The organism is Aromatoleum toluolicum (assembly GCF_012911005.2).
Taxonomy (GTDB): Bacteria; Pseudomonadota; Gammaproteobacteria; order Burkholderiales; family Rhodocyclaceae; genus Aromatoleum; species Aromatoleum toluolicum.
The window spans coordinates 1-55,858 of record NZ_WTVS01000021.1; the positions used below are offsets into that span (position 1 = coordinate 1).

General features: G+C 65.9%; 58 protein-coding genes, 4 tRNA genes and 1 pseudogene (1 of these 63 cut by a window edge). 17 read left to right on the top strand and 46 right to left on the bottom strand.

What is annotated here, in order from left to right:
• The first annotated feature begins 124 nt into the window (after positions 1–124).
• Positions 125–598, top strand: coding sequence for a YbhB/YbcL family Raf kinase inhibitor-like protein (locus tag GPA27_RS11370; RefSeq protein ID WP_169140525.1), 474 nt, complete (start codon positions 125–127; stop codon positions 596–598).
• A gap of 26 nt (positions 599–624) precedes the next feature.
• Here GPA27_RS11370 and GPA27_RS11375 read toward each other — a convergent pair whose 3' ends face one another.
• Entirely contained in the window at positions 625–1,365 is a 741-nt protein-coding gene (locus tag GPA27_RS11375; RefSeq protein ID WP_169140527.1) for an S-methyl-5'-thioinosine phosphorylase, read from the bottom strand.
• A gap of 201 nt (positions 1,366–1,566) precedes the next feature.
• On the opposite strand from GPA27_RS11375, the gene typA reads away from it, so the two are divergent.
• The gene (typA, locus tag GPA27_RS11380; protein ID WP_169140529.1) at positions 1,567–3,384 is read left to right on the top strand and encodes a translational GTPase TypA; all 1,818 of its coding nucleotides are present in this window, start codon (positions 1,567–1,569) and stop codon (positions 3,382–3,384) included.
• Positions 3,385–3,495: 111 nt separating this feature from the next.
• Here the strand turns inward: typA and galU are convergent, their stop codons facing one another.
• From galU to smc, 4 genes are all read right to left on the bottom strand, one after another.
• Entirely contained in the window at positions 3,496–4,368 is an 873-nt protein-coding gene (gene galU, locus GPA27_RS11385; protein ID WP_169140530.1) for a UTP--glucose-1-phosphate uridylyltransferase GalU, read from the bottom strand.
• Positions 4,369–4,429: 61 nt separating this feature from the next.
• Positions 4,430–6,463 (bottom strand): NAD-dependent DNA ligase LigA, encoded by a 2,034-nt coding sequence (gene ligA / locus GPA27_RS11390; protein ID WP_169140531.1) that lies wholly within the window; start codon positions 6,461–6,463, stop codon positions 4,430–4,432.
• Positions 6,463–7,569, bottom strand: coding sequence for a cell division protein ZipA (locus GPA27_RS11395; RefSeq protein ID WP_169140532.1), 1,107 nt, complete (start codon positions 7,567–7,569; stop codon positions 6,463–6,465). Before GPA27_RS11395 ends, ligA begins: the two co-directional genes overlap by 1 nt.
• Before the next feature lie 113 nt (positions 7,570–7,682).
• The gene (gene smc / locus GPA27_RS11400) at positions 7,683–11,210 is read right to left on the bottom strand and encodes a chromosome segregation protein SMC (protein WP_505606749.1); all 3,528 of its coding nucleotides are present in this window, start codon (positions 11,208–11,210) and stop codon (positions 7,683–7,685) included.
• A gap of 142 nt (positions 11,211–11,352) precedes the next feature.
• Here smc and dapC point away from each other — a divergent pair, with 142 nt between their 5' ends.
• The 6 genes from dapC (at position 11,353) to GPA27_RS11430 (ending at position 17,335) form a co-directional block, all read left to right on the top strand.
• Positions 11,353–12,546 (top strand): succinyldiaminopimelate transaminase, encoded by a 1,194-nt coding sequence (gene dapC, locus GPA27_RS11405; RefSeq protein ID WP_169140534.1) that lies wholly within the window; start codon positions 11,353–11,355, stop codon positions 12,544–12,546.
• 20 nt (positions 12,547–12,566) lie between these two features.
• Entirely contained in the window at positions 12,567–13,388 is an 822-nt protein-coding gene (dapD, locus tag GPA27_RS11410) for a 2,3,4,5-tetrahydropyridine-2,6-dicarboxylate N-succinyltransferase (protein ID WP_050416401.1), read from the top strand.
• 76 nt (positions 13,389–13,464) lie between these two features.
• A complete protein-coding gene (locus GPA27_RS11415) occupies positions 13,465–14,652 on the top strand; it encodes a PilT/PilU family type 4a pilus ATPase (RefSeq protein WP_169140535.1) in 1,188 nt (395 codons plus the stop codon).
• 55 nt (positions 14,653–14,707) lie between these two features.
• Positions 14,708–15,853: a succinyl-diaminopimelate desuccinylase gene (gene dapE / locus GPA27_RS11420; protein ID WP_169140536.1), complete on the top strand. Its 1,146-nt coding sequence runs from the start codon at positions 14,708–14,710 to the stop codon at positions 15,851–15,853.
• Between the two features lie 12 nt (positions 15,854–15,865).
• Complete coding sequence (gene prmB, locus GPA27_RS11425; protein WP_169140540.1) at positions 15,866–16,831, top strand: 50S ribosomal protein L3 N(5)-glutamine methyltransferase; 966 nt, start codon at positions 15,866–15,868, stop codon at positions 16,829–16,831.
• Positions 16,832–16,882: 51 nt separating this feature from the next.
• Positions 16,883–17,335 carry a response regulator gene (locus GPA27_RS11430; RefSeq protein WP_169140542.1) on the top strand — a complete coding sequence of 151 codons (453 nt, stop codon included), beginning with the start codon at positions 16,883–16,885 and terminating at the stop codon, positions 17,333–17,335.
• A gap of 38 nt (positions 17,336–17,373) precedes the next feature.
• Here GPA27_RS11430 and iscX read toward each other — a convergent pair whose 3' ends face one another.
• The 11 genes and pseudogenes from iscX to GPA27_RS11485 form a co-directional block, all read right to left on the bottom strand.
• Positions 17,374–17,568, bottom strand: coding sequence for a Fe-S cluster assembly protein IscX (gene iscX / locus GPA27_RS11435; RefSeq protein WP_169140544.1), 195 nt, complete (start codon positions 17,566–17,568; stop codon positions 17,374–17,376).
• Positions 17,568–17,909, bottom strand: coding sequence for an ISC system 2Fe-2S type ferredoxin (fdx, locus tag GPA27_RS11440; RefSeq protein WP_169140546.1), 342 nt, complete (start codon positions 17,907–17,909; stop codon positions 17,568–17,570). The genes iscX and fdx overlap by 1 nt, the downstream gene beginning before the upstream one ends.
• Entirely contained in the window at positions 17,906–19,774 is a 1,869-nt protein-coding gene (hscA, locus tag GPA27_RS11445) for a Fe-S protein assembly chaperone HscA (protein WP_169140547.1), read from the bottom strand. The genes fdx and hscA overlap by 4 nt, the downstream gene beginning before the upstream one ends.
• Positions 19,774–20,307, bottom strand: a complete 534-nt coding sequence (gene hscB, locus GPA27_RS11450) for a Fe-S protein assembly co-chaperone HscB (protein WP_169140548.1) — start codon at positions 20,305–20,307, stop codon at positions 19,774–19,776. The genes hscA and hscB overlap by 1 nt, the downstream gene beginning before the upstream one ends.
• Positions 20,308–20,326: 19 nt before the next feature.
• Positions 20,327–20,650, bottom strand: a complete 324-nt coding sequence (iscA, locus tag GPA27_RS11455; protein ID WP_121429382.1) for an iron-sulfur cluster assembly protein IscA — start codon at positions 20,648–20,650, stop codon at positions 20,327–20,329.
• 17 nt (positions 20,651–20,667) lie between these two features.
• Complete coding sequence (iscU, locus tag GPA27_RS11460) at positions 20,668–21,051, bottom strand: Fe-S cluster assembly scaffold IscU (protein ID WP_018992301.1); 384 nt, start codon at positions 21,049–21,051, stop codon at positions 20,668–20,670.
• A gap of 24 nt (positions 21,052–21,075) precedes the next feature.
• A complete protein-coding gene (locus GPA27_RS11465) occupies positions 21,076–22,287 on the bottom strand; it encodes an IscS subfamily cysteine desulfurase (RefSeq protein WP_169140549.1) in 1,212 nt (403 codons plus the stop codon).
• Between the two features lie 17 nt (positions 22,288–22,304).
• On the bottom strand, positions 22,305–23,456 hold the full coding sequence (locus tag GPA27_RS11470) for a cysteine desulfurase family protein (RefSeq protein ID WP_169140650.1): 1,152 nt from the start codon (positions 23,454–23,456) through the stop codon (positions 22,305–22,307).
• A 15-nt stretch (positions 23,457–23,471) separates the two neighbouring features.
• A complete protein-coding gene (gene iscR / locus GPA27_RS11475; RefSeq protein WP_169140550.1) occupies positions 23,472–23,954 on the bottom strand; it encodes a Fe-S cluster assembly transcriptional regulator IscR in 483 nt (160 codons plus the stop codon).
• A 104-nt stretch (positions 23,955–24,058) separates the two neighbouring features.
• Positions 24,059–24,829, bottom strand: a pseudogene (gene cysE / locus GPA27_RS11480) (serine O-acetyltransferase); the annotation flags it as partial.
• Between the two features lie 39 nt (positions 24,830–24,868).
• Complete coding sequence (locus GPA27_RS11485) at positions 24,869–25,597, bottom strand: RNA methyltransferase (RefSeq protein WP_169140552.1); 729 nt, start codon at positions 25,595–25,597, stop codon at positions 24,869–24,871.
• A gap of 78 nt (positions 25,598–25,675) precedes the next feature.
• On the opposite strand from GPA27_RS11485, the gene GPA27_RS11490 reads away from it, so the two are divergent.
• The 6 genes from GPA27_RS11490 (at position 25,676) to GPA27_RS11515 (ending at position 30,284) form a co-directional block, all read left to right on the top strand.
• Entirely contained in the window at positions 25,676–26,482 is an 807-nt protein-coding gene (locus tag GPA27_RS11490) for an inositol monophosphatase family protein (protein WP_169140553.1), read from the top strand.
• Positions 26,483–26,745: 263 nt separating this feature from the next.
• Positions 26,746–28,647, top strand: a complete 1,902-nt coding sequence (locus GPA27_RS11495; RefSeq protein ID WP_169140554.1) for a DEAD/DEAH box helicase — start codon at positions 26,746–26,748, stop codon at positions 28,645–28,647.
• Between the two features lie 60 nt (positions 28,648–28,707).
• Positions 28,708–28,783, top strand: a tRNA-Gly gene (locus GPA27_RS11500).
• Positions 28,784–28,849: 66 nt separating this feature from the next.
• Positions 28,850–28,923: transfer RNA gene (locus GPA27_RS11505), tRNA-Cys, on the top strand.
• A gap of 9 nt (positions 28,924–28,932) precedes the next feature.
• Positions 28,933–29,008, top strand: a tRNA-Gly gene (locus GPA27_RS11510).
• A 61-nt stretch (positions 29,009–29,069) separates the two neighbouring features.
• Positions 29,070–30,284, top strand: a complete 1,215-nt coding sequence (locus tag GPA27_RS11515; RefSeq protein ID WP_169140555.1) for an alkaline phosphatase family protein — start codon at positions 29,070–29,072, stop codon at positions 30,282–30,284.
• Between the two features lie 27 nt (positions 30,285–30,311).
• Here the strand turns inward: GPA27_RS11515 and GPA27_RS11520 are convergent, their stop codons facing one another.
• The 19 genes from GPA27_RS11520 to rpoE all read right to left on the bottom strand — a co-directional run bounded on the left by GPA27_RS11520 (position 30,312) and on the right by rpoE (position 45,308).
• Entirely contained in the window at positions 30,312–30,773 is a 462-nt protein-coding gene (locus tag GPA27_RS11520) for a DUF1178 family protein (protein WP_169140557.1), read from the bottom strand.
• Between the two features lie 41 nt (positions 30,774–30,814).
• Positions 30,815–30,899 (bottom strand) — tRNA-Leu (locus tag GPA27_RS11525).
• A 46-nt stretch (positions 30,900–30,945) separates the two neighbouring features.
• Entirely contained in the window at positions 30,946–31,536 is a 591-nt protein-coding gene (pgsA, locus tag GPA27_RS11530) for a CDP-diacylglycerol--glycerol-3-phosphate 3-phosphatidyltransferase (protein ID WP_169140558.1), read from the bottom strand.
• Positions 31,537–31,569: 33 nt separating this feature from the next.
• The gene (gene uvrC, locus GPA27_RS11535) at positions 31,570–33,381 is read right to left on the bottom strand and encodes an excinuclease ABC subunit UvrC (protein ID WP_169140559.1); all 1,812 of its coding nucleotides are present in this window, start codon (positions 33,379–33,381) and stop codon (positions 31,570–31,572) included.
• Positions 33,382–33,410: 29 nt separating this feature from the next.
• Complete coding sequence (gene nagZ, locus GPA27_RS11540) at positions 33,411–34,478, bottom strand: beta-N-acetylhexosaminidase (RefSeq protein ID WP_169140560.1); 1,068 nt, start codon at positions 34,476–34,478, stop codon at positions 33,411–33,413.
• Positions 34,475–34,855, bottom strand: coding sequence for a holo-ACP synthase (acpS, locus tag GPA27_RS11545; RefSeq protein ID WP_169140561.1), 381 nt, complete (start codon positions 34,853–34,855; stop codon positions 34,475–34,477). The genes nagZ and acpS overlap by 4 nt, the downstream gene beginning before the upstream one ends.
• 10 nt (positions 34,856–34,865) lie before the next feature.
• On the bottom strand, positions 34,866–35,621 hold the full coding sequence (locus tag GPA27_RS11550) for a pyridoxine 5'-phosphate synthase (RefSeq protein ID WP_169140562.1): 756 nt from the start codon (positions 35,619–35,621) through the stop codon (positions 34,866–34,868).
• The gene (recO, locus tag GPA27_RS11555; protein ID WP_256222904.1) at positions 35,618–36,340 is read right to left on the bottom strand and encodes a DNA repair protein RecO; all 723 of its coding nucleotides are present in this window, start codon (positions 36,338–36,340) and stop codon (positions 35,618–35,620) included. Before recO ends, GPA27_RS11550 begins: the two co-directional genes overlap by 4 nt.
• Before the next feature lie 21 nt (positions 36,341–36,361).
• Positions 36,362–37,288: a GTPase Era gene (era, locus tag GPA27_RS11560; RefSeq protein ID WP_169140563.1), complete on the bottom strand. Its 927-nt coding sequence runs from the start codon at positions 37,286–37,288 to the stop codon at positions 36,362–36,364.
• Complete coding sequence (rnc, locus tag GPA27_RS11565; RefSeq protein ID WP_169140564.1) at positions 37,285–37,962, bottom strand: ribonuclease III; 678 nt, start codon at positions 37,960–37,962, stop codon at positions 37,285–37,287. Before rnc ends, era begins: the two co-directional genes overlap by 4 nt.
• Entirely contained in the window at positions 37,962–38,327 is a 366-nt protein-coding gene (locus GPA27_RS11570) for a DUF4845 domain-containing protein (RefSeq protein WP_169140565.1), read from the bottom strand. Before GPA27_RS11570 ends, rnc begins: the two co-directional genes overlap by 1 nt.
• Positions 38,328–38,339: 12 nt before the next feature.
• Complete coding sequence (gene lepB, locus GPA27_RS11575) at positions 38,340–39,128, bottom strand: signal peptidase I (RefSeq protein WP_169140567.1); 789 nt, start codon at positions 39,126–39,128, stop codon at positions 38,340–38,342.
• Positions 39,129–39,180: 52 nt separating this feature from the next.
• On the bottom strand, positions 39,181–40,977 hold the full coding sequence (gene lepA, locus GPA27_RS11580; RefSeq protein ID WP_169140569.1) for a translation elongation factor 4: 1,797 nt from the start codon (positions 40,975–40,977) through the stop codon (positions 39,181–39,183).
• Between the two features lie 54 nt (positions 40,978–41,031).
• On the bottom strand, positions 41,032–41,292 hold the full coding sequence (locus GPA27_RS11585; RefSeq protein WP_169140571.1) for a glutaredoxin family protein: 261 nt from the start codon (positions 41,290–41,292) through the stop codon (positions 41,032–41,034).
• A gap of 2 nt (positions 41,293–41,294) precedes the next feature.
• The gene (locus GPA27_RS11590; protein ID WP_246261044.1) at positions 41,295–42,719 is read right to left on the bottom strand and encodes a Do family serine endopeptidase; all 1,425 of its coding nucleotides are present in this window, start codon (positions 42,717–42,719) and stop codon (positions 41,295–41,297) included.
• A complete protein-coding gene (locus GPA27_RS11595; RefSeq protein ID WP_169140575.1) occupies positions 42,716–43,186 on the bottom strand; it encodes a SoxR reducing system RseC family protein in 471 nt (156 codons plus the stop codon). Before GPA27_RS11595 ends, GPA27_RS11590 begins: the two co-directional genes overlap by 4 nt.
• Positions 43,183–44,148: a MucB/RseB C-terminal domain-containing protein gene (locus tag GPA27_RS11600; protein ID WP_169140577.1), complete on the bottom strand. Its 966-nt coding sequence runs from the start codon at positions 44,146–44,148 to the stop codon at positions 43,183–43,185. Before GPA27_RS11600 ends, GPA27_RS11595 begins: the two co-directional genes overlap by 4 nt.
• The gene (locus tag GPA27_RS11605; RefSeq protein WP_169140578.1) at positions 44,145–44,699 is read right to left on the bottom strand and encodes a sigma-E factor negative regulatory protein; all 555 of its coding nucleotides are present in this window, start codon (positions 44,697–44,699) and stop codon (positions 44,145–44,147) included. Before GPA27_RS11605 ends, GPA27_RS11600 begins: the two co-directional genes overlap by 4 nt.
• 9 nt (positions 44,700–44,708) lie before the next feature.
• The gene (rpoE, locus tag GPA27_RS11610) at positions 44,709–45,308 is read right to left on the bottom strand and encodes an RNA polymerase sigma factor RpoE (protein WP_050416433.1); all 600 of its coding nucleotides are present in this window, start codon (positions 45,306–45,308) and stop codon (positions 44,709–44,711) included.
• 223 nt (positions 45,309–45,531) lie between these two features.
• On the opposite strand from rpoE, the gene nadB reads away from it, so the two are divergent.
• Positions 45,532–47,115: an L-aspartate oxidase gene (gene nadB / locus GPA27_RS11615; RefSeq protein ID WP_169140580.1), complete on the top strand. Its 1,584-nt coding sequence runs from the start codon at positions 45,532–45,534 to the stop codon at positions 47,113–47,115.
• 42 nt (positions 47,116–47,157) lie between these two features.
• Here nadB and GPA27_RS11620 read toward each other — a convergent pair whose 3' ends face one another.
• The 9 genes from GPA27_RS11620 to GPA27_RS11660 all read right to left on the bottom strand — a co-directional run bounded on the left by GPA27_RS11620 (position 47,158) and on the right by GPA27_RS11660 (position 53,727).
• A complete protein-coding gene (locus GPA27_RS11620; RefSeq protein ID WP_169140582.1) occupies positions 47,158–47,643 on the bottom strand; it encodes a protein YgfX in 486 nt (161 codons plus the stop codon).
• A gap of 19 nt (positions 47,644–47,662) precedes the next feature.
• Positions 47,663–48,901: a beta-ketoacyl-ACP synthase II gene (gene fabF, locus GPA27_RS11625; RefSeq protein ID WP_169140584.1), complete on the bottom strand. Its 1,239-nt coding sequence runs from the start codon at positions 48,899–48,901 to the stop codon at positions 47,663–47,665.
• A gap of 21 nt (positions 48,902–48,922) precedes the next feature.
• On the bottom strand, positions 48,923–49,162 hold the full coding sequence (gene acpP / locus GPA27_RS11630) for an acyl carrier protein (protein WP_004255952.1): 240 nt from the start codon (positions 49,160–49,162) through the stop codon (positions 48,923–48,925).
• Between the two features lie 93 nt (positions 49,163–49,255).
• Positions 49,256–50,005, bottom strand: coding sequence for a 3-oxoacyl-ACP reductase FabG (gene fabG, locus GPA27_RS11635; RefSeq protein WP_169140586.1), 750 nt, complete (start codon positions 50,003–50,005; stop codon positions 49,256–49,258).
• 4 nt (positions 50,006–50,009) lie between these two features.
• Positions 50,010–50,939 carry an ACP S-malonyltransferase gene (gene fabD, locus GPA27_RS11640; protein WP_169140588.1) on the bottom strand — a complete coding sequence of 310 codons (930 nt, stop codon included), beginning with the start codon at positions 50,937–50,939 and terminating at the stop codon, positions 50,010–50,012.
• A 15-nt stretch (positions 50,940–50,954) separates the two neighbouring features.
• Complete coding sequence (locus GPA27_RS11645; RefSeq protein ID WP_169140590.1) at positions 50,955–51,920, bottom strand: beta-ketoacyl-ACP synthase III; 966 nt, start codon at positions 51,918–51,920, stop codon at positions 50,955–50,957.
• Positions 51,917–52,930: a phosphate acyltransferase PlsX gene (gene plsX / locus GPA27_RS11650; protein WP_169140592.1), complete on the bottom strand. Its 1,014-nt coding sequence runs from the start codon at positions 52,928–52,930 to the stop codon at positions 51,917–51,919. Before plsX ends, GPA27_RS11645 begins: the two co-directional genes overlap by 4 nt.
• A gap of 86 nt (positions 52,931–53,016) precedes the next feature.
• A complete protein-coding gene (gene rpmF, locus GPA27_RS11655) occupies positions 53,017–53,196 on the bottom strand; it encodes a 50S ribosomal protein L32 (RefSeq protein WP_018992335.1) in 180 nt (59 codons plus the stop codon).
• A gap of 27 nt (positions 53,197–53,223) precedes the next feature.
• On the bottom strand, positions 53,224–53,727 hold the full coding sequence (locus GPA27_RS11660; RefSeq protein WP_169140594.1) for a YceD family protein: 504 nt from the start codon (positions 53,725–53,727) through the stop codon (positions 53,224–53,226).
• 134 nt (positions 53,728–53,861) lie between these two features.
• Between GPA27_RS11660 and GPA27_RS11665 the strand changes: the two genes are divergently transcribed.
• Both GPA27_RS11665 and GPA27_RS11670 read left to right on the top strand, forming a co-directional pair.
• On the top strand, positions 53,862–54,437 hold the full coding sequence (locus tag GPA27_RS11665; RefSeq protein WP_169140596.1) for a Maf family protein: 576 nt from the start codon (positions 53,862–53,864) through the stop codon (positions 54,435–54,437).
• On the top strand, positions 54,434–55,153 hold the full coding sequence (locus tag GPA27_RS11670) for an SAM-dependent methyltransferase (RefSeq protein WP_169140598.1): 720 nt from the start codon (positions 54,434–54,436) through the stop codon (positions 55,151–55,153). Before GPA27_RS11665 ends, GPA27_RS11670 begins: the two co-directional genes overlap by 4 nt.
• A gap of 10 nt (positions 55,154–55,163) precedes the next feature.
• Here the strand turns inward: GPA27_RS11670 and GPA27_RS11675 are convergent, their stop codons facing one another.
• Both GPA27_RS11675 and GPA27_RS11680 read right to left on the bottom strand, forming a co-directional pair.
• Complete coding sequence (locus tag GPA27_RS11675) at positions 55,164–55,820, bottom strand: HAD-IA family hydrolase (protein WP_169140600.1); 657 nt, start codon at positions 55,818–55,820, stop codon at positions 55,164–55,166.
• Positions 55,813–55,858, bottom strand: the final stretch of a protein-coding gene (locus GPA27_RS11680; protein ID WP_169140654.1) for an RluA family pseudouridine synthase. Its footprint extends 914 nt past the window's final position; the window shows 46 of its 960 coding nt (coding positions 915–960); the start codon falls outside the window, past its right edge — the gene reads right to left on this strand; the stop codon is at positions 55,813–55,815. Before GPA27_RS11680 ends, GPA27_RS11675 begins: the two co-directional genes overlap by 8 nt.

A 55,858-nucleotide genomic window follows, 5' to 3' on the forward strand; every position in this document is an offset into this window, starting at 1 on the left:
CGCCCAGCCCCCCCCGGTCACCGTTTCCGCTGCGCTGCGCGAGCTCGCCGAAACCGTCGACCGGCGCCTGGAATCCGCCTCGCCCGCAGCGCGCTGAAATCCGCACCCGCCAGGAGAACCCGCCATGAGCCTGACACTGACATCGAGCGTCTTCGAACATGGGAACACGATGCCGGCCGCGTACACCTGCGACGGCCGCAACATATCGCCCCCGATCGCCTGGAGCGGCGTCCCGCCGGGCACGCGGAGCCTCGTGCTGATCGTCGACGATCCCGACGCCCCCGATCCCGCCGCGCCCAAAATGACCTGGGTGCACTGGGTGCTGTACAACATCCCCACGACTGCAGACGGCCTGCCCGAAGCGGTCGCCGCGACGGCCCTGCCGCCCGGCACGCTCGAGGGCCTCAACGACTGGAAGCGCACCGGCTACGGCGGCCCCTGCCCGCCCATCGGCCGCCACCGCTACTTCCACAAACTCTACGCGCTGGATACCGTCCTACCCGACCTCGCGCACCCGACGAAAGCGCGCCTGGAAACCGAACTGCGCGGCCACGTCCTCGCGCAGGCCGAACTCATCGGCACCTTCGAGCGTCACTAGGTCACGGGCGGGCCGCCCCCTGACGTTCAGGAAGTGCGACAGACCTCCTCGAGGACGCGGCGCACCCGCATCATCGCTTCCTGCAGCACCACCTCGATGCTGCTGAACTGGATCCCGGTCTCGCTCGCACCGCGACCGGCTGCGAAGTTCGCGACCACGTTGATCGCCGCGTAAGGCAGGTTCAGCTCGCGCGCCAGCGCCGCCTCGGGCATGCCCGTCATGCCGACCAGATCGGCACCGTCGCGCTCCAGGCGATTGATCTCGGCCGCCGTCTCGAGACGCGGCCCCTGCGTCGCGGCATACACGCCGCCGTCGTACATCGCTTCGCCCACCGCAGCCGCCGCCGCGAGGATGCGCTGACGCAGCGGCTCGTCGTAGGGGTGGGTGAAATCGATGTGATGCACCGCCGAATCGCCGCCCTCGAAAAAGGTGCTCTTGCGGCCCCACGTGTAGTCGATGATCTGGTTCGGCACCACCATCGCGCCCGGCCCGAACTCCGGGGGGATGCCGCCCACCGACGCGACCGACACGATCGCCGACACCTTCGCATGCTTCAGCGCCCAAATGTTGGCCCGGTAGTTCACCTGATGCGGCGGAATCGTGTGGCCGTAGCCGTGGCGCGCCAGGAACACTACCGGCTTCTCCGCCAGCTTGCCGAAGGTGAGCGCGCCCGACGGTTCGCCGTAGGGGGTGCGCGCAACCTCGCGCCGGGTGATTTCGAGCGTCGAAAGCTGGGTGAGTCCGGTCCCGCCGATGATCGCGAGCATGAAGCCTGTCTCCTTGAAAAACGGCGCCGATTCTAGCACGCAGCCGCAGCGCTCCCTCGACGGCATGGCGACGATCGCCCGCCCGCTACGCCCACGACATTTGCCCCGCCGGCACCGCGGCCTCCAATCGCTCGACGATCCATGCTGCGACGCCACACCGCGTGCTAAAATTAAAAACTTTTCAAAGACTTCCGGTCCCACATGTCCCGCGCCATCCGCAACATCGCCATCATCGCCCACGTCGACCACGGTAAGACCACCCTCGTCGACCAGCTCCTGCGCCAATCCGGCACCTTCCGCGAGAACCAGCAGGTTGCCGAACGGGTGATGGACTCCAACGACCTGGAGAAGGAGCGCGGGATCACGATTCTCGCCAAGAACTGCGCAGTCCAGTACGGCGACACCCACATCAACATCATCGACACCCCGGGACACGCCGACTTCGGTGGCGAAGTCGAGCGCGTGCTGTCGATGGTCGACGGCGTGCTGCTGCTGGTCGACGCGGTCGAAGGCCCGATGCCGCAGACCCGCTTCGTCACCCGCAAGGCGCTCGCGCTGGGCCTCAAGCCCATCGTCGTGATCAACAAGATCGACCGCCCGGGCAGCCGTCCGGACTGGGTCATCAACCACACCTTCGACCTCTTCGACAAGCTCGGCGCGACCGAAGAGCAGCTCGATTTCCCGGTCGTCTACGCCTCCGCGCTGAACGGCTACGCGATGCTCGACCCCGCCACGCCGGGCACCGACATGAAGCCGCTGTACGAGGCGATCCTCGAACACGTGCCGCAACCGGAAGTGGATTCGAACGGGCCGCTGCAGCTGCAGATCTGCTCGCTCGACTACTCCACCTACATCGGCCAGCTCGGCATCGGCCGCATCAAGCGCGGCAGCATCCGGCCGAACCAGGAAGTCGTCGTCATGTATGGCGACGAAAACCGAGGCAAGGCCAAGATCGGCCAGATCCTCACCTTCAAGGGACTGGAGCGCAGCGCGGCCGAATCCGCCGAGGCGGGCGACATCGTCCTCGTGTCCGGCATCGACCAGGTCAACATCGGCGTCACGATCTGCGACCCGGACAACCTCGAAGGCCTCAAGCCCATCGCGGTCGATGAGCCGACCCTGACGATGAACTTCCAGGTGAACTCCTCGCCCCTCGCCGGCCGCGAAGGCAAGTTCGTCACCAGCCGCCAGATCCGCGAGCGCCTGGAGAAGGAGCTGCTCAAGAACGTCGCTCTGCGCGTCGAATACACCAACGACTCCGACGTGTTCCTCGTCTCCGGCCGCGGCGAACTGCACCTCACCATCCTGCTCGAGAACATGCGCCGCGAAGGCTTCGAACTCGCCGTCGGCCGTCCGCGCGTCGTGTTCCGCGAGATCGACGGCGTGAAGTGCGAGCCGTACGAAATGCTCACCGTCGACGTCGAGGAAGAGCACCAGGGCGGCGTGATGGAAGAACTCGGCCGCCGCCGCGGCGAACTGCAGGACATGCAGTCCGACGGCAAGGGCCGCACCCGCCTCGAATACCGCATCCCGGCGCGCGGCCTGATCGGTTTCCAGGGCGAATTCCTGACGCTCACGCGCGGCACCGGCCTCGCCAGCCACGTGTTCGACGATTACGGCCCGATGGCCGGCGCGATGGGCGAACGCCGCAACGGCGTGCTGATCTCGCAGGACGACGGCCAGGCCGTCGCCTACGCGCTGTGGAAGCTGCAGGATCGCGGCCGCATGTTCGTCACGCACAACGACCCGGTGTACGAAGGCATGATCATCGGCATCCACTCGCGCGACAACGACCTGGTCGTGAACCCGATCAAGGGCAAGCAGCTCACCAACGTGCGCGCCTCGGGTACCGACGAAGCCGTGCGCCTGATCCCCGCGATCCAGCTGACGCTGGAATCCGCGATCGAGTTCATCGCCGACGACGAACTGGTCGAGATCACGCCGAAGTCGATCCGCCTGCGCAAGCGCTACCTCACCGAAAACGAGCGCAAGCGCGCAGCGAAGGCCGAATCGATGTAATTCCTGCCCCCGGCGGGTGCCGGGGTCGACGAAAAAAAGGCGCTGCCACGGCAGCGCCTTTTTTGTATCAGGGGACCGGAAAGTCCCGCCCCCTCGCTCCGTCTGCGGCGTTTACTTGCGCCCGGCCAGATAGGCCGCGAAATCCGCGCCGATCTCCGGATGGCGCAGGCCCAGTTCGACGGTCGCCTTCAGGTAGCCCAGCTTCGAGCCGCAATCGTAGCGCACGCCCTGGAACTGGTAGGACAGCACTGCCTCTTCCTTCAGCAGCGACGCGATCGCGTCGGTGAGCTGCAGCTCGCCACCTGCGCCCGGCTTGATCGAGCGCAGGTGATCGAAGATGTGCGGCGTCAGGATGTAACGGCCGACCACCGCCTGGGTCGTCGGCGCGTCCTCGGGCTTCGGCTTCTCGACGATGCCGGTCACGCGCTGCACGTTGCCCTGCTGGCTGTCCGTGCTGACGATGCCGTACTGTCGGGTATCCTCGCGCGGCACGTTCATCGTGCCCAGCACCGAGCAGCGGTGGTAGTTATACACGCCCACCATCTGCTGCATGATCGACTCGGCGCCGTGGTTGTCCAGCAGGTCGTCCGCAAGGATCACCGCAAACGCTTCGTCGCCCACCACCGGCGCCGCACACAGCACCGCATGGCCGAGGCCGAGCGCCTCGGACTGGCGGATATACACGCAGTTAACGCCCTTCGGCACCGTCTTCTTGACGATCTCCAGCAGCTCCTTCTTGCCGCGCGCCTCGAGCTCGGTTTCCAGCTCGTAGGCCTTGTCGAAATGGTCCTCGATCGAGCGCTTGGTGCGCCCGGTGATGAAGATCATGTCGGTGATGCCCGCGGCGACCGCCTCCTCGACCGCGTACTGGATCAGCGGCTTGTCGACGATCGGCAGCATTTCCTTCGGGCTGGCCTTGGTGGCCGGCAGGAAGCGCGTGCCCATGCCGGCTACCGGAAATACCGCCTTGGTGACCTTTTTCATTGGATGACTCTCCCTTGTTTCATCTCTTGCTTCAGCCCGGCGTCTGGTCCGTGCCATATCCTCAACCTTGTTCGAGCAGGCGTCGCAGTCCGTCCTCGTCGAGGACCACCACACCCAGTTCTTCCGCCTTCGCGAGCTTGGAACCGGCCTCCGCTCCCGCGACCACGTAATCCGTCTTCTTCGACACCGAGCCGCTGACCTTGCCGCCGTGCGCCTCGATCAGGGCCTTCGCCTCGTCGCGGCTCATGGTCGGCAGCGTGCCGGTCAGCACGAAGACCTTGCCGCTTGCGCTGCCCGCGACCGGCGCCGCGGGCTCGCCCTCTTCCCACGTCACTCCTGCCGCACGCAACTGCTCGATCACCTCGCGGTTGTGCGCCTCGGCAAAGAAGCCGGCAATGCTCTGCGCGACCACCGGCCCGACATCGCGCACTTCGACCAGGCGCTCGGCCGTCGCATCCATCAACGCATCCAGCGAGCCGAAGTGCCGCGCCAGATCCTTGGCCGTTGCCTCGCCGACATTGCGGATGCCGAGCGCGAAGATGAAGCGCGCCAGCGTCGTGTGCCGACTCTTCTCGATCGCCGCGAGCAGGTTGGCCGCCGACTTCTCGGCCATGCGCGGCAGGTTCGCCAGCGCCAGCACGCCCAGCTTGTACAGGTCCGCCGGGGTCTTCACGATTCCGGCCTCGACGAGCTGGTCGACCAGCTTGTCGCCCAGCCCCTCGATGTCCATCGCGCGCCGCCCGGCGAAATGCAGCAGGGCCTGCTTGCGCTGCGCGGGACAGAACAGGCCCCCCGTGCAGCGTGCCACCACCTCGTCCTCGGCCTTCTCGACGTGCGACGCGCACACCGGGCAGCGCGTCGGCATCACGAAAGTCCGCTCGTTGCCCGTGCGCCGCTCGACGACCGGCCCCACGACCTCCGGTATAACGTCGCCGGCCCGCCGCACGATGACCTGATCGCCGATCAGCACGCCCTTGCGCAGGATTTCCTCTTCGTTGTGCAGGGTCGCGTTGGTCACCGTGACCCCGCCGACGAACACCGGCTTCAGCCGCGCGACGGGGGTCAACGCGCCGGTGCGGCCGACCTGCACCTCGATGCCGAGGAGCTCGGTGATCTCCTCCTGCGCCGGATACTTGTGCGCGACCGCCCAGCGCGGCTCGCGCGTGACGAAGCCGAGCTCGCGCTGCAGATCGAAGCGGTTGACCTTGTATACGACCCCATCGATGTCGTACGGCAGGCTGTCGCGCAGCGCCGCGATGCGGTCGTGGAATTCGCACAGGCCATCGACACCGGCCGCGACGACGCGGTGCTCGCATACCGGCAGGCCGAGCGCCGCGAAGGCGTCGAGCAGTTCCGCCTGCGTCGCCGGCAGCGTCCAGCCGGCCGTCTCCCCGAGCCCGTAGGCATAGAAGGACAGCGGGCGCTTCGCCGCGATGCGCGGATCGAGCTGGCGCACCGCGCCCGCCGCGGTATTGCGCGGATTGATGAACAGCTTGTCGCCGGCCTGCTCCTGCCGCGTGTTCAGACGCTGGAAATCGTCGCGGCGCATGTAGATCTCGCCGCGCACTTCCAGCAGCGCCGGCGGGCTGCCCACCAGGCGCAGCGGAATCTGGCGGATCGTGCGCACGTTGTGCGTCACGTCCTCGCCGGTCTCGCCGTCGCCGCGCGTCGCCGCGCGCACCAGCACGCCGTGCTCGTAGCGCAGGCTGATCGCCAGCCCGTCGAACTTCAGCTCGCCGAGGTACTCGACCGGACCGTCCGCAGGCGCGAGCCCCAGCGCGTTGCGCACGCGCGTGTCGAAGGCGACGACGCCGCCGTTCGTGGTGTCGGTCTCAGTGCGGATCGACAGCATCGGCACCGCGTGCTGCACCGGCGCGAGTTCGGGCATCGGCGCCCCGCCGACCCGCTGCGTCGGCGAATCGGGCGTTGCCAGCTCCGGGAACTCCCGCTCCAGCGCCTCCAGCTCGCGGAACAGGCGGTCGTATTCGGCGTCCGGAATCGTCGGTGCGTCGAGGACGTAATACGCGTGATTGTGCGCTTCGAGTTCGCGCCGCAGCTGCGCGGCGCGCTCGAATGCCTGGGCCGAAGCGATCATCAGGCCGAGAACAGGCGCTGCGCCAGGGGGCCGCCGGCCGGCAGGTCGCCGCTGGCCATCTGCGCCTGGAACTGCTGGATCTGGCTGCGGATCAGCGCGGCCGCCTCGGCGCCGAAGGGCGCGCGATTGTCGTCGACCACCGTGCCCTGCAGCGCGTCAGCCATCTGCATGGCCTGGCGCATCATGCGCTCGAAGGCGAACACGCCGTTCGGCACGCGCGGCACGTCGATCACCAGCGTCAGGCCGCTGGTCGTCAGGTCGCGCATCTCCTCGGCGGCGAACAGCGCCGGCTCCATGTTGCTCAGCATGTAGAGGGTATTGCCCTCCTCGTCGCGCGCATGGAAGGAGCCGTCCGGGCCCAGCGTCATGCCGTGCGACTCGGCCAGCGCGCGGATCTTGGTGCCGAGGAAGGGCTGGCCGTTGCTGACGACGTTGATGCCGATCTGCACATCCACGTTCGCGCAGAACTTGTCCAGCTCGGCGGCATTGCGCAGCGATTCGCCGCGCGCCGGCAGGTCCGCCGGCACCGCGAGGAACTGGTCCGCGACGCGCTGCATGCCGCCCGAGAAATGCAGGAAATCGTTCTCGCTGATCGGGCCGCTACGGTCCACCGTCTGCATCGCCGCGCAGAACCAGTGGAAGGCGCCCGCGCTGTGCGCGTCGAGCGGACGCCACAGGTTTGCGCCATCATCGAAGGCGAACCAGCGCACCGGCTTGGAAATCCCCGCCAGCTGCTCCCTCTGCGCAGCCCACAGGCGCGGCGCCTCCAGCGGCTCGATCGCCTCGATGCGGATCACGCAGTCGACGCGCTGATCGACGGCATCCGGCACCCCCGGCGTCACCTTGCGCACGCCGGAGTCATGCACCGCCGCGGGCGCACGCCGGCTATCGCCTTCGGCCTCGCCCATCGAGGGTTCCAGGCGCTCGCCGGGAACCTCGTCCGCGACCCCGTCCCCCGGTTCCAGCAGCACGTCGCGATGATCCGACCTGAAGGCCTGCTCGGCCGCGCGGCGGTGCTTGCGTTCCTGCCACTTGTTGTAGGCGACGATTCCGACGACCGAAGCCACCCCCAGCGCCGCCAACCCGATCTGCAATTCGTTATCCATCTTCCTTCCCGTTGTCGGCCCTACCGCGTCGCGCAGCGGGCCTCGCGATTCTCTGTGCCCTGCAATCCACCTTGCCGCCGCGCCCCCGTTCCGGGGCGCGGCGGCGCTCATGTTCAGGCCGCTGCCGGCTCCGCCAGGCGCAACGCCTCTTCCATATCCACTTCCACCACGCGCGAGACGCCCTGTTCCTGCATCGTCACCCCCACCAGCTGCTGCGCGATCTCCATCGTGATCTTGCTGTGGCTGATGAAGACGAACTGCGTCTGCGATGACATGCGCTTCACCATCTGGCAATAACGCTCGGTATTCGTATCGTCCAGCGGCGCGTCCACCTCGTCAAGCATGCAGAACGGCGCAGGATTCAGCTGGAACATCGAGAACACCAGCGCGATCGCCGTCAGCGCCTTCTCGCCGCCCGACAGCAGGTGGATCGAGGTGTTCTTCTTCCCGGGCGGCTGGGCGACGATCTGGATCCCCGCATCGAGGATCTCGTCGCCGGTGAGCACCAGCCGCGCCTGCCCGCCGCCGAAGAGCTGCGGGAACAGCGTGCCGAAATGCTGCGTCACGGTATTGTAGGTGTCCTGCAGCTGCTCACGCGTCTCGCGGTCGATGCGCCGGATGGCATCCTCCAGCGTCCCGATCGCCTGCATCAGGTCGTCGAACTGCGCGTCGAGATAGCCCTTGCGCTCCTGCGCGCTGCGCAATTCGTCCAGCGCCGCCAGGTTGACCTGGCCCAGTTCCGCGATTTCGCGCGCCAGCCGTCCGACTTCGCGCACCAGCGACCCTTCGCGCAGGTCGGGCACGAGCAGGGGTTGCAGCGCCGCCTCGTCGGCCTGCGCCTCGACCAGCCGCTCATCGAACTGCGCCGCCGCGAGCTCCGCCGCCTGAACGGCGAGCCGCAACTCGGCAACCCGTCCGCGTGCGGGCGCCGCCTCCTGCTCGCTGCGCAGACGCAGCTCCTCGGTCTGCCTGAGCCGCATCGCCGCCGTTTCCAGCGCGTCGCGCCGCGCCGCCAGCGCCGCCTCGCGGCTCGCGCGCAGCTCCAGCGCCTCCTGCAGCGCCTCGCGGCTGCGGCCGCTGTCGGTCGCTTCGAGCTCGTCCCGGCGCGCCTCGACCTCCGTAGCGATCCGTCCGAGCTGCTCGCCAGCCAGTTGCAGGTTGCGCGCGATGTCTTCGAGCTTGCCCGCGCACTCGCGCTCCGAAAAGCGCGCCTCCTGCAGTTCCCGCGCCAGCGCCTGCTCGAGCGAGCGCGTCTCGCGCAGCACGTTGTCGCGCTCCGCCAGCACCTCCTGCGCGCCGTCGAGGCGCTCGCGCTGCAGCTCGGCCAACTCCGCCGCGCGCGCCTGCTCCATCTCCGCGCGGGAGAGGTGTTCGCGTTCGGTGGACTCGAGATGGACGATGTCCTCGAGGTCGCGCGCGAGCTGCGCCCGTCGCTCCTCGGCGCGCTGCCGCGCCTGCGTGAGCTTCAGGAGCTCGACCTGCTCGGCATGCACCTGCTGTTGCGCCGCCTGCAGCTCGCGCCGCAGCACGTTGCCGCGTTCCTGCAGCTCGGCCGCCACGCCTTCTGCCGCAATCACCGCGTCGTGGGCAATGTGGGCCTCCATTTCGAGCCCGCGCTGCTGTTCCGCCAGGCCGTCGATCTCGCGCTGGCGCTCCATGACGCCGTGCGTGCGGCTGTCAGGCGCGTAATGCACCAGGGCGTGCCGTGTGAGGATCTGCCCGCGCGGTCCGACGAGGCATTGGTGCGCAGCGAGTTCCCCACGCCGCTCGACCCACGGCTCCAGGCCAGCGGTGGCCAGGCAGCCACGCAGCCAGTCGGCGACGACCGGCCGGAGCCCGTCGTCCACGAACGAGATCTTGTCCATCAGCGCGAACGTACCGGGCAACGGCGCAAGCTCGGCGGCCGCCTCCGCGCCGTCGCCGAACGCGAGCGCGAAGGATCCCGGCGGCGCGTCGTCGAACAGCGCACGCGCTGCTTCGCTCACGTCGCCGGTCAGTGCCGCCAGCCGTTCGCGCAGCACGGCCTCGACCGCCATTTCCCAACCCGGCTCGACTCGCAGGTCGCGCCACAGTGGCGGCAACTCCGCCAGCTTGTGACGCTTCAACCAGTCACCCAGCTGTCCCTGCGACTGCACCTTGGCCTGCAGCTGCACGAGCGCATCGCGCCGCGCCCGCAGTTCGGTGAGGCGCCGCTGCACCTGTCGTTCGTGCTCGAGTGCGGCCTTCAGCGCGGCCTGCGCCTCGGGCAGGCGCATCTGGACGGCAGCGAGTTCTTCGTGATGCCCCTCCTGCGTCTCGCGCAGGCCCTCGAGGCGCGCCTCCTGCCGGGCGACGACGGCCTCGTCCGGCCCTTCGATGCCGCCCGACTCACCCGTCAGGCGCCCGCGGCGCTGGTTCAGCGCATCGATTGCGCGCACGGCGCTCGCGCGATTGGCCTCCTCGACGCGCAGCTGCTGCTCGGTCTGCGCGAGTTCACGCCGCGCCGCGGCAACCGTGGTATCGGCCGCCTGCCGGGCGGCCTCCGCCTCGGGCAGGCGCTCGGCAATTTCCGCGTGGCGCGCCTCGGCCTGCTCGGCGCGCATCGCCGCGTTGTCGAGCAGGCCGCCCCAGCGCTCGCGCTCCGCCGCCAGCGCCGTCTGGCGCTCCTGCCAGTGCGCCTCGTCGGTCGCGAGCTGTGCGAGCCGCGCCTCCAGCCGTTTGCGCGCGTCGTCGAGATGACGCAGTTCGGCCTCCAGTCGCGTCACCTCCGCCGACACGGCGAAGAGGTCCGACTGCGCGGCATGCGTGGCCTCGGACGCGTCGAAGTGCCCCGCGCGCGCTTCCTCGACGGCGTTCTCGAGCTCCTGCAGGCGCGCGCTGTCGGCCTCCATCTTCGACGACAGATGATTGAGTTCGCCCTCGACCCGCGCCTGCTCGGCCCGCGCCTCGTTGCGCTTGAGCAGCCACAGCAGCTGCTGGCGCTGCGTGTGGGCTGCGTTCAGGTCGCGGTAGCGCGCGGCGACCTCCGCCTGCACTTCCAGGTGGCCGATGCGCTCGCCCAGCTCCATGCGGATGTCGTCGAGGCGGGCGAGGTTGTCGCGCGCGTCGGACAGCCGGCCTTCGGTCTCGCGCCGGCGTTCGCGATACTTCGTGACGCCCGCGGCCTCCTCGAGGAAGCCGCGCACCTCCTCGGGGCGCGCCTCGATGATGCGCGAGATCATGCCCTGCTCGATGATCGCGTAGGCGCGCGGACCGAGGCCGGTGCCGAGGAAGAGGTCGATGACGTCCTTGCGCCGGACCTGGACGTTGTTGAGGAAGTAGGTCGACTCGCCGCTGCGGTCGAGCACGCGCTTGACCGAGATTTCCGCATAGCGCGACCACTGCCCCGCGGCACGGCCCTCGGCGTTGTCGAACACCAGCTCGACGCTCGCGCGCGACACCGGCTTCCTCGTCGTCGAGCCGTTGAAGATCACGTCCTGCATCGACTCGCCGCGCAACGCGCTCGCGCGCGTCTCGCCCAGCACCCAGCGCACGGCATCGATGATGTTCGACTTGCCGCAGCCGTTCGGCCCCACCACACCGACGAGATTGCCGGGGGTGAGGACGGTGGTCGGATCGACGAAGGTCTTGAAACCGGCGAGTTTGAGCTTGGAGAGACGCACTTCGGGACGGAGCCGGGTCGAATCGGAACTGGAGTTGGCCGGCCGGGGCCGGCGAAAGCGCGTCATGATAACATCGCGCGCTCAATGCCCTTGCCTTCAGCCTCTGGCGCATGCCCATCGATACAAGCCGAAACAGTCCGCCGTGAATCCGAACCTCGACCGCCTCCAGCCCTATCCTTTCGAAAAACTGCGCGCGCTGCTCGACGGCGTCGTCCCCCCGGCCGACCAGAAACTGATCCGCCTGTCGATCGGCGAACCGCAGCACCCCACTCCGCCCTTCATCATGCAGGCCCTCACCGACAACCTGCAGGGGCTCGCGAACTACCCCGCGACGATCGGCGGCGACCCGCTGCGCGTGGCGATCGCCGGCTGGCTCGAACGCCGCTTCGGCCTGCCCAAGGTCGATCCGGCGACCCAGGTGCTGCCGGTCAACGGCTCGCGCGAGGCGCTGTTCGCCTTCGCCCAAGCAGTGATCGACGGCAGCCGCCCCGGCGCCAAGGTCCTGAGCCCGAATCCGTTCTACCAGATCTACGAAGGCGCAGCCCTGCTCGCGGGTGCCGAACCGGTGTTCCTCAACAACCTGCCGGAAAACGGATTCGGCTCGGATTTCGACAGCATTCCCGACGCGGTGTGGCGCGACATCCAGCTTGTGTTCGTGTGCTCGCCGGGCAATCCGACCGGCCGCATGCTGTCGCAGGCGGAATGGGCGCGCCTGTTCGAGCTGTCGGACCGCTATGGCTTCGTGATCGCCGCCGACGAGTGCTACTCGGAGATCTACTTTGACGACGACGCGCCCCCGGTCGGCGCGATGCAGGCCGCCCACGCCCTCGGGCGCAGCGACTTCCGCAATCTCGTGATGTTCTCCAGCCTGTCCAAGCGCTCGAACGTGCCGGGCATGCGCTCGGGCTTCGTCGCGGGCGACGCGAAGGTCCTGCAGGGCTTCCTGCGCTACCGCACCTACCATGGCTGCGCGATGAGCCTGCCGATCCAGGCAGCGTCGGTCGCCGCGTGGAACGACGAGGCCCACGTCGTCGAGAACCGCCGCATGTACCGCGAGAAGTTCGACCGCGCGATGCCGATCATCGCGAAGCACCTGAAAGTGCAGCGCCCCGACGCCGGTTTCTACCTGTGGGCGCAGACCCCCATCGCCGACACCGAGTTCGCCCGCCGCCTGCAGGCTGCATATAATGTGACGGTTCTGCCGGGCAGCTTCCTCGCCCGGGAATCGAACGGCGTCAATCCGGGCGCCGGGTTCGTGCGAATCGCACTCGTAGCCGAAACGGCAGAATGCGTCGAGGCCGCCGAGCGCATCGCCGCCTTCTGCCAAACTCTTTGAAATACAAACGGAAATCCCCCATGCAAGACCTGCAAAAAATCATCGACGAAGCCTTTGAGAACCGCGCCAGCCTGTCGCCCTCTTCGGCCCCCGTAATCGTGCGCGACGCGGTTGCCACCGTCATCGACGGGCTGGACAGCGGCAAGCTGCGTGTCGCCGAGAAGATCGACGGCACCTGGACCGTCAACCAGTGGATCAAGAAGGCCGTGCTGATCTCCTTCCGCCTGCGCGACAACGAGGTCCAGTCGGCCGGTGCGCTGAATTTCTTCGACAAGGTGCCGACCAAGTTCGGCGACTACACCCCCGAGCAGTTCCGCGAGGGCGGCTTCCGCGTCGTACCTCCCGCCGTCGCACGCAAGGGCAGCTTTATCGGCAAGAACGTCGTGCTGATGCCGTCCTACGTGAACATCGGCGCCTACGTCGATGAAGGCTCGATGGTGGACACCTGGGCCACCGTCGGCTCCTGCGCCCAGATCGGCAAGAACGTGCACCTGTCGGGCGGCGTCGGCATCGGCGGCGTGCTCGAGCCCGTGCAGGCCGGCCCCGTCATCATCGAGGACAACGTCTTCGTCGGTGCGCGTTCGGAAGTGGTCGAAGGCGTGATCATCGAGGAGAACGCCGTGCTGTCGATGGGGGTGTACATCGGCCAGAGCACCAAGATCTATGACCGCGAGACCGGTGAAGTCTTCTATGGCCGCGTGCCGTCGGGCGCCGTCGTCGTGCCCGGCAGCCTGCCCTCGGCCGACGGCAAGTACAGCCTGTACTGCGCCGTGATCGTCAAGCGCGTCGACGCGCAGACCCGCGCCAAGACCGCCATCAACGAACTGCTGCGCGGCGCCTGATCGCCCTTTCCGGGGCGGCCGCGCACGGCCGCCCCGACACCGAAGTCCGCCCAATAACGCTCAGGAGAATCTCCGGATGATTTTCGACAAGCTGTTCCAACTGATGGCGGAAAAGCTCGCTTCGGACATTTTCATCTCGGCCGGCGCCCCGATCCACATCAAGATCCAGGGCATCACCATGCCGATCAACCAGCAGGTCATGGATCCCGCCATGATCAAGCGGATGATCTACGAGATGATGAGCCCCGAGCAGATCGAGACCTTCGAGCGCGAGAAGGAGCTCAACCTGTCCTTCGGCCGGCGCGACTTCGGCAATTTCCGCGTCAACGTATTCTGGCAGCGCCACAGCATCGGCATCGTGGTGCGCTACATCCAGGGCGAGATCCCCTCGCTCGAATCCCTGGGCCTGCCGCCCGTGCTGTCCGAGGTCGTCACCGAGAAGCGCGGCCTGATCCTCGTCGTCGGCGCGACCGGCTCGGGCAAATCGACGACGCTCGCGTCGATGATCGACCACCGCAACCGCAACCGCTCCGGTCACATCCTCACGGTCGAGGATCCGATCGAGTACCTGTTCAAGCACCGCAAGTCGGTGGTCAACCAGCGCGAGGTCGGCATCGACACCCTGAGCTGGCACGATGCGCTGCGCAACGCGATGCGCCAGGCGCCGGACTGCATCCTGATCGGCGAAATCCGCGACCGCGAGACGATGCAGGCAGCCCTGTCCTACTCGCAGACCGGCCACCTGTGCCTCGCGACGCTGCATGCGAACAACGCCTACCACGCGCTGAACCGCATCGTTAACTTCTTTCCGCTGGAAAACCGTTCCCTGCTGTACCTCGACCTTGCGGTCGCGCTCAAGTGCATCATCTCCCAGCGCCTCGTGCGCAAACCCGACGGCATGCGCATCCCGGCGGTCGAGGTCCTCATGAATACGCGTCACGTTTCCGAACTGGTGGAGCGCGGCGAACTGAACGAGGTCAAGGAAGCGATGCAGCAGAGCCTCGCGCCCGGGTCGCAGACCTTCGAGCAGGACCTGCACCGGCTCTACCGCGACGGCATCATCAGCTTCGAGGAGGCGCTCGCCAACGCCGACTCGCCGACCAACCTCGCGTGGCTGATCAACAACGCCCAGATCAACGCCGCGCCCAGCTCAGAAGATAACGACGCCCCGCCTTCGGTCGACTTCGAACCCCAGAACAAGAATGCCGACGGAACGTCGTTCAGCGAATTCGCGCTGCACCTCGACGACGGTCCGGCGCACTGAATTCGCCACGCATCCCCAACCCACACCCCGGGGCGGCATCCGCCGCCCGATGGCAATGACTGACTCCTCCCCGAACGCAACGTTCGCGCTCGCCTGCGAACTCATCTCCCGTCCGTCGGTAACGCCCGAAGACAGCGGCTGCCTGGACCTCATCGCCGCGCGCCTCGCCCCGCTCGGCTTCCGTTTCGAGCGCATCGACACCGGCGGCGTGTGCAACCTGTGGGCGCGCCGCGGCGACACCAGCCCCGTGCTGTGCCTCGCCGGCCACACCGACGTCGTCCCGACCGGCCCGCTCGAATCCTGGACCTCGCATCCCTTCGAGCCGACCGTGCGCGACGGTCACCTGTACGGCCGCGGCGCTGCCGACATGAAGACCTCGCTGGCGGCCTTCGTCACCGCGATCGAACGTTTTGTCGCCGCCCACCCGGACCACCAGGGCTCGATCGCGCTGCTGCTGACCTCGGATGAGGAAGGCGTCGCGAGCCACGGCACCGTCAAGGTCGTCGAGGCACTGGCGGGGCGCGGCGAAACCCTCGACTACTGCATCGTCGGCGAGCCGACGTCCGTGAAGACCCTCGGCGACATGATCAAGAACGGCCGGCGCGGCTCGCTCTCCGGCACGCTGCGCGTCAAGGGCGTGCAGGGGCACGTCGCCTACCCGCAACTCGCGCGCAACCCGATCCACGAGTTCGCACCGGCGCTCGCCGAGCTCGCTGCGACGCTCTGGGACGAGGGCAACGAATTCTTCCCGCCGACGACCTGGCAGGTCTCCAACATCCACGCGGGCACGGGCGCCAACAACGTGATTCCGGGCGCGTGCGAAGTGCTGTTCAACTTCCGCTTCGCGTCGGTCAGCACCGCCGAGGAGCTCAAGCAGCGCACCCATGCCGTGCTCGACCGCCACGGGCTCGACTACACGCTGGACTGGCACCTCTCCGGCAAACCCTTCCTGACCAGCAGCGGCAAGCTCGTCGAGGCGATCGGCGGCGCGATCCGCGAGACGGTGGGCGTCGAGACCGAGCTGTCGACCAGCGGCGGCACGTCGGACGGGCGCTTCATCGCCGACATCTGCAAGGAGGTCGTCGAGTTCGGACCCGTCAACGCCACCATCCACAAGCTCGACGAACGCGTCGCCATCGACGCGATCGAACCGCTGTCCCTGATCTACGAACGTACCCTGCGCGCCCTCCTCGCGCGCTGACGAGACCCGAGCATGACCGACCACTGCGAACACTGCCAACCGGCCGATAGCGACGAAGTGCACACGCACGAGCACGAGAGCGGCCCGCTCGCCGAACTCGTCACCCTGCGCGACTGGCTGCGCTACGCCGTCACCCGCTTCAACCGCGCCGGCCTGTTCTTCGGCCACGGCTGCGCCGACGCCTATGACGAGGCTGTGTGGCTGCTGCTGCACACCCTGTCGCTGCCGCTCGAGCGCCTGGACCCCTTCCTCGACGCCTGCATCACCGCCGACGAACGCGAAGCCCTGTTCGCCGTCATCGAGCGCCGCGCCGAGGAGCGCGTCCCGGCGGCCTACATCACCGGCGAGGCGTGGCTGGGCGATTTCCGTTTCCATGTCGACGAACGCGTGATCGTGCCGCGCTCGTTCTTCGCCGAGATGCTGGAAAACGGCTTCGCGCCCTGGGTGGAGGATGCCGAACAGGTCGCCAGCGCGCTCGACCTGTGCACGGGGTCGGGCTGCCTGGCGATCCTGATGGCGCACGCCTTCCCGAATGCCCGCGTGGTCGGTGCCGACCTGTCCGACGATGCGCTCGAGGTGGCGCACCTCAACGTCGCAGAATACGGCCTCGAGGAGCAGGTCGAACTCGTGAAGAGCGACGTGTTCGACGGACTCGCGGGACGCCGTTTCGATCTCATCATCAGCAATCCGCCCTACGTCACCGCCGATTCGATGGAGACGCTGCCGGCCGAATACCTCCACGAGCCGCGCATGGCGCTGGCGGCAGGCGAGGACGGCCTCGACGTGGTGCGCCGCATCCTCGCCGAAAGCCGCGCACACCTCAATCCCGGTGGCGTACTCGCGGTCGAAGTGGGGCATAATCGTCATATCGTGGAAGCGGCCTTCCCCGACCTGCCCTTCGTGTGGCTGTCATCGAGCGGGGGCGACGACATGGTCTTCCTGCTGCGTGCGGAGGAACTGCCCGAATCCCGGGCATGACGCCGCGGGCGCCCCGCCGCCACGACTCGTCCGGAATACGGAGGTGGTGGCATGGCTGGCGGCAGTTACGTCCTGCTGGTTGAAGGCGACCCGGACCACGAGGCCCGGGCCATTGCTTCACTGCGCGCGAACGGTTTCGGCAACCGCTTCGTCGTCGCGCGCGACGGCATCGAGGCCCTCGCCTGCCTGTCCCCCGAAAACGATCACCCGACGCCGAAGCCGGCGAGACCGCCGGCAGTTGTCGTGCTCGATCCCGACCTGCCCCGGATCGACGGCCTCGAGGTGCTGCGCCGCATCCGGGCCGAACTCAGGACTTCGCTGATGCCGGTTGTGATGTTCGCCAGGTCCGGCACATCGGAGGATATCCGCGAAGCCTACCGCCTCGGCGCGAACAGCTACGTCAGGAAACCACTCGACGCGCAGGAGTTCGAGCGCGCGACCGCGCTGATCGCCCGCTACTGGCTCGGCCTGAACGAATCGCCGGACGACACGATCCGCTACTGAGGCTCCCGCGCGGACCGGCGATTCCCCTCTCGTCGCGGTCAGGCCACGTCGTCGATCCAGGCCTGCTGGATGGCCTCCAGCACGCGTTCGCCACAGTGCTGGGGATCGTCGTCGAACTCGGGAAGGGCCATCACCCAGTTCATCAGATCGACGAAATTGACGCGCGTCGGATCCGTCTCGGGAAACTTGTCCGCGAGCTGGATGGCGATCTCCTGTACCTCGGTCCACTTCATCAGTGCTTGCCCTCCCGGGCCATGTTGATGGTGTAGCGGGGGATCTCGACGACCAGCGGCGTTTCCGTGACCACCGCCTGGCAGGAAAGACGGGACTGCGGCTCCAGGCCCCACGCCTTATCGAGGAGGTCCTCCTCCTCTTCCTCGGCGTCGTCGAGCGAGTCGAAACCCTCGCGCACGATCACGTGACAGGTCGTGCAGGCACAGGACTGTTCGCACGCATGCTCGATCTCGATACCGTTGCGCAGCAGCGCGTCGCAAATCGATGTGCCCGGCTCCGCCTCGATCACCGTCCCGTCCGGACAGAGTTCCACGTGCGGCAATACGATGATCTGCGTCATACCTGAATCTCATCCACCTTGTGACCCGCCAGCGCCGAACGGATGCTCTTGTCCATGCGCCGGGCGGCAAATTCGTTGGTCGCCCGGGACAGGGCTTCCGTGCTGCGCTTGATCGCACGCGGGTCGTGACCCGCGGCGGCTTCCCGGGTTTCGGCGATGGCCGCGTCGATCGCCGCACGCTCGTCCGCACTCAGCAGATCGCTGTCCTGCTCCAGCGCGACGAGGGTCGCCTCGATCACGCGATCGGCCTCGACCTTCTGCTCGCGCAGCGCGCGCGCGTCGATGTCCTCCGACGCACGCTCGACGCCGTCGCGCAGCATGCCGGCGATCTCGTCATCGGTCAGGCCGTAGGACGGCTTCACCAGCACGCTGGCTTCAACGCCCGACGACATCTCGCGCGCCGACACCGACAGCAGGCCGTCCGCGTCGACCTGGAAGGTCACGCGGATGCGCGCCGCACCGGCCGCCATTGGCGGGATGCCGCGCAGCTCGAAGCGCGCCAGCGAACGACAGTCGGCGACGAGCTCGCGCTCACCCTGCACGACGTGGAAGGCCATGGCGGTCTGGCCGTCCTTGTAGGTCGTGAACTCCTGCGCCCGCGCGATCGGCAGCGTCGAATTGCGCGGCACGATCTTCTCGGTGAGCCCCCCCATCATCTCGAGGCCGAGCGACAGCGGGATCACGTCGAGCAGCAGCCAGTCGTCCTCTTCCTTGCGGTTGCCCGCCAGCACGTTGGCCTGGATCGCCGCGCCGAGCGCGACGACCTTGTCCGGATCGAGGTTCGTGAGCGGCTCCTGACCGAAGAACTCGGCCACCGCGCGCTGCACGTGCGGCATGCGCGTAGCGCCGCCCACCATCACGACACCCTTGATGTCCTCGGGCGCGAGGCCCGCATCGCGCAGCACCTTGCGCATCGGCGCGACGGTCTTCTGCACGAGATGCTTCGTCATGTCGGCGAACTGGTCGCGCGTGACGACGAGATCGACTTTTTCGCCGGACCCCAGCGTCGCCTTGATCGAGGCCTCGTCGCACGCGGTCAGCAATTCCTTCGCGTCGCGCGCCTTCAGCAGCAGACGGCGGGCATCCTCGCTCGAAGGCGGATCGATCTCGCTCTGGTCCAGCGCCCAGCAGAACAGCCGGTGGTCGAAGTCGTCGCCGCCGAGCGCGGCGTCGCCATTGGTCGCCAGCACCTCGAAGATGCCGCGCGAGAGCTTGAGGATTGACAGGTCGAAGGTGCCGCCGCCGAGGTCATAGACCGCATAGACGCCCTCCGCCGCGTTGTCGAGACCGTACGCGACCGCCGCTGCGGTGGGCTCGTTGAGCAGTCGCAGCACGTTGATGCCGGCGAGCTTCGCCGCATCCTTCGTCGCCTGGCGCTGCGCGTCGTCGAAGTAGGCCGGCACGGTGATCACCGCGCCCGTGAGCTCGCCGCCCAAGCTCGCCTGCGCGCGCGCGGCGAGCACCTTGAGGATTTCCGCTGACACCTCGACGGGCGACTTCACGCCCTGCACGGTGCGCAGGCGCAGCATCCCGTCCGCATCGACGAAGTCGTAGGGCATCGATTCGATGTAGGCGACGTCCTTGACGCCGCGCCCCATGAAACGCTTCACCGAGATGATGGTATTCCTGGGATCGGTCGCGTGCGCAGCCATCGCGCTACGACCGACCTCGATCCTGCCGTCGGCGTGGTAGCGGACGATGGACGGCAGCATCGCACGCCCCTCCTCATCGACGAGACACACGGCAATACCGTTGCGCACCGTCGCAACGAGCGAGTTGGTCGTGCCGAGGTCGATGCCTACGGCCAAGCGGTGCTTGTGCGGTTCGGTCGACAGACCGGGTTCGGCGATATGCAGAAGTGCCATCAGCTCTCCAGCGCCTCGAGGGCGTCGTCGATCTCGTGTTGTAGTTTTTCCATGAACATCAGGCGCCGCACGGTTTCCGCGGCAGCCGCATAGTCATGCTCGTCGTCGCACTGCCGCGCGAGTTCGTCGAACACCTCGCGCGAATGCTGGCGCAGGCGCGTGTGCAGCTGCGCCAGCTCCTCCGATTCACCCGCCGCCCGCGCCTCCTCGACCGCCTCGCGCCACTCCATCTGCTCCATCAGGAAGGCCGGCGACATCGCGGTATTCGTATGCAGCCCCGCGTCGATGCCCATCAGCTCGAGGAGATAGGTCGCGCGCGACAACGGCTTGCGCAGCGTGCGGAAGCCTTCATTCACCTGAGTCGCCCACTGCATCGACAGCCGCTTCTCGCTGTCGGGCAGATGTGCGTAACGGTCGGGATGCACGCGCCCCTGCAGATCGTGGTAGGCGAACTCGAGCGCCGCCTCGTCGATACGGAACCGGCGGTGCAGCCCGAACAGCCCGTAGAAGTCCTGCTGGAGGTCGATGCTCATCGGATCCGGAGCGCCACGTTCAGACGTTGAAACTCTCGCCGCAGCCGCACGAGTCCTTGACGTTCGGATTGTTGAACTTGAAACCTTCGTTCAGGCCCTCGCGGACGAAATCGAGCTCGGTACCGTCGAGATAGGCCAGGCTCTTCTGGTCGACGATGACCTTCACGCCGTTGCTCTCGAACACCACGTCGTCATCGTGCGTCTCGTCGACGAATTCAAGGCGGTAGGCCATGCCCGAACACCCCGAGGTGCGGACGCCGAGACGGATCCCCAAGCCCTTGCCGCGCTTGGCGATGAAGTTCGAAACGTGCTTGGCTGCGCTCGTGCTAACAGTGACGCTCATGATTCCGCCTCCAGGTTTCAGCCTTCGTGCTTCTTCTTATAGTCTGCCACGGCCGCCTTGATGGCGTCCTCGGCGAGGATCGAGCAGTGGATCTTGACCGGCGGCAGCGCGAGCTCCTCGGCAATCTGCGTGTTCTTGATCTCGAGTGCCTGTTCGACCGTCTTGCCCTTGACCCATTCGGTCACCAGCGAACTCGACGCGATCGCCGAACCACAGCCGTAGGTCTTGAACTTGGCATCCTCGATGACGCCATCCTTGCCCACCTTGATCTGCAGCTTCATCACGTCGCCACAGGCCGGGGCGCCGACCATGCCGGTTCCCACGCCTTCGTCTTCCTTGGAGAAGGCGCCGACGTTGCGGGGATTCTCGTAGTGGTCGAGCACTTTTTCACTATATGCCATTATCGTTTCTCCTGTCTCAGGTGCTCAGTGGGCTGCCCACTGGACGGTATTCAGATCGACGCCTTCCTGCACCATCTCCCACAGCGGCGACAGTTCGCGCAGCTTGCCGATCTTCTTGTGCATGAGGTCGATCGTGTAGTCGATTTCCTCTTCGGTCGTAAAGCGGCCGATCGAGAAGCGGATCGAGCTGTGGGCGAGTTCGTCGTTGCGCCCGAGCGCGCGCAGGACATAGGACGGCTCCAGGCTCGCCGACGTACAGGCCGAACCGCTCGATACGGCGATGTCCTTCACTGCCATGATCATCGACTCGCCTTCGACATAGGCGAAGGAAATGTTCAGGTTGTGCGGGACGCGGTGCTCGAGGTCGCCGTTCACATAGGTCGCCTCGATGTCCTGCAGGCCCTTGAGCAGGCGGTCACGCAGTGCACGGACGCGCTCGTTCTCGACCTTCATCTCCTCGCGCGCGATGCGGAAGGCCTCGCCCATGCCGATGATCTGGTGCGTCGCGAGCGTGCCCGAGCGCAGGCCGCGCTCGTGGCCGCCGCCATGCATCTGCGCCTCGAGGCGCGCACGCGGCTTGCGGCGCACGTACAGCGCGCCGATGCCCTTCGGACCGTAGGTCTTGTGCGCGGAGAACGACATCAGGTCGACCTTGAGCTTCTGCAGGTCGATCTCGACCTTGCCCGTTGCCTGCGCCGCATCGACGTGGAACACGATGCCCTTCTCGCGGCAGATCTCGCCGATCTCGGCGATCGGCTGGATCACGCCGATCTCGTTATTCACGAACATCACCGAAACGAGTACCGTGTCCGGGCGCAGCGCGTCCCTGAACGCGGCCAGATCAATCAGGCCATTCTCCTGCACGTCGAGATAGGTCGCCTCGAAGCCTTGGCGCTCGAGCTCGCGGAAGGTGTCGAGCACGGCCTTGTGCTCGGTCTTCACGGTGATGATGTGCTTGCCCTTGCCCTTGTAGAACTGCGCGGCGCCCTTGATCGCGAGGTTGTTCGACTCGGTCGCGCCTGAAGTCCACACGATTTCCTTCGGGTCCGCATTTACCAGTGCCGCGACCTGCTCGCGCGCATCCTCGACCGCCTTTTCGGCTTCCCAGCCGTAGGCGTGCGAACGGCTCGCCGGATTGCCGAAATGCTCGGTGAGCCAAGGGATCATTGCCTGCGCGACGCGCGGATCGACCGGCGTGGTCGCGGAATAGTCCAGGTAAATCGGAAACTTCAGCATCGGTAATCCTCCGTCGATCATTGAACCGCCACGGCGGTCAGATTGTTCAGTTCGCTCATCTGCTGCCCCAGGCAGGCCAGAAAATCGACTACATGCTTTTCCTGCGTGTCGCGCCCCAGGCTGACGCGCACCGCGCCGCGCGCGGTCTCGCGCTCGACGCCCATCGCCAGCAGGGTGTGCGACGGCTCCGGATTCGCACTCGAACACGCCGAGCCGCTCGCACACGCGAAACCTGCCCGATCGAGCCGCGCCACCAGAGTCTCGCCATCCACGCCGTCCGCGGCGAAGAACACGGTATTCGGCAGGCGCGGCGCGCCGGCCGAGAAGATCCGCATGCCCTGCGCCACCAAACCCGCTTCCAGCGTATCCCGCAGGCCGCACAAGCGGGCATTCTCTCCGGACACGCGGGCCGCTGCCAACTCGCATGCAACACCGAAGCCGACGATCGCCGCAACGTTCTCGGTGCCCGAGCGCAGGCCGCGCTCCTGCCCGCCGCCGGCGAGCAGCGGTGCGAGCTCCAGCCGCTTGTCGACGACCAGGGCCCCCGCACCAAGCGGACCGCCGATCTTGTGAGACGACAGCGTCATTGCATTGACGCCCAGCGCGCGAAAATCCACACCTACCTTGCCCAGCGCCTGCACCGCGTCGGTATGAAACCAGGTACCGGCTTCCTTCGCCTCGCGTGCGAGCGTCGCGACGTCCTGCAGCACGCCAGTCTCGTTGTTCGCGAGCATTACCGACACCAGGACCGGTTTCGCCGCCAGTACCGCCAGCCAGTCCGTTCGCTTGACCAACCCGACGCGATCGACGGCGATTTCACGCAGCGTCCAGTCGACACGCCGCAACTGCTTCGCCGGCTCGCGCACGCACGGATGCTCGATCGCGCTGATCGCGATCAGCCCCGGCTTCATCAGGCCCGCCGCGCCCTTCACGAACAGATTGTTCGCCTCGGTACCGCCACTCGTGAAGATCACTTCCGTCGCGTGGGCACCGACCGCCGCTGCGACCTGCGTACGCGCCTCGTCGACCGCGGCACGCGCCTGGCGCCCGTATTCGTGCCGGCTCGACGCATTGCCGAAGCGGCTGCCGAGCCACGGCAAGATCGCCTCGCGCACGGCCGGATCGAGCGGCGCGGTGGCGTTCCAGTCGAGATAGACGGGGGCGAACACGCTCAAACCGTCCCGTCAGGCCGCCGCAGCCTCGCGCATCGCGACCATCGCGCGCCGGCGCACGTCCTTGAGGACGCTCATGTCCGGATCCGCCTTGACCTCGCGATGGACCAGCGCATTCAGCGTCACCGAATCGAGATATTCGTACATGCGCTTGTTGAGGTTTGCCCACAGGTCGTGCGTCAGGCAGCGATGCTCGTCCTGGCAGTTCTGCTTGCCGCCGCACTGCGTCGCATCGAGCGGCTCGTCTACCGCGACGATGATGTCGGCAACGGTGATGCGCGACATGTCGCGCGCCAGCCGATAACCTCCGCCGGGACCACGCACGCTGGTAACCAGCTTGTGGCGGCGCAGCTTGCCGAACAACTGCTCAAGATACGACAGCGAGATTTTCTGCCGGTCGGCAATGCCGGCCAGCGTCACCGGCCCTTCGCCCTGGCGCGATGCCAGATCGATCATCGCGGTGACTGCAAAACGTCCTTTGGTGGTCAGTCTCATGTCGGAGCTCCTTCTGTCGCGGAGATTCTCGCCCGGGGGAATACCCGAACGTTTCGCTCAACTATACGGAGCCCGACAAAATCAGTCAACTAATCGGATGTCACTCAATCAACCATCTTCGATAGGCGCTCGGCGTCAAATTCGTCACTCTTTTCGATCGCCACGTCGAGGTTGAATCCAGCCTTCTCCAGACGCTCCACCAGCATCTGGATGCGACGGTCTGTCTCGACCGCGTGATCGAGCAGTCCGTGCAGCGCCTTGCTCAGCGGGTCGTCCATCTGCTTCGTCACGCCGTAGGCGGAGAAGCCCATCTGCTCGGCCTTCTGCTCGCGCGCACGGTCGCGCGCGTTATCCCGATCGGGTTCGATGACGCGGGCGGGATTGCCGACCGCGGTAGCCCCGACCGGCACCGGCTTGACGACAACAGCATTGGAACCGACTCGCGCGCCATCACCGACCGTAAAGCCGCCGAGCACTTTCGCACCCGCGCCGATCACGACCCCCGTGCCCAGCGTCGGATGCCGCTTCGCACCGCGGTACAGCGACGTCCCCCCGAGCGTCACGCCCTGATAGATCGTGCAATCGTCCCCGATCTCGGCCGTCTCCCCGATCACCACCCCCATGCCGTGGTCGATGAAGACGCGCCTGCCTATCGTCGCTCCCGGATGGATCTCGATGCCGGTGAGAAAACGGCTGACGTGACTGACGAATCGCCCCACCCAGTAGAAGCCGCGTTTCCATGCGCCGTGCGCAAAGCGGTGCAGGAACAGCGCATGCACGCCGGGATAGCAGGTCAGCACCTCCCAGGTCGAGCGGGCGGCGGGGTCGCGTTCGCGAACGCTGGCCAGGTCTTCGCGCAGACGTCTGAACATGTGTGGCTTGCTCCGGTGTCCGGTTTTTTAATTCCGAGTATTTTACTCAGCTTTGCGCTCAAGCGCACTAATGATGCCGCGGAGGATATTCACCTCCTCCTTTTCAAGCCGGATGCGGCCGAACAGGCGGCGCAAGCGCTGCAACAGGCGCTTCGGATTTGCGGGGTCGTAGAAACCGCTGACGGTCATCGCCCTTTCGAGATGACGATGAAAGCCCTCGATCTCCTCGAACGCAGCCAGGTCCGGGAGCGCCTCCGCGGGCGGAAGCGGATTCAGCGCCGCCATGCGAAGCTCATAACACAGCAGCTGCACCGCGGCGCCGAGATTGAGCGACGAAAATGCAGGGTTCGCCGGAATCGTCACCGGCATCGAGCAGAGCCCGACCTCCTCGTTCGTGAGCCCACTCGTCTCGTTGCCGAACACCAGCGCGACTTCACCTTTTTCGGCAAACGACACCAGCTCCGGGGCCGCCTCGCGCGCAATGCGCACGGGCACCGAACGTTCGCGCCGCCGCGCCGTGACGGCCGCCGCGAGGATGGTGCCCTCGAGCGCCTCCTCGAGCGAGCCGACGACCCGTGCGGCCGCGAGGAGATCGCCGGCACCAGAGGCGCGCGCCTCCGCCACCGGATCGGGAAAGGAGGCCGGCTGGACCAGCCAGAGACGGCCGAGCCCCATCGTCTTCATCGCGCGCGCAGCGGCGCCGATGTTGCCGGGATGGCTTGTACGGGAAAGTACGATGCGGATGCGGTCGAGCGCGATGGCTCCGTTCATATTAAAATGCTTCGTTTTATTGGAATTCTTTCGAGCGGGACGCTCTCCGGGCCCCCGACTCCAGCGAGACCGACGCGCATGCACCCCACCCTGAACATTGCAGTGAAAGCCGCCCGCCGCGCGGGCTCCATCATCAATCGCGCCTCGCTGCAGCTGGACCAGGTGTCGGTCCAGGCCAAGTCCCCGAACGATTTTGTCACCGAAGTCGATCAGGCCGCCGAGGCCGCCATCATCGAGGTCCTGCGCGAAGCATACCCGGAGCACGGCATTCTAGCAGAGGAGTCGGGCGCGTCCGCGCAGTCCTCCGACAGCGAATACCAGTGGATCATCGACCCGATCGACGGCACGACGAACTTCATCCACGGCTTCCCCCAGTACGCGATCTCGATCGCGCTGACGAAGAACGGCGTGCTCGATCAAGGCGTTGTCTATGACGTGACGCGCAACGAGCTATTCACCGCCACCAAGGGCCGCGGCGCCTTCCTCAATGACCGCCGCATCCGTGTTTCCAAGCGCGTGCGCCTGAACGAATCGCTGATCGGCACGGGCTTTCCGTTCCGCCAGTTCGACCACGTCGACGCCTACCTCGCGATGTTCAAGGACCTGACGCAGAAGACCGCAGGCATCCGCCGCCCCGGCGCCGCCTCGCTCGACCTCGCCTACGTGGCCTGCGGACGCCTCGACGGCTTCTGGGAGATGGGCCTGCAGCCCTGGGACGTGGCAGCCGGCGCACTGCTGATCCAGGAAGCGGGCGGCCTGGTGAGCGACCTTGCCGGCGAAGGCACCTACATGGAAACCGGCAACGTCGTCGCCGGCAGCCCCAAGATCTTCGGGCAGATCCTGCCCATCATCCAGGCCCACCGCACTGCGGCGCTGCGCGCCTGAGCTCCCGCGGGCGGACCGGCCATGCCCGTCCGCCCCGCCGCGACCATCCCCGCGAAAGGCGAGTTCGGTCTTCGCCCGCACGAGTCGGTTCTCGACTCCACCCCTCACCCGCCCGCGCAACCGGCACGGTCCGGCGCTGACGCCACTCGCAGCAATGGCACCCGGGTCACACGGCATGCGCCCGCGCCGAGCGACCACCCCGCGATTTCGGTACGATGCAGGCAACATCGGGCGCACCATCCAATCCCTCCTCACGACCCCCAATGAACCCCACTATCGAATCCTTTGCCCAGCTCGAGCTGAGCCCCCCGATCCTCGAAGCCCTCGCCGGCATCGGATACGAAACCCCGTCGCCGATCCAGGCGGCCTGCATCCCGCACCTGCGCGCCGGGCATGACCTGCTGGGCGAAGCCCAGACCGGCACCGGCAAGACGGCGGCCTTCGCGCTACCACTGCTCGACCGCCTCGACCTCTCCGCGCGCAAGCCGCAGGTCCTCGTGCTGACCCCGACGCGCGAACTCGCGATCCAGGTTGCGGAAGCCTTCCAGCGCTATGCGAAGAATCTGCCCGGCTTCCATGTGCTGCCGATCTACGGCGGCCAGAGCATGGTCGTGCAGCTGCGCCAGCTGAGCCGCGGCGCGCATGTCGTCGTCGGCACGCCGGGCCGCGTGATGGATCACATCGAGCGCGAGAGCCTCAACCTCGACGGTCTCAAGACGCTGGTGCTCGACGAGGCCGACGAAATGCTGCGCATGGGCTTCATCGACGATGTCGAATGGATCCTCGAGCACGTCCCGGCCGAACGGCAGACCGCGCTGTTCTCCGCGACGATGCCGGACGCGATCCGGCGCGTGGCCCATCGCTACCTGCGCGAGCCGCGCGAGGTGAAGATAAAGACCGCCACGACCACCGTGACGACGATCCGCCAGCGCTTCTGCCAGATCGCGGTTGCGCACAAGCTCGACGCCCTCACGCGCATCCTCGAGGTCGAGGAGGAGTTCGACGCAGCGATCGTCTTCGTGCGCACCAAGACCGCCACCGTCGAACTCGCCGAGAAGCTCGAGGCGCGCGGCTATGCCGCTGCCGCACTGAACGGCGACATGACCCAGCAGCTGCGCGAACGGGTCATCGAACAGCTCAAGGGTGGCGGCCTCGACATCGTCGTCGCGACCGACGTCGCCGCGCGCGGCCTGGACGTGCCGCGCATCAGCCACGTCATCAACTACGACATCCCCTACGACACCGAGGCCTACGTTCACCGCATCGGCCGCACGGGCCGCGCGGGCCGCACCGGCAGCGCCATCCTCTTCGTCGCGCCGCGCGAGATGCGCATGCTGAAGATGATCGAGCGGGCGACGCGCCAGCCGATCGAAGCACTGCAACTGCCGTCGCGCGAAGCCGTCGCCGACAAGCGCGTGACCGCCTTCCGCCAGCAGGTGGCGACAGTGCTCGAATCCGAAGACCTCGACTTCTTCCGCGAGGTCGTCACCGGCATGGAAGACAGCCACGATGCCGACATCCACGACATTGCCGCCGCGCTGGCCTTCCTCGCACAGCGCGAACGCCCGTTGCAGCTGCCGCGGAGCGCCGGCCCCGACATCGCCGCAGCGCAATCCGCCCCGCGCACGGAACGCCCCCCGCGCGAGAACCGCGATGCCATCCTGGAACGCCGCCGCGACTTCTCCGATGGGCGCCTGCAGCGCTACCGCATCGAGGTCGGCCGCAACCAGCAGGCGACCCCCAAGGATATCGTGGGCGCGATCGCGAACGAAGCCGGCATCGAAAGCCGCTTCATCGGCCAGATCAACCTGTACGAGGATTACAGCACCGTCGAACTGCCGGGCGATCTGCCTCACGACGTCCTCGACATCCTGCGTCGCGTGCGTGTGCGGCAGCGCCAGCTGAACATCCGCCCACTGGACCACGACGAGGCGCAGCGCGACGCCGCACGCCCCCGACCCGGGCCCGGCCCGCGCTTCGGCGCGAAGCCCGCTCCTCGCGGCGAGGACGCACCGCGAAAATCCTTCGCAAAACCGTGGGACAAGCCCGCCGGCAAGCCGGGAGGCGATCGCCCGCAGGGCGGCAAACCCTTCCCCTCCGAGCGTCGTGAAACGCAGGGCACCGGCTTCAAACCGGGCAAGAAGAAGCCCCAGCGCGATCGCTAAGAACGAGTTTTCAGGGGGTAGTTGACACCGCCAAATCACGACCTATAATGGCGGTCTTTCGCGGGAATAGCTCAGTTGGTAGAGCGCAACCTTGCCAAGGTTGAGGTCGCGAGTTCGAGACTCGTTTCCCGCTCCAGATTCTCGAAAAGGCTCCGTAAAGCCTTTTCACCCGATGGCGTATCGGGAGTCAGAGCAGACAACTGGCGCGATAGCAAAGCGGTTATGCACCGGATTGCAAATCCGTGTAGGTCGGTTCGACTCCGGCTCGCGCCTCCAGAAGTACACGCGGGAATAGCTCAGTTGGTAGAGCGCAACCTTGCCAAGGTTGAGGTCGCGAGTTCGAGACTCGTTTCCCGCTCCAGCATTTGACAAAGGGAAGGTGCCGATGCACCTTCCCTTTTTGTCTTTCGCCGCCCATTTTCATGTCCCGCTCCCGGCAACCCGATCCGTCCGATTCTTCAGGCATCGAGTTGCCGCAGGATGCCGTGCTGCCCGACTATGGCGACGGCGGCCTGTTCGGGTTGATCCGGAGTGTGCGGGCGTATCTCGATGGCAGCCCCTGGCACGCCCCCGGGCCGTCCATTCCCCCCGACCCGGACGCAACGCCGCGCAAGCTCGTGTTCATCCTCATCGACGGCCTCGGCGACATGTTCCTGCGGCGCAACGGCGCCAGCGGAACACTCCTCGCCCACCGGACGGACCGCCTCACCTCCGTGTTCCCGAGCACCACCGCGAGCGCCGTCACGACGACGATGACGGGTCTCACCCCCGCACGCCATGGCCTGACGGGGTGGTTCATCCACGACCGGCGCTTCGGCGGCGTCATCGCACCGCTGCCGGCCATCCGGCGCGGCGGGGCTCCCCTGAGAGGCCCGCTTGCCGTGCCCCGGCTATTTGCCTATCGCACGCTCTTTCAGCACCGCAAACGTCCTGCGATCTTCGTCTCGCCCCGTGACCTGGCATTCTCCCCCTACTCGCGCCGTCACAGCCGCGGAGCAAGCACCCAAGGCTACAAGGGCCTGCAGGGGATGATCGACACAATCGCCGGGGCGATCAGCGCGAGCGGAAGCCGCCCCGCCCTCGTGCATGCCTACTATCCGACCTTCGACGGTCTCAGCCACGCGTACGGCTGCACCTCGAAGGAGGTCGTCACGCACTTCGAGCGCATCGACGCGGCCTTCGGGCAGCTCCTCGAACGACTGCGCGGTAGCGGTACCGACATCGTCCTTACGGCCGACCACGGCTTCATCGACTCGCCGCCGGAACGCGTCATCGATCTGGACACCCTGTCCGATCTGCAAACCATGCTGGCAGCGCCGCTGTTCGGCGAACGGCGTACGGCCTTTTGCGCCGTGCGCCGCGGAGCGGAGCGCGATTTCGAGCTGCTGGCACGCGAACACCTGAGGGGGAAGGCGATCGTCGCGCATTCGGACGACCTGATCGGCCTCGGCGTATTCGGCCCGGGCAAACCTCATCGGCGACTGCGGGAGCGCATCGGGACACATGCGCTGCTGATGGAACCGGGCTGGACGATTCGCGACCATGTTCCGGGCGAACAGGAACACGCGATGATCGGCGTTCACGGCGGGCTGTCGCCCGACGAAATGTGGATTCCTCTGGTCCAGGCGCGCTGCTGAGGACCAGCCGACGCACCGACGCAGCCCTTAGTGCAGATCCTCGTCTGCAGGCAAGGGCAGTACGGCGATACCTTCGTCCATCAGCTCGCTGACGTCGTCGCGCGTCGCACGGCCGCGGATATTGCGTGCCTCGCTATCACCATGATGGATACGGCGCGCTTCGTCGGCGAAGCGATCGCCCACGTCCTCCGACTCCCGGCCGAGACGGCGCAGCATCGCCATCGCTGCCGCAACCACATCGGCGCTCGGCGCAACCGAAGCGACTGGCGCAGCTCCGGCACCAGCCGGCAAGCCGGTTTTTTTCTCCTCCACCGGGGCCGACGCCCCCGTGTTCACGTACGGCGCGTTGGGACGCCGCGAAATCGTGGTCGATCCGCACACCGGACAGGACACCAATCCCCGGTCGCGCTGCTCGTAATAAGCCGCCGCCGAGGCAAACCAACCCTCGAACAGGTGCTCATGGTCGCAGCTGAGGTTAAGAACGATCACGTGGACTTCCGGACTGGGGCAAACGCATGCCCGTTGGCGCGTGGTGCCGGGAACGGGACTCGAACCCGTACGCCCAAAGGCTGCAGATTTTAAGTCTGCTGTGTCTACCGATTTCACCATCCCGGCCGCGAGGGCTGGGCATTCTACCGTGCGCCGACGCCCCTGCCCAGCATCAGCCGGGACGCCGCGCCTTGCTTCCTTCGTTGGCCAGATGGGGCATCGCGCGATGCAGGTAATAGCCCATCGACCACAGGGTCAGCGCCGCCGCGGCATAGATCAGTATTTCGCCGACCAGCCTGACGTCCACGTGCCACAAGGGGGCGTCGTACAGCAGGAGAGGGATTGCAGTCATCTGCGCGGCGGTCTTCAGCTTGCCGACGAACGCAACCGCGACACCCGCGGACTCGCCGATGCGCGCCATCCATTCGCGCAGCGCGGAGATGGTGATCTCGCGCCCGATGATGACCACGGCGATGATCGAATCGACGCGCGCCAACTGCACGAGCAGGATCAGCGCGGCCGCAACCATCAGCTTGTCGGCAACGGGGTCGAGGAAGGCACCGAAAGCGGAGGTCTGGTTCAGCGCCCGCGCGAGGTAGCCGTCGAACCAGTCCGTCACCGCCGCGACGATGAAGATCAGGGTCGCGGCGAGATTCTTTTCCTGCGGATCAAGCCACTGTTCCGGAAGGTAAAAGACGCCGACAAAGAGCGGTATCAGCGCGATGCGCGCCCAGGTCAGCGAGTTCGGAATGTTGATCTGCATTGAGAAGATGGCGGAAATGCGACAGATGCATGGCTAGTGCAACGCATTGTATATCGCTTCGGCGAGCTTTCGGCTCACCCCATCGACGCGGCAGAGATCCTCGACCGTGGCCGCACGCACGCCGTCGAGCCCGCCGAAGGTGGCGAGCAGGTTGCGCCGCCGGGTCGCACCGACGCCGGGAATGTCCTCGAGGCGCGAGCCGATGCGCGCCTTCGCGCGACGCGCACGGTGGCCCGTGATCGCGAAACGGTGCGCCTCGTCGCGGATTTCCTGGATCAGGTGCAGCGCGGGATGATCCGAGGCGAGGTTCAGCGGAGCGCGCCCGTCAGCGAAGATCAGCGTCTCGAGGCCCGGCTTGCGCTCCTCGCCCTTGGCGACGCCGACCATCGCGATCGACTCGAGTCCGACCTCGGTCAGCACTTCGAGCGCGGAACTCACCTGCCCCTTGCCGCCGTCGATCAGGATCAGGTCGGGGCACAGCCCCTCGCCCGCAGCGACCTTGCCGTAGCGGCGCTCCAGCACCTGCCGCATCGCCGCGAAGTCGTCGCCGCCCGTGATCCCGGCGATGTTGTAGCGACGATACTCGGAATTCTTCATCGCGCCATCGACGCACACGACGCAGGAGGCGACCGTCGCCTCGCCCATCGTGTGGCTGATGTCGAAGCACTCGACGCGGCGCGGCGCCTCCGGCAGGTCCAGCACCTCGCGCAGGGCCTCGAGACGCGCCTCGCTACGCCCCGTGTCGCGCGCGCGGGCGAGGATGGCGAGGCGCGCGTTATTCTCCGCCATCTCCATCCACGCCTTTTCGGCAGCGCTGCGCGGCGTCACCAGGGCGCAAGGCTTGTCGCTGATCTCCGCCATCAGGGCCTTGACCGGCTCCAGCGGCACGTCGAGCAGCAGGCGTGCGGGCATGCCGTGATCGCGGTAATGCTGCTCGACGAAGGCCAGCGCCCCGTCGAGCGCACCGCAGCCTGCTGCGGTGCTCGGGAACTGCGGACGGTCGCCGAGGTGGCGGCCGCCGCGCACCATCGCAATATTCACGCAGGTCAGCCCGCCCTCCTCGACCGCGGCGATGATGTCGACGTCCTCATCCCTGCGGCTGTCGACATACTGCCGCTGCAGCACGGCCTGCAGCACGCGCACCTGGTCGCGGATCGCCGCCGCCTCCTCGAACGCGAGGCGCTCGGCAGCGGCCTGCATGCGCGCGCTCAGGTCGTCGATGACCTCGGACGCGCGCCCGTCCAGGAAGCGCGCCGCAAGCTTCACGTCGGCGGCGTAGTCGTCGCTGTCGATCAGGCCGACACACGGTGCCGTGCAGCGCTTGATCTGGTGCAGCAGGCACGGGCGCGAACGGTTCTGGAACACCGAGTTCTCGCAGGTGCGCAGTTGGAAGGTCTTCTGCAGCAGATGGATGCTTTCGCGAACGGCGTAGGCGTTCGGAAAGGGACCGAAGTACCGCGCGCCCTTCGCGAAAGCTCCCCGGTGGTAGGCCAGGCGCGGAAACCCATCGCCGGAGAGTTCGATGTATGGATAAGACTTGTCGTCGCGGAACAGGATGTTGTAGCGCGGCGCCAGACTCTTGATGAGGTTGTTCTCGAGGATCAGCGCCTCGGCCTCCGAACGCGTCGCCGTCACGTCGACGCGCTGGATCTGCGCGACCATCAGTGCGATGCGCGGACTGGGCTGCGTGCGCAGGAAGTAGCTCGACACCCGCCGTTTGAGATTCTTTGCCTTGCCGACGTAAAGCACCCGTTCCTCGGCACCTATCATCCGATAGACGCCGGGTTCCTCAGGCACCGTCTTCAGGAACGTCCTGGCATCGAAAGGCGCGACGGACTTGGTCATTGCCGGCGGGCTCGGAACCGGATGAACGCTCAGGCGAGCTCTTCCGGAATCCCCGCGACGGTCCCGCGCGCCTGCTGATAGAGCGGGCTCAGCTCGAGCGCGAAGGGGTCGCGGAACTGCGGACGCGCGCGCAAGGCGCCGATGCGTGCGCGGCTCTCGGGCTGCACCTCGGGAAGCCAGCGGTCCAGCAGATCGGCGGCCAGATCCGGGCGATTGCACACCAGCACCATGTCGCAGCCGGCCGCATAGGCCGCCTTGGCCCGTGCGAGGATGTCGCCGGCCACGGCGGCCCCCTCCATCGTAAGGTCGTCGCTGAACACCACACCGGTGAAGCCCACGCGCGTGCGCAAAACGTCCTGCAACCAGAAGGGCGAGAAGCCCGCCGGATTCGGATCGACCTTCGGGTAGATGACGTGCGCCGGCATCACGCCAGCGAGCTGCCGGCCGACGCGATGGCGGTAAGGAACGATGTCCTCGTTCCAGATCGCGTCGAAGTCGCGCTCGTCGACCGGGATTTCGAGGTGCGAATCCGCCTCGACGAAACCATGTCCCGGGAAGTGCTTACCGACGCAGCCCATCCCGGCCTCGGCCATACCCGCCGCGAGAGACTGCGCGAGCGACGCCGCCACCTGGGGGTCGCGATGAAAGGAGCGGTCCCCGATCACCCGGCTGCAGCCGTAATCGAGGTCCAGCACGGGCGCAAAGCTGAGGTCCACGCCGTGGGCCAGCAGTTCGGACGCGAGCAAGTAGCCGACCGCGCGCGCCGCATCCAGCGCGGCAACGTGGTCTTGCGCCCACAACTGCCCGAGCCTGCGCATCGACGGCAAACGTGTAAAGCCGTCGGTGCGGAAGCGCTGCACGCGCCCGCCTTCGTGATCGACCGCAATCACGAGCGCCGGATCGCGCAACGCGTGGATCTCGGCCGTCAGAGCCGCGAGCTGCTCTGAGCCGGTAAAGTTGCGCGCAAACAGGATCACACCGCCGACCAGCGGATCACACAGGCGCTCGCGCTCCTCGTCGGTGAGCACGGTGCCCGCGACGTCGAGCATCACGGGCCCGAGCGGCAGGCGCAGCTTGTCTTGAGTTGTCGAATTCATGGTTTCTCGATCAGCGCAAACGCAACCACGTAATCGGCTTCGTCGCTCAGGCTCAGATGCGCGGTCAGTCCGCGCTCCCGCATGTAGGCGGCAAGCCCGTCGTCAAACAGGTAGACCGGCTTGCCGAGCGCGTCGTGCCCGACGCGGACCGCATGCAGGGTCGCCGGGACGGCAACCCCCGTCCCCAGGGCCTTTCCGAAGGCCTCCTTGGCGGCAAAACGCTTGGCAAGAAATCGGGCCGGATCGCGACTGACCCGAAAGCCTTCGCGCTCCTCGCCGGCCGCAAGGATTCGCGCGGCAAAGCGCTCACCGTTGCGCTCCAGCGCAGCACCCAGGCGGGCGACCTGAACGATATCCGTACCGATCCCGTGAATCATCGGGCGCTACTCAGCAGCCCTGCCCTGCGGCCTCGCGCATCAGGCGCTTCATCTCGCGCACCGCCTCGCGCATGCCGGCGAACACCGCCCGGCTGACGATGGAGTGGCCGATGTGCAGCTCGCGCACGCCGGCAAGCCGGGCGATCGGCTGCACGTTGTAATAGTTGAGGGCATGGCCGGCATTGAAGCGCATGCCCAGGCCACGGATCGCCTCGCCCGCCTCGCGCACCTTCGCGATTTCCGCGAGCACGGAGGTGCTCTCGGCGTCCCGTCCGGCATTGTGGAAGGCATGCGCATAAGGCCCGGTGTGGATCTCGCACACGCGCGCGCCGATGCGCGCGGCGGCCTCGACCTGCGCAATCTCCGCATCGATGAACACGCTCGTGACGATCCCGGCGTCGGCCAGCCGCCCCACGACGCTCGTCAACCGCGCCTCCTGGGCAACGACGTCGAGGCCACCTTCCGTCGTCACCTCGTGCCGCCCCTCCGGCACCAGCATCGCCATCTCCGGCTTCAGGCGGCACGCGATCCCGACCATCTCGTCGGTCGCGGCCATCTCGAGGTTCAGCTTGACCTGCGTGAGCTCGCGCAGTCTGCGCACGTCCTCGTCCTGGATGTGGCGCCGGTCCTCGCGCAGATGCACGGTGATGCCGTCCGCTCCGCCGAGATGCGCCTCCACGGCCGCCCATACCGGGTCCGGCTCCCAGATGCGGCGCGCCTGGCGCAGCGTCGCCACGTGGTCGATATTCACGCCGAGTTCGATCACAGCTCCAGCAACTCCTTTAGTACGCGGCGCGACTGCAGCGTCTGCCCGCCGAGATAATGGTTGATCAGCATACGAAGTAAGGCCTTGCTCTGGACCAGCGTCTCGGGGCGGGAAAAATCGTCGCGCTCCATGTCGAGCAGGGTCTGCCCGCTCGTCGCCGGCAGATCGCCCGCGTCCTCGGGCACCGGCACCGGACCGCGCTCGATTATATAGACGTAGGCGGCGCTGGGATCGAGCGGCGCGCCCGAGTCGCTGTCCGAAGCGAGACCGACGCCGTAACCGAGCTCGCGCAGCAGCGCGAGTTCGAAGCGGCGCAGGACCGGCTCCTGCGGCTCGCCGCGACCAAGGGTCGCAATCGCACGGGCGTACGCATCGAACAGCACGGCATGCGGATCCTCGCGGGCCGTCAGGCGCACCATCAGCTCGTTCAGGTAGTAACCGCACATCAGCGCGCGGCCCGCCAGCAACGGCTGTCCGCCGCAGCGCTCGGCGCGCACGAGCGTCTTCATCTCGCCGCCACCGGACCAGTCCAGCAGCAGCGGCTGAAACGCCATGATGACGCCCCGCAGCGCCGACATGGGGCGCCGCGCGCCCTTGGCGACCAGGGCGACGCGGCCGTGATCGCGCGAGAAGACTTCGACGATGAGGCTCGTCTCTCGCCAGGGGTGCGTATGCAGGACGAAACCGGGCTGCTGGTCGACGCGCTGCTTCTGGCTCACGACGGCATGCGCCCGCAGGCCTTATTCGTAGCCCAGGCTCTTGAGGGCGCGCTCGTCATCCGCCCAGCCGCTCTTGACCTTGACCCACACCTCGAGAAACACCTTGCCGTCGAACAGCTGCTCCAGTTCGACACGCGCTTCCGAGGCGATGCGCTTCAACTGTTCGCCGCCCTTGCCGATGACGATCGCCTTGTGACTGGCACGATCGACGACGACCGCCGCATGGATGCGACGCAGCCTGCCTTCCGTTTCGAACTTCTCGATCTCCACCGCGATGCCGTAGGGCAGCTCGTCGCCCAGCAGGCGGAAGAGTTTCTCGCGCAGGAACTCCGCCGCGAGAAAACGTTCGCTGCGATCGGTGATCTCGTCCTCGCCGTACATCGGCGCCCCTTCGGGCAGGAGCGGCGTCACCGCCCGGAGCAACTGCTCGACGTTGGTCCCGCGTTCGGCGCTGAGCGGCACGATCTCGGTGAACGGATAGGCGTCCTTCACGCGCGCGATGAAGGGCAGCAACTGGGTCTTGTCGGCAAGCCGATCGACCTTGTTGATGACGAGGACCACCTTCCCTTCCTGCGGCAGCACCTCGACGACCTTGCGGTCGTCCTCGCCGAAACGCCCGGCCTCGATCACGAAAAGCACGAGATCGACGTCGGCGAGCACCTGCGACACCGTCCGGTTCATCGAACGGTTGAGCGCGTTGCGATGCTTGGTCTGGAAACCCGGCGTATCGACGAAGACGAACTGTGCGTCGTCGTTGGTCAGGATGCCCGTGACGCGATGCCGCGTCGTCTGCGCCTTGCGCGAAACGATGCTGATCTTCTGTCCGATCAGGCGGTTCAGCAGCGTCGATTTGCCGACGTTGGGCCGTCCGACGATGGCGACGAAACCCGTGCGGAATCCTTCGGGCGCTGCGGCAGGCACGTTTTCCGGGCCGATATTCTCGTTCATGACTTCCTCAACTGCGCCAGCGCGTTCTCGGCCGACTGCTGCTCCGCGGCGCGACGGCTCGTGCCCCGCCCGGTGGTACGGATCTTCAGTGCGTTGACCTCGCAGGTGACCTCGAATTCCTGCGCATGCGCCTCGCCATGCACCTTCACCGTCGTGTAGGTCGGCAAAGCCATCCTGCGCCCCTGCAGGTATTCCTGCAACGCAGTTTTCGGATCCTTGGCTGCCACGCGGGGATCGATCTCCGCGATCAGCGGCGCGTACAGTCGGTCGATCACCGCTTTCGCCGCGTCGAAACCCCGGTCGAGAAACACCGCCGCGAACGTGGCTTCAAGCGCGTCGGCGAGGATGGAGGGCCGGCGGAACCCGCCGCTCTTCAACTCCCCCTCGCCCAGCCGCAGGTACTCGCCGAGATCTAGTTCTCGGGCGATGCGGTGCAGGCCGTCCTGACACACGAGCGACGCCCGCAGGCGCGACATCTCGCCTTCGTGCAACTCGCCGAAACGCTCGAACAGTGCGATCGCGACGACGCAATTCAGGATGCTGTCGCCGAGAAACTCCAGCCGCTCGTTATTGGGCTGCCCGAAACTGCGGTGCGTAAGCGCCTGTTCCAGCAGCGCGCGGTCCGTGAACTGATGTTCGATGATCCGCTGGAGGCGATCCAGATTGGCTGCCACTATCTTCCGATCGTCGTTGCTTTGAAGTCGATCAGCAGGCTGACGTTCGACACCACCGGAACCTTCCGGGAATACTCGACGTCGATGACGACCTTGCCACCATCCTTCCTGATGTCGAGGTCCGCGCCGGTGACAGTCGACACGTCATCGATTAGCCCGCGGCGCTCGAAACTTCTGCGCATGTCGGCGATCGACGCCCCACCGTCGCCTTCATCAGCGACGAGCTTGATGATGCGCTGGATCGCAAAGTACTCGTTCACCGCCGGAACCGCACGAAAACCGATCAGCAGCACGAAGCCGAGAAGCCCCCCGACAACCAGTACGCTGATGGGGCTCATGCCCCGTTGCCATTTCTTCATCCGCATGCCGTCTCCGTTCTAGTGGAACCCGCCAATCCGTTTCATGTCGTTGAAGTTGAACCAGATGAAGAACGCCCTGCCGACAATGTTCTCATCCGGAACGAATCCCCAGACGCGGCTGTCGCTGCTCGCGTCGCGGTTGTCGCCCATCACGAAGTAATGCCCTTCGGGTACGGTGCAACGCACGCCGGCCGTAGTATAGGTGCAGTTCTCGCGATGCGGATAATCGAGCACCTGCGGCACGAAGGGCGGCACGTCGCGCTCGATCAACACCGAATGCTCGGTCGCGCCCAGCTTCTCCAGGAAACGAGGCGAGTAATACAGGCGATCCGGATGGAGGTAATCGTCCTGCGGAGCGATCGGCACCGTTTCGCCATTGATGCGCAGGCGCTTGTCGACGTACTCGATCCTGTCGCCCGGGAGGCCCACGACACGCTTGATGTAATCCATGGACGGATCGGCCGGATAGCGGAACACCATCACGTCGCCGCGCTTTGGCGAATTGACGTCGATGATCTTCTTGTTGATCACCGGCAGGCGAATGCCATAGGTCCACTTGTTCACGAGGATGAAATCGCCGACGAGCAGCGTCGGAATCATCGATCCGGACGGAATCTTGAACGGCTCGACGATGAACGAGCGCAGGCCGAACACGATCAGGATGACCGGAAAGAAGCTCGCGCCGTATTCGACCCACCAAGGCGCGGGAGAGCCGGGCGCGCGACGCTTCTTCGCGTACAAGTGGTCGATGCCCCAAAGGATCGCCGTTGCCACCAGCAGCAGGAACAACACCAGCGCAAAATTCACACAATCTCCGTTTCGTCGCGATTCAACGCAGCGCGGCGCAAGGCCTCGCCGCTTACTTGCCTTCGTCCACCCGCAGCACGGAGAGGAAGGCCTCCTGCGGAATCTCGACGTTACCGACCTGCTTCATGCGCTTCTTGCCTTCCTTCTGCTTCTCGAGCAGCTTCTTCTTCCGCGAGATGTCACCGCCATAGCACTTTGCGAGCACGTTCTTGCGCAGTGCCTTGATGGTTTCGCGCGCGATGATGTGCGAGCCGATCGCGGCCTGGACGGCGACGTCGAACATCTGGCGCGGAATCAGCGAACGCAGCTTCGCCGCGACTTCACGCCCGCGATACTGTGCCGAGGCGCGGTGCACGATCACCGACAGCGCATCGACCTTCTCGCCGCCGACCATCATGTCGAGTTTCACGAGATCGGCCGCACGGTACTCCTTGAACTCATAGTCGAGCGACGCGTAACCGCGCGACACCGACTTCAGCTTGTCGAAGAAGTCCATGACGACCTCGTTCATCGGCAGGTCGTAAATCAGCTGCACCTGACGGCCGTGGTAGCGCATATCGACCTGCACCCCGCGCTTCAGGTTGCACAGCGTGATCACCGGACCGACGTACTCCTGCGGCATGAAGATCGTCGCCGTGATGATGGGCTCGCGAATCTCCGCAACCTTCGACACGTCGGGCAGTTTCGAAGGATTCTCGACATGAATCACTTCGCCGCTGTTCATCACAACCTCATACACGACAGTCGGCGCCGTCGTAATGAGGTTCATGTCGAATTCGCGTTCGAGACGCTCCTGCACGATATCCATGTGCAACAGGCCGAGGAAGCCGCAGCGGAAGCCGAATCCCAGCGCCTGCGAGACTTCCGGCTCGAACTGCAGCGACGCGTCGTTGAGGCGCAGTTTCTCCAGCGAATCGCGCAACTGGTCGTATTCGCTCGACTCGACCGGATACAGGCCCGCGAACACCTGCGGCTTGATCTCCTTGAAACCGGGCAATGCTTCGGCCGCCGGTCGGTTCGCGAGCGTCACGGTGTCACCGACCTTGGCCGCCTGCAACTCCTTGATACCGGCGATGATGAAGCCCACCTCGCCAGCAGACAATTCAGTACGCGGAACCGAGCGCGGCGTGAACACGCCGACCTGGTCGCATGGATACTGGGCACCGTTCGCCATCAGGAGTATCCGGTCCTTCGGCCGCAGCACGCCGTCCACGACGCGCACCAGCATCACGACGCCGACGTAGTTGTCGAACCACGAATCGATGATCAGCGCCTTCAGCGGCGCTGCGGGATCGCCCTTGGGCGGCGGCACGCGGCGCACGACGGTCTCGAGCACGTCCTCGATGCCCAGGCCCGTCTTCGCGGAACACAGCACGGCCTCGGACGCATCGACGCCGATCACGTCCTCGATCTCCTGGCGCGCGTTGTCCGGATCCGCCGCGGGCAGGTCGATCTTGTTCAGGACCGGCACGACCTCGACGTTCTGCTCGATCGCCGTGTAGCAGTTCGCGACCGTCTGCGCCTCCACGCCCTGCGACGCATCGACCACGAGCAGCGCGCCCTCGCAGGCCGACAGCGAACGGCTCACCTCGTAGGAAAAGTCAACGTGCCCCGGCGTGTCGATCAGGTTCAGGTTGTAGACCTGACCATCCTTCGCCTTGTACTGCAGTGCGGCCGTCTGCGCCTTGATCGTGATCCCGCGCTCGCGCTCGAGGTCCATCGAATCCAGCACCTGCTCCTCCATCTCGCGATCGGAGAGCCCGCCGCAGAAGTGGATGAGCCGATCGGCCAGCGTGGACTTGCCGTGATCGATGTGGGCGATGATGGAGAAATTTCGGATGTGTTGCATGCGCGAACAAAAGAAAGGTGCCATGCGGCACCCAGGATGAGTCGGTTGAAGCAGCTAAGCCGCGGATTCTAGCGGAAAACGCCCGCAATAGGCACGGATCGCCGCCTCGTCGAGGTGGTAATGACACAGCTCCGTCTCGCCGGCCAGGACGACGGGAACCAGTTCATCCCATTGCGCTTCCAGCACAGGATCGGCATCGACGTCCAGGACGCGCACGGCCCATCCGAGTTCTGCAGCCAGGGGCAGCAGGCGCTCAACGAGGTCGTGACACAGGTGACACCATTCGCGACTCATGACGGTGAGCTCTCGTACCATGCTCAATCTCCCGCCCTCAGGGTGACGTAGCTCGTTCCGGAACCGCGGTGCACCAGCAGCGTCACCAACTGGCCGTCCTTGACCTCTGCAGCCTGGCGCGCAAAGGCATCCACCGACTTCAGCGCGATCTGGCGCCCACCGGACACGATTGCGAGCACGATGTCGCCCACCTGCAGGTCGGCACGCGCCGCAGCGCCCTGCACCCGTTCGATGACCAGCCCGTGCTCAACGTTGCGCTCGCGCTTCTGCGCCGGGGTCGGCAATGAGAGCGCCAGACCGAGCTTGTTCGGCGCCGGCTGCGCGCGCTCGCTTCGGCGCGAGCGCGAACTGCCTTCATCCGTCCATTCGCCGACGACGATGTTGATCTCGCGCAGCGCGCCCGCCCGGTACAGTGACAGGCTGACTTGGGAGCCGGGAAGGCTCGTCGACACGATCCGCGGCAGATCGCTGGATTCTTCGACCGCCTTGCCGGCGAAACGCACGATCACGTCGCCCTGCTCGATGCCTGCCTTCGCCGCCGGGCCACCCGGCTCGACGGCGCTCACGAGCGCGCCTTCCGCACGCGGCAGCGCGAAGGTCTCCGCGAGCGCGCGCGTCACTTCCTGGATCGCGACACCGATGCGCCCGCGCTGCACGCGACCGCTGGACTTGAGCTGGCCCTGGATCTCCATCGCGAGGTTGATCGGGATCGCGAACGACAGCCCCATGAAACCACCGGTCTGGCTGTAGATCTGCGAGTTGATGCCAACGACCTCGCCTCTGAGGTTGAACAGCGGTCCGCCCGAATTGCCGGGATTGATCGCGACGTCGGTCTGGATGAAGGGGACAAAATTCTCGTCCGGCAGGCTGCGCCCCTTCGCGCTGACGATGCCGGCCGTCACCGAATGATCGAAACCGAAGGGCGAACCGATCGCCACGACCCACTCGCCGACCTGGAGCTTGTCCGGATCGCCGATCGCCAGACGCGGAAGGTCGGTCGCATCGATCTTGATCAGCGCGACATCCGAGCGCGCGTCCGCCCCGACCACGCGCGCGCGGAACTCGCGCTTGTCGATCAGGCGGACGATGATCTCCTCCGCCCCATCGATGACATGCGCATTGGTCAGGATATACCCGTCCGCACTCACGATGAAGCCGGATCCCAGGGACTTGTTGTCGGGATCGATACGGGGATGCTCGGGCTTGCGCGGAATGAAGCGCCGAAAGAAATCGAACATCGGATCGTCCGGCGCGAGCTGCGGGAATCCGGGCCCCACGCCCTTCCCCGCCTGCGCAGCGCTGATGTTCACGACGGCCGCGCCATGCCGCTGCACGAGTTGCGTGAAATCGGGCAAGGCAATCAGGCTGCCTGCGGCCCACGCGGCAGAGGATGCAAATACGCAAGACAGCGCAAAGGCCAGTGCGCGCAACAGACGCCCGAGGCTCATTCCTGCGCCGCCCCCGTCGCACCGCATCCTGCGCTCCCGCGCACCATTTCAATGTCGAACCCGCGACGCAATGTACGGCTGCGGAACACCGCGCGATTGACCCCGCACGCGACCGCCAGACCGGCAAGGCCGCCCGTCGCTGCGATCAGGTCGGTTCCCGGATCGGCGAGTGCGCTGCCCAGCGCAGCACCGACCAGCAGCAGACCGACGGACAAGCCATAACCCAGCAGCGCACCCCGTAACGGCGCGCCATCGTGCAGCCGCAGGCGCACGAACTCGCCCGGCCTGACATCGATGGAATTTGAAACCGCAAACACTTCATTTGGGGCCTTCAGCGCATACGCGAGCCCTGTCGAGCGGCATCCGCCCGGCTCGTCGCAGCGTCCGCAGCCCCCCGCCCGCTCGGTGAGGCGAACCCACGCATGTGCGCCCTCGACCCGCTCCACCACGCCCTGCGCTTCGTTCATCGCGTCACCGGCTCGATCGCGTCACCCAGCCGTTGTACTGATCGCAAGGGCACCTCGCCCAGAGCCGTCACGAGATGCGGACCAATGACGCGCTTGTAGATGTTGATCGCGCCACTCGCGAACGGACCCGGCTCAGCACGCGCCCCGTCATTCGGCTCGATGAACACCGATATGGATGCGAGTCCGTCGCTATACACCATGTGCAGCGCTTCTCCCCGATCCCGGCCGAGGGGCCTGCGCATGACCGACACAAGGGAAAACCCGGCCAGCGGCGCGTTCAGCGCCCACCCACTGTCCTCCTTGCGCACTTCGACGCCATTGGCCTGGACAATCCGCCAGTCGCTGCTCTTCGTTATGCGCGGACGGAAGGCATCGCTACCGATCTCGCCGCCTATCCTTACGTCACTGAAGGTGAATTGCTCGACGATCTCGCCGCGATCATCGACCGTGCGAGCCTTGAGCAGGAGACCCGACTGGAGCTCCGCCCACAGCTGGTAACCGAAGCGCAGGTCGTCTTTCGGCTCGAGGATGATCTGCTGCGCGTCCAGACCCGCAACCCGGCCCACGCCGCCCTTGCGGATACGATAATTCTCCGCGAGGCCGCCGAATGCCACCGGCAATCGCGAAGGGAATGCACGGCGGGTACCCGGGCGGTCGATGATCACGGTCTTCTGGTCCGGCAGCACGCAACGCACTTCGCTATTGCTGCGGATCACCTCGCGCGGACTGCCGTCGAGCACCTCGAGGCGTTCGTGCTCGCCGTTCGCATCGCTCATGTGCGCGATGCGCGATGTCTCGAAATTCTTTCCCGACTGATAGATGAAAGTACCGGAGTAATTCAGGCGCTGGCCCGCCGTCGCCATTCGCCCGAGCCAGGACAATGGATCACTCGGAGACTCCGCAATGGCCGCCGCCTGCATCAATGCCGCGCAGACCGCCAAAACAGCCGAAATCCGCCTCATCGACCACTGTCCTGCCCGACATCGGAAACGGTGCGCACGTGCTGGATCACACCTGATATGGGGCCGCCGCCGGACATCGCCTGATGAACGAACACGTATTCGCGCGTCGGGTCCACAGCAACCGGTGTAGGCGTAACGGCAACCGGACGTACCGCCGTATGCGCCGCGACGGCGGCCGACGTTCGCGCCACGGCAACGGGGCTGCCGGCCCCCGGCCCCTGATCGCTGTACAAGGTATGGGCAACCCACCCCACGGCAGCTACGCCCATCACAGAGGCGGCCAGCGGCATCACGGACCGCCACAGCCGCCCGCCCTCCGCCGCGCCGCGCACGGGAGGCGCGAGCAAGGTGGGTTCCTCGTCGATGTTCGCCATGACGCGTCCGACAAAACCGGCGTGCCCGTCACGGTCTCCGCGAAGCACGTCACCGATCAGGCAGTAAGCCTCCCAGTCGGTGCGCAAGGATCGGTCGCGCCGCATCGACTCAAGAACCGGATGCGCCGATTGCTCGTCGAGGTCACCATCGAGAAGTGCCGACAATCTGTCCTTCATGAGTACCACCTACCAACGTTTATCAGGTGCCGTATCCAGCAGCGGCCGCAGTCTTTCAGCTATCGCCTCGCGTGCGCGAAAGATTCGCGAACGCACGGTTCCGATCGGACAATCCATGATGCTGGCAATTTCCTCGTAGCTCAGCCCTTCGAGCTCACGAAGCATGATCGCCGTACGCAACTCCTCCGGCAGAGCCTCCATCGCCTGATCGACCGTCTCGCCGATCTGCCGCGTCATCATCAGACGTTCCGGCGTATTGATATCGCGCAACTGCTCGCCTTCCTCGAAGGTCTCCGCCTCTTCCGAATCGAATCCGGTCGAAGTCGGCGCCCGTCGTCCTTGCGAAACCAGATAGTTCTTAGCGGTATTGATCCCGATACGGTAAAGCCATGTGTAAAAAGCACTATCGCCACGAAACGATCCCAAGGCGCGGTACGCCTTGATGAAGGTTTCCTGGGCCACGTCTTCGACCTCTGCCGAATCGCGGATCAAGCGGGACAGCAGCCTGTGCAGCTTGCGCTGGTACTTTGCTACCAGCAAGCCGAAAGCCTGCTTGTCACCGCGCTGCACGCGCTCGACAAGCTGCTGATCTATCTCGCGATCGCTCATGGGCGGGTCGTTTCACTATGTTGTGCAAAATCCGCGCCAGTATAGCGACCCCGCCCCGTCTACGGCAAAGTCGAAGCTATCAAGAAGACCGACACGCTTTGAAATAGTTCAGACCGCAAAGTGGTTTTCCCGCACGCGCACAGGCCACGGCGACCAACGTCCCGGAGCGGCATATCGAACGTGATATAGTTGAAGAATCTGTCGATTCTTGGCACATACGATCTTGTCAAAACAATACGACGTACTCATCCTCGGCAGCGGTGCCGCGGGGCAATCGATCGCCCTGCGCCTGGCAGACAGTCTTAGAGTCGCCCTCGTCACCAAACGCGCGATCTCCGACAGTGCCAGCGCGTGGGCGCAGGGCGGAATCGCAGCGGTCCTCGACACCTCCGACAGTATCGAAGCCCATATCCAGGACACCTATATCGCGGGCGGCGGCCTGTGTGACCCGAAGGCGACACGCTTTGTCGTCGAACACGGGAAGGCGGCCATCGAATGGCTGATCGGACGCGGCGTCCCCTTCACGCGCGAGGACCAGTCGAGCCTTGGATATCACCTCACGCGCGAAGGCGGCCACTCGCACCGGCGCATCATCCATGCGGCGGACGCCACCGGCGCTGCGGTGCAGGCAACGCTGACGGAACAGGTCAGCAAGCACCCCAATATCGACATCCTTGAGAACCACATTGCCGTCGACCTGATCCTCGGCGACAAGCTGGGCCTGCCCGACCAGGGCTGCCTTGGCGCCTATGTGCTCGACATCGCCAACGACCGCGTCGAAACGATCGGCGCCCGCAGTACCGTCATTGCGACCGGCGGCGCGGGCAAGGTCTATCTATACACGACCAACCCCAGCGTCGCGACCGGCGATGGTATCGCCATGGCATGGCGGGCCGGTTGCCGCGCGGCCAACATGGAATTCATCCAGTTCCACCCGACCTGCCTTTATCACCCGCAGGCGAAATCCTTCCTGATCTCGGAAGCCGTGCGCGGTGAAGGCGGACTGCTGAAATTGCCCGACGGCACCCGATTCATGCCGGCGCACGATGCCCGTGCGGAACTGGCTCCACGCGACATCGTCGCCCGCGCCATCGACTTCGAGATGAAGAAGCACGGCCTCGACTGCGTCTATCTCGACATCAGCCACAAGCCGGCGGATTGGTTGCGGGAGCATTTTCCCAATATTCACGCGCGCTGCCTGGAACTGGGAATCGACATCACGCGAGAGGGAATTCCCGTCGTTCCTGCGGCTCACTACACCTGCGGGGGCATCGTTACCGATCTTGCCGCACGAACCGACGTGCCGGGCCTCTACTCGGTCGGCGAATCCGCGTACACGGGCCTTCACGGCGCGAACCGCCTCGCCAGCAACTCGCTCCTCGAATGCCTGGTCTTTGGCGAGGCGGCAGCGAACGACATCCTTTCCCAACCGCGCCGCCCCCTGCCCCGACTCCCGGACTGGGACGAGAGCCGCGTGACCGACGCCGACGAAGAAGTCGTGATCTCGCACAACTGGGCCGAACTGCGGCGGTTCATGTGGGACTATGTCGGCATCGTGCGCACGACCAAGCGCCTGCAGCGTGCGCAGCACCGCATCCGCCTGCTGTCGCGCGAAATCAACGAGTTCTATTCGCACTTCCGCGTCAGCAATGATCTGATCGAACTGCGCAATCTCGTCGTCACTGCCGACCTGATCGTGCGCTGCGCCCTCCGCCGCAAGGAAAGCCGCGGCCTGCACAGCTCGCGCGATTACCCGGACACACTGCCGGTCGCACGCCCCACCGTCCTGCGCCCGCACCGGCGCTGAGGGAAGGCACGCATCGGCCGTAACGGGTTCGCCCCCACGAGTTCAGCGTTGCTCGGGTGCATCGCCCCCGGACTCGTCCGTCCGGGCAGCACCGGCCTTGTGCCTGAGCCAGATCTTCAGGCCCCGCCACTCGGCGTCACTGACATTTCCACGCACGAGCATCAGCGCCCCGCGCATCGATCTGCGAGACGAATGTCGCACCCGCGTACCGCGCCAGTGAATCCACACCGCCCAGCCGAAATCGACGCAACCCGGCTCGGGCACCGCGTACACCGTTCGGCGCCCGTGGCCGTCGGGATCCACGCTCAGTTCGCCATCGTCCTGGAGGACCAGACGCACGCGCGCCTTCTCCCGTTCGCCGCGGATCGCCGAGCGCAGCGAGATTCCCAGTCCCACGACGACGACGATGACAAGCGGCGGCGGAAAGGACGATCGCAGAAATGCAAACGCCGCGATCGCATGGATCGCGGCGTTCAACAGCAACATCAACTTCGACGGGCGAAGCCCGAGTTCAAGCGGGTAGCGCACGGGCTACCTCACCGATGACTCAGACGCGGCGGAACGCGATGGTTCCGTTGGTGCCGCCAAAACCGAACGAGTTCGACAGCGCGGCGCGAATCTCCATCGGGCGTGCCCTGTTCGCGACATAGTCGAGATCGCAGCCTTCGTCCTGCTCGAAGATGTTGATCGTCGGCGGAGCGATCTGATTATGGATCGCCAAGGTCGTGAACACCGCCTCGACGCCCCCGGCTGCGCCAAGCAGGTGACCGGTCATCGACTTGGTCGAATTCACCGCGATCGACTTCGCGCGGTCGCCAAAGCACCGCTTGACTGCCGTCGTTTCGGCCAGATCGCCGAGCGGGGTCGATGTTCCGTGCGCGTTGATATAGTCGACTTCGTCGAGCGCCATGCCGGCATCGCGCATCGCATTCGTCATGCAGCGCGCAGCGCCGTTGCCGTCCTCGCACGGTGCGGTCATGTGGTAGGCGTCGGCGCTCATGCCAAAGCCGGCGACTTCGGCATAGATCTTCGCGCCACGCGCCTTCGCATGCTCATATTCTTCGAGCACGAGTACGCCAGCCCCCTCCCCGAGCACGAAGCCGTCGCGCCCCTTGTCCCACGGACGGCTCGCCGTCTGCGGATCGTCGTTGCGCGTGGAAAGCGCACGGGCGGAGGCAAATCCACCAACGGCAAGCGGCGTCACCGTCGACTCGGCTCCGCCGGCGATCATCACGTCGGCGTCGCCGTACTGGATGAGACGCGCGGCTTCGCCGATGCAATGCGTAGCGGTCGTACAGGCGGTAACCATCGCCAGGCACGGCCCCTTGAGGCCGAACATGATCGACAGATTGCCCGCGATCATGTTGATGATCGTGCCGGGAATGAAGAACGGGGAAATCTTGCGCGCCCCCGCCTTCAGGAAATCGTCATGCGTGGATTCGATCATCGGCAGGCCGCCGATGCCCGAGCCCAGATTGACGCCGATACGCTCGGCGTTCTCCGCGGTAACCTGCAGGCCGGCATCCTTGAACGCCTGGATGCCAGCGGCCATGCCGTAATGGATGAACACATCCATGCGGCGGGCCTCCTTCGGCGAGAGATACGCGTCGATGTCGAACCCCTTCACCTCACCGGCGATTTTCACCGGGAAGTTCGTGGTATCGAAGCGCGTGATCTCGCCAATACCGGAGCGGCCGTTGACAATGTTGTCCCAGGCCTCCGGAACGGTATTGCCGACCGGGGAAATGATGCCCAGACCGGTAATGACGACTCTGCGACGGGTCAATGTTCGCTCCGGTAATCAGTCTTACTTCTTCAGGTGGGCGTTGACGTAGTCAATCGCCTGCTGAACCGTGGTGATCTTCTCAGCTTCCTCGTCCGGGATTTCGCACTCGAACTCTTCCTCGAGGGCCATGACCAGTTCCACGGTATCCAGCGAATCCGCGCCCAGATCGTCGACGAACGAGGATTCGATCTTGATTTCCGACTCGTTCACACCAAGTTGTTCGGCGACAATTTTCTTGACGCGCTGCTCGATGTTCTCCATGAACTAACTCCTTCCCAGAATGATCCAGATATGTAAGAAAAAAAGCCGGCGTATTCTACCAAAAAGGATGAGAACCGCTATCGCCGCCGGCGATTACGACATGTACATGCCGCCATTCACGTGCAGGGTCGTGCCCGTAACGTAGGCAGCAGCGGGCGAGGCCAGGAAGGCCACCGCTCCGGCGATTTCTTCGGGACGCCCGAGACGGCCGAGGGCGATGTTGCCCAACAGCGCGTCGCGGGCCGCTTCCGGCAACGCACGGGTCATGTCGGTGTCGATGAAGCCCGGCGCCACGCAATTGACGGTGATATTGCGGCTACCCAGCTCACGCGCCAGCGCGCGGCTCATGCCCGCGACGCCGGCCTTCGCGGCCGCGTAGTTCGCCTGCCCAGGGTTGCCGGCGCTGCCAACCACGGACGTGACGTTGATGATGCGGCCGCCCCGTGCCTTCATCATGCCACGCATGACGAGGCGCGACATGCGGAACACCGCCTTCAGGTTGGTGTCGATGACGGCATCCCACTCCTCGTCCTTCATCCGCATCGCGAGGTTGTCGCGCGTAATGCCGGCATTGTTCACGAGGATGCCGACGGCGCCGAAGCGCTTCTCGATGTCGCCGATGGCCGCTTCGCACGCGGCGGCGTCGGTAACGTTGAGCGCCATTCCGCACCCCGTGATGCCCGCTTCCCGCAGACCATTTTCGATATCGGCGGCACCGGCCTCCGAAGTTGCCGTGCCGACGACGGTCGCGCCCAGTCGGCCCAGTTCGAGCGCCACCGCGCGTCCGATCCCGCGGGACGCGCCGGTCACGAGGGCCACCTGCCCTTCGAGCGAAAAACTCATCAAATCACCTCAAGGCCGCAATGGATTGTTCGAGACTCGCGGCGTCGTGAATCGAGCCGCCCTGCACATCTCCCGCGATGCGCTTCGTCATGCCCGCAAGCACCTTGCCCGGCCCGCACTCGAGGACGTGCCCCATGCCGCGGCGCGCCATCTCCTGAACCAGCTCGATCCAGCGCACCGGCGAGAAGGCCTGGCGCACGAGAGCGTCGCGGATCCTCGCGGGGTCATCGTACACGGCAACGTCCACATTGTTGATCACGGAAATTTCAGGCTTGCCGATCGTTACTGCGGCGAGTCGCTCGGCGAGTCGCTCCGCCGCCGGCTTCATCAGCGCACAGTGGAACGGAGCGCTCACCGGCAGCAGCATCGCGCGCTTGGCGCCGCGTGCCTTCGCTGCCTCGATCGCGCGCTCGACCGCCCCCTTCGCCCCGGCGATTACGATCTGGCCGGGGGCATTCAGGTTCGCAGCCTCGACGACTTCGCCCTGAGCCGCTTCGGCACAGGCTTCGCGAACGGCTTCGACTTCCAGGCCGAGCAACGCGGCCATGGCGCCTTCACCGGCCGGAACGGCCTCCTGCATTGCCTGCGCGCGGAAACGTACGAGGGGCACAGCATCGGCAAAGGCCATCGCACCGGCAGCGACGAGGGCGGAATACTCACCGAGGCTGTGGCCCGCAACCAGCTGCGGCTTCGGGCCGTCCGCAGCAAGCCAGGCGCGATACGCGGCGACACCAGCCGTGAGCATCAGCGGCTGGGTATTGACCGTCAGCGCGAGACGTTCGGCCGGCCCGTCAATGACCATTTGCCAGAGATCCTCGCCAAGCGCATCGGACGCCTCGGCGAAGGTGTCGCGGATCTCGGCTCGGTCGCCATAGCCCGCCATCATTCCGACCGATTGGGACCCCTGTCCCGGGAACACCAGAGCAAAAGCCATTGTTCTTGTCCTGTCTCAGAATTGGAGCAGCGCTGCGCCCCACGTGAAGCCGCCACCGACGCCTTCGACGATGATCCGCTGGCCCGCACGGATGCGCCCGTCGCGCACGGCCAGATCGAGGGCGAGCGGAATCGAAGCCGCCGACGTATTGCCATGCCGATCGACCGTCGCGATGACCTTGTCCATCGGCACGCCGAGCCGCTTCGCGGTCGCCTGGATGATGCGGATGTTGGCCTGATGCGGGATCAGCCAGTCGACCGTCTCGGGCTGCACGCCAGCGTCTGCGAGGACCTCGTGCGCGACTTCGCCGAGTACCTTGACCGCAAACTTGAACACCGCCTGGCCGTCCATGCGCAAGAAGGGGTCGCCGATCACTTGGCCTGAGGCCACCCCGCCGGGCACGCACAAGATGGGATGATGGCTGCCGTCCGCGTGCAGAGCGGTAGCCAGGATACCCGGCGCATCGGACGCCTCGAGCACGACTGCGCCCGCCCCGTCGCCGAACAGCACGCAGGTGCCGCGGTCTGACCAGTCGAGAATGCGCGAGAACACTTCCGCACCAACCACCAGCGCGCGCTTGTGACTGCCCGAGCGGATGAACTTCTCGGCGATCGTCAGGCCGTAGACAAAGCCGGTGCAAACGGCCTGCACGTCGAAAGCCGCAGCGCCGTTACGGATCCCCAGCTTTGCCTGCAGCAGGGCCGCAGTGCTCGGGAAGATACAGTCCGGAGTGGAGGTAGCGACGACGACGAGATCGATGTCTTCGGGCTGCAGACCCGCGGCCGCAATGGCGCGACGGCTCGCTTCGCAGGCGAGATCGCTCGACGTGACGTCGCTTGCCGCGAGGTGCCGCGTGCGGATCCCCGTGCGCTCGACGATCCAATCATTCGACGTGTCGATGCCGCGGGCGACGAGATCGTCATTACTGACAGGCTCGCCCGGCAGGAAACTCCCGGTGCCGGCGATTCGTGCATAGATCATGCTGCTCTCCCCATTGCCGTCATGCGCTCGCTAATGCGTTCGACGAGCCGGTTCGACGCAGCCTCGGCAGCGCGGTGAATGGCCTGCTCGAACGCATATGCGTCGGCAGAGCCGTGGCTCTTGACCACCACGCCGCGCAGACCGACCAGGGCCGCACCGTTATAACGACGATGATCGACACGGCTCTTGAAACGCTTGAGCGCGGGCATTGCGACGACCGCCATGGCCTTGGTCAGCAGGCTGCGGCTGAATTCTTCCTTGAGGAATGCAGCAAGCATTTGCGCCAACCCCTCGGACGTCTTCAACGCCACGTTGCCGACAAACCCATCGCAAACGACGACGTCAGTCGTCCCCTTGTAGATATCGTCGCCTTCCACGTTGCCGTAGAAGTTCAGGCCGCTTCCGCGCAGCAGTTCGCCGGCGCGCTTGACGACATCGTTGCCCTTGATCGCCTCTTCGCCGATGTTGAGCAGCCCTACCGACGGACGGTCGACGTGCTCGATCGCGGACACGAGCATCGCCCCCATGATGCCAAACTGGAGCAGGTGCTCGGGCTCGCAATCTACGTTGGCGCCGAGGTCGAGCACATACACCTGCCCCTTGCGAGTGGGCAGGATTGTCGCGATTGCAGGCCGATCGATGCCCTCTAGCGTCTTGAGAACGAAACGCGAGATCGCCATCAATGCGCCGGTATTGCCCGCGGACACTGCCGCCTGGGCCGTGCCGGCTTTCACCAGATCGACCGCGACACGCATCGATGAATCCTTCTTCGTGCGCATCGCGATCGCCGGCGGATCGTCCATCTCGACAACCTGAGACGCTGCACGGACCGACAGGCGATCCGCGAAACCGTTGCCGATGGCCGCCACGGCCTGATCGAGCGCGTCCTGGCGCCCGACCAGAATCACCTTGGCCTCGGGATGGTTGCGCAGGAAGGCCCGCGCGGCCGGCACCGTCACGGACGGACCATGATCGCCGCCCATGCAATCTATCGCAACGGTGACACCCATGGAGCTTTCGTGCGCCTCGAACAGGAACTCAGGATGAAAAAACGGCGCAGACGCCCTAAGCGCCGCGCCGCTTTGGAAGACAGGACTTATTCGCCCTTGGTCTTGACGACTTTCTTGCCGCGATACACACCGCTCGGGCTGATGTGGTGACGCAGGTGAACCTCGCCGGTGGTCGCTTCGACAGCGAGCGGCGGATTGGTTAGGAAGTCGTGAGCGCGATGCATGCCACGCTTGGAAGGGGATTTTTTGTTCTGCTGAACGGCCATGAAAAACTCCTAGTACAAATATCGCGCCTATTCCGCGCCGTCGGTCTTGCGCAACTTCTCAAGCGACGCGAAAGGCGATTCCTTTACGGCGCCACCGTCGGGGCGGGGCGCCTCACACTTTTCATGCCGAGGCGCAATAGGCACCGCCAGCACGATCTCATCCTCGACCAACGCCGTCACATCCATATCCGGCGTCGCCTCAATTGCATCAAACTCGTCTTCTTCCAGCTCGTCGTCCGCGATCGGCTGACCGGGCCTGACCAGCTCGAACAGCGCATCCACGTCCAGCGGCCAGATCATCGAGCCAAGGCAGCGCTGGCATCGCACCTGCAGCTCGCCGGAAATGGCGAGGCGCATGCGCGGCTTGCGATCAAGCCCCACCTCGCCGACCAAGCTGAACTGCACGCTGCCGGACTTGTCCAGCAACACGTCGCCGAGCCGGGGCAAATCAGCAAGCGGAATGGCCCCGCTTAGACTGCGACCTTCGGCTGCGAACTTGAACGGATCCGGAAGAACGCTTCGTTGCGGCATAAGAGGCGCATGATATTATTTTCAGCCTCCCCTGTCAAAACACCGAAACGCCTATTTTCAAGGATTTGCGCTTCCGGCATCACCGCACAAGCCTCACCCGCATCGTGCGGCAGCCGTTCGCGCCCCTTTCGACCATGAAACTCGTACTCGCCTCGACCTCCGCCTATCGGCGCATGCTCCTCGAACGCCTCCAGACCCCGTTCGAGACTGCCAGTCCGAGGGTTGACGAAACCCCCCTGCCGGGCGAAACGCCGCCCGCAACGGCAAACCGCCTCGCGATCGAGAAAGCACAGGCGGTCGCGATCGATCATGCCGACGCACTCGTGATCGGCAGCGATCAGGTCGCGCACATCGGCGACGAAGTGTTCGGCAAGCCGGGCACCGTCGAGCGCGCCATCGCCCAGCTGCGTCGCATGAGCGGACAGGCCGTCACATTTCACACCGCGCTCGCGGTCGTCAACACGCGCAGCGGACACGTCCGCTGCGAGAGCGTGCCGACCTTCGTGCGCTTCCGCAATCTCGACGACGACGAGATCCGGCGCTACGTAGACAAGGAACGCCCCCTCGACTGCGCCGGCAGCGCCAAGTCGGAAGGCCTCGGCATCACCCTCCTGGAGTCGCTCTCCGGCGATGATCCGACAGCACTGATCGGCCTGCCGCTCATTGCGCTGTCGCGCCTCCTGCGCGCCGAAGGCATGCAGCTCCCATGAGCACGCCGCACGGAGCCCTGTTTCTGGTGCCGGTGAGCCTCGGCGACACAGCATGCTCGCACATACTCCCGGACGAGGTACAGGCAGTCGCACGCCGGCTCCGCCACTTTGTCGTCGAGAACGCCAAGACGGCACGGACGGAACTCAAGCGCCTTGAACATCCGGGCCCCTTGCGCGATATCGACATCCAGGCGTTGCCGGAGAAGGACGCCCCGGCCGCACTCGACGCCCTGCTAGCCCCGGCACTTCAGGGCCACGATATCGGCCTGATGTCGGAAGCCGGATGCCCGGCGGTCGCTGACCCCGGGGCGCGATTGGTGGAACGCGCGCACGCACTGGACATCCAGGTGCGACCGCTGGTCGGCCCGTCGTCGATTCTGCTTGCCCTGATGGCGTCCGGTCTGAACGGCCAGAGCTTTGCCTTCAACGGCTATCTGCCCGTCTCCGAATCGGAACGGGACGGACGCATACGGCAACTCGAGGACGAGTCTCGCCGCCTGCAGCGTACGCAGATCTTTATCGAAACCCCTTACCGCAACGAGCGCCTCTTCGACGCCCTGCTGGCGAATTGCCGTCCGACGACGCGACTTTGCGTCGCGCGCGAACTGACGACGGACAACGAGTGGGTCGGGAGCGCGGGCATCGCCGACTGGCGAAGGAAGCCCAGGCCCGAGTTGGCCAGGCGGCCCACGCTATTCCTGTTTCTCGCGAGCTGACCCTCCCGGGTCAGGCTTTCTCGCGCAACCACAGGGCAAGCTCGGCAGGCGAATCGAGAAGCCCGACGACCTCCTCGCCCTCCAGCGCCGCCCGCGGATGCGCCCCGAAGGCCACGCCAAGCCCGGCCACCCCCGCATTCCTCGCCATCTGCAGGTCGTGCGTCGTATCACCAACCATCAGCGTGCGTTCGCGGGCAACACCGAGTTCGTCCATGATTTCCTCCAGCATCGCCGGGTGCGGCTTCGAGAAACATTCGTCCGCGCACCTGGTGGCGTGAAAGAACGGCCCCAGCCCGCTGAGTTCGAGCGCGCGATTGAGGCCCAGCCGGCTCTTTCCGGTCGCGACAGCCAGCATCCGCCCCTCCGCGGAGAGTTCCTCAATCATCGAGTACGCTCCCGGGAACAGCGACAGCTCGTGATCCCGCGCCAGGTAATGGTGGCGATAGCGCTCGACCATGCGCGGATAGTCGGATTCGGGCAGATCAGGCACCGCATGGCGCAGAGCATCAGCCAGCCCCAGCCCGATGACGTGGCGCGCGCGAGCCTCGGATGGCTCCGGAAGATTGAGATCGCGCGTCGCGGCCATGATCGCGTTCACGATCGCGGCAGCCGAATCCATGAGGGTTCCGTCCCAGTCGAAGACGATGAGATCGAAGCGCTTAGCCATTCTTCCGAGACTCCGTTGCATCCAGATGATCGATAAAG

Coding starts and splice junctions, on each gene's coding strand:
- lepA (WP_169140569.1), bottom strand. CDS start 40,977: ATGCAACACATCCGAAATTTCTCCATCATCGCCCACATCGATCACGGC.
- era (WP_169140563.1), bottom strand. CDS start 37,288: ATGAACGAGAATATCGGCCCGGAAAACGTGCCTGCCGCAGCGCCCGAA.
- uvrC (WP_169140559.1), bottom strand. CDS start 33,381: ATGACCAAGTCCGTCGCGCCTTTCGATGCCAGGACGTTCCTGAAGACG.
- GPA27_RS11490 (WP_169140553.1), top strand. CDS start 25,676: ATGCACCCCACCCTGAACATTGCAGTGAAAGCCGCCCGCCGCGCGGGC.
- rpmF (WP_018992335.1), bottom strand. CDS start 53,196: ATGGCCGTTCAGCAGAACAAAAAATCCCCTTCCAAGCGTGGCATGCAT.
- galU (WP_169140530.1), bottom strand. CDS start 4,368: ATGAAAAAGGTCACCAAGGCGGTATTTCCGGTAGCCGGCATGGGCACG.
- fdx (WP_169140546.1), bottom strand. CDS start 17,909: ATGACGCAGATCATCGTATTGCCGCACGTGGAACTCTGTCCGGACGGG.
- GPA27_RS11485 (WP_169140552.1), bottom strand. CDS start 25,597: ATGAACGGAGCCATCGCGCTCGACCGCATCCGCATCGTACTTTCCCGT.
- typA (WP_169140529.1), top strand. CDS start 1,567: ATGTCCCGCGCCATCCGCAACATCGCCATCATCGCCCACGTCGACCAC.
- GPA27_RS11600 (WP_169140577.1), bottom strand. CDS start 44,148: ATGAGGCGGATTTCGGCTGTTTTGGCGGTCTGCGCGGCATTGATGCAG.
- rpoE (WP_050416433.1), bottom strand. CDS start 45,308: ATGAGCGATCGCGAGATAGATCAGCAGCTTGTCGAGCGCGTGCAGCGC.
- GPA27_RS11395 (WP_169140532.1), bottom strand. CDS start 7,569: ATGGATAACGAATTGCAGATCGGGTTGGCGGCGCTGGGGGTGGCTTCG.
- acpS (WP_169140561.1), bottom strand. CDS start 34,855: ATGATTCACGGGATCGGTACGGATATCGTTCAGGTCGCCCGCCTGGGT.
- GPA27_RS11605 (WP_169140578.1), bottom strand. CDS start 44,699: ATGAAGGACAGATTGTCGGCACTTCTCGATGGTGACCTCGACGAGCAA.
- GPA27_RS11415 (WP_169140535.1), top strand. CDS start 13,465: ATGATTTTCGACAAGCTGTTCCAACTGATGGCGGAAAAGCTCGCTTCG.
- nagZ (WP_169140560.1), bottom strand. CDS start 34,478: ATGAATTCGACAACTCAAGACAAGCTGCGCCTGCCGCTCGGGCCCGTG.
- iscX (WP_169140544.1), bottom strand. CDS start 17,568: ATGAAGTGGACCGAGGTACAGGAGATCGCCATCCAGCTCGCGGACAAG.
- GPA27_RS11675 (WP_169140600.1), bottom strand. CDS start 55,820: ATGGCTAAGCGCTTCGATCTCATCGTCTTCGACTGGGACGGAACCCTC.
- GPA27_RS11595 (WP_169140575.1), bottom strand. CDS start 43,186: ATGAACGAAGCGCAGGGCGTGGTGGAGCGGGTCGAGGGCGCACATGCG.
- GPA27_RS11670 (WP_169140598.1), top strand. CDS start 54,434: ATGAGCACGCCGCACGGAGCCCTGTTTCTGGTGCCGGTGAGCCTCGGC.
- GPA27_RS11585 (WP_169140571.1), bottom strand. CDS start 41,292: ATGGTACGAGAGCTCACCGTCATGAGTCGCGAATGGTGTCACCTGTGT.
- hscA (WP_169140547.1), bottom strand. CDS start 19,774: ATGGCACTTCTGCATATCGCCGAACCCGGTCTGTCGACCGAACCGCAC.
- GPA27_RS11375 (WP_169140527.1), bottom strand. CDS start 1,365: ATGCTCGCGATCATCGGCGGGACCGGACTCACCCAGCTTTCGACGCTC.
- GPA27_RS11645 (WP_169140590.1), bottom strand. CDS start 51,920: ATGATCTATGCACGAATCGCCGGCACCGGGAGTTTCCTGCCGGGCGAG.
- iscA (WP_121429382.1), bottom strand. CDS start 20,650: ATGAGCGTCACTGTTAGCACGAGCGCAGCCAAGCACGTTTCGAACTTC.
- GPA27_RS11590 (WP_246261044.1), bottom strand. CDS start 42,719: ATGAGCCTCGGGCGTCTGTTGCGCGCACTGGCCTTTGCGCTGTCTTGC.
- GPA27_RS11570 (WP_169140565.1), bottom strand. CDS start 38,327: ATGCGGATGAAGAAATGGCAACGGGGCATGAGCCCCATCAGCGTACTG.
- GPA27_RS11370 (WP_169140525.1), top strand. CDS start 125: ATGAGCCTGACACTGACATCGAGCGTCTTCGAACATGGGAACACGATG.
- GPA27_RS11515 (WP_169140555.1), top strand. CDS start 29,070: ATGTCCCGCTCCCGGCAACCCGATCCGTCCGATTCTTCAGGCATCGAG.
- iscR (WP_169140550.1), bottom strand. CDS start 23,954: ATGAGACTGACCACCAAAGGACGTTTTGCAGTCACCGCGATGATCGAT.
- fabD (WP_169140588.1), bottom strand. CDS start 50,939: ATGGCTTTTGCTCTGGTGTTCCCGGGACAGGGGTCCCAATCGGTCGGA.
- hscB (WP_169140548.1), bottom strand. CDS start 20,307: ATGAGCATCGACCTCCAGCAGGACTTCTACGGGCTGTTCGGGCTGCAC.
- acpP (WP_004255952.1), bottom strand. CDS start 49,162: ATGGAGAACATCGAGCAGCGCGTCAAGAAAATTGTCGCCGAACAACTT.
- prmB (WP_169140540.1), top strand. CDS start 15,866: ATGACCGACCACTGCGAACACTGCCAACCGGCCGATAGCGACGAAGTG.
- plsX (WP_169140592.1), bottom strand. CDS start 52,930: ATGGGTGTCACCGTTGCGATAGATTGCATGGGCGGCGATCATGGTCCG.
- GPA27_RS11430 (WP_169140542.1), top strand. CDS start 16,883: ATGGCTGGCGGCAGTTACGTCCTGCTGGTTGAAGGCGACCCGGACCAC.
- dapD (WP_050416401.1), top strand. CDS start 12,567: ATGCAAGACCTGCAAAAAATCATCGACGAAGCCTTTGAGAACCGCGCC.
- fabG (WP_169140586.1), bottom strand. CDS start 50,005: ATGAGTTTTTCGCTCGAAGGGCAGGTGGCCCTCGTGACCGGCGCGTCC.
- dapE (WP_169140536.1), top strand. CDS start 14,708: ATGACTGACTCCTCCCCGAACGCAACGTTCGCGCTCGCCTGCGAACTC.
- pgsA (WP_169140558.1), bottom strand. CDS start 31,536: ATGCAGATCAACATTCCGAACTCGCTGACCTGGGCGCGCATCGCGCTG.
- GPA27_RS11495 (WP_169140554.1), top strand. CDS start 26,746: ATGAACCCCACTATCGAATCCTTTGCCCAGCTCGAGCTGAGCCCCCCG.
- ligA (WP_169140531.1), bottom strand. CDS start 6,463: ATGATCGCTTCGGCCCAGGCATTCGAGCGCGCCGCGCAGCTGCGGCGC.
- GPA27_RS11665 (WP_169140596.1), top strand. CDS start 53,862: ATGAAACTCGTACTCGCCTCGACCTCCGCCTATCGGCGCATGCTCCTC.
- GPA27_RS11660 (WP_169140594.1), bottom strand. CDS start 53,727: ATGCCGCAACGAAGCGTTCTTCCGGATCCGTTCAAGTTCGCAGCCGAA.
- iscU (WP_018992301.1), bottom strand. CDS start 21,051: ATGGCATATAGTGAAAAAGTGCTCGACCACTACGAGAATCCCCGCAAC.
- GPA27_RS11465 (WP_169140549.1), bottom strand. CDS start 22,287: ATGCTGAAGTTTCCGATTTACCTGGACTATTCCGCGACCACGCCGGTC.